Here is a 57,301-nt window from a genome sequence, read left to right as displayed (position 1 = left end):
GAAGCCGACGCCGGCCTCGTAGGGGTCGTGCTCGTAGGTCATGTCGGTGCCGAAGGAGCGGTAGCCCTTCTCCAGGCGGAGGCTGTTGAAGGCGCCGCGGCCGGCGATGACGCCGCCGAGGGGCCTCGCCGCCTGCCACAGGATGTCCCACAGCTTCAGGCCCTGGTCGGCGGTGGTGTACAGCTCCCAGCCGAGTTCGCCGACGTACGACAGCCGCATCGCGGTCACCGGGACGCTGCCGATGTGGGCGCGCTTGGCGCGGAAGTACTTCAGGCCGTCGCCCGAGAAGTCCTCGTCCGTCAGCGGCTGGAGGACCTTGCGGGCCAGCGGGCCCCACAGGCCGATGCAGCAGGTGCCGGGGGTGATGTCGCGGACCTGGACCGTGCCGTCGGTGGGGAGGCGGCGGGTGAACCAGTCGAGATCGAGGTTGCCGTTGGCGCCGACCTGGAAGAGGTCGTGGGCGAGGCGGGCGACGGTGATGTCGCTGCGGATGCCGCCGTCGTGGTCGAGGAGCAGGGTGTAGGTGACCGAGCCGACGGACTTGGCGACCTTGCTGGTGCACAGGTGCTCCAGGAGTTCGGCGGCGCCGGGCCCGCTCACCTCCAGACGCTTGAGGGCCGTCATGTCGTACATCGCGACGGTCTCGCGGGTGGCCTGTGCCTCGGCGCCGACGATGGGCGACCAGAACTGGGCGGCCCAGTCGTTCGGGGTGGGGATGTTGCGGCCCTCGGCCAGCTTCGCGTTGGCCTCGTACCACTGCGGGCGTTCCCAGCCGCTCGCCTCCAGGAAGAAGGCGCCGTGCTCCTGCTGACGGGCGTGGAAGGGGCTGGTGCGGATGGGGCGCGGGTCGCCGGACGGCTGGAGGGGGTGGAGGATGTCGTAGACCTCGATGAAGTTCTGGCAGTCGCGGGCCAGGACGTACTCCGGGGACAGCTGGTGCGGCTCGAAGCGGTTGACGTCGCACTCGTGCAGGTCGAAGGTCGAGCAGTGCCCGTCGACCAGCCATTCGGCCATGGCCCGGCCGACGCCCGCGGAGTGGGTGACCCAGACCGCCTCGGCGACCCAGAAGCCCTTGACGTGCCTCGACTCGCCGAGGAGCGGGTAGTTGTCGGTGGTGAAGGAGAACAGGCCGTTGATGCCCTCCTCGACCTTGGCCTCCTGCGTCGAAGGGAGGAGGGACTGGGTCTCGGCCCAGGCGGGCTCGAAGTCCTCCTCGGTGAACTTCAGGACGGACGGCATCTCGGCAGCCTCGTCGAAGGCGCGGATGTCGTCCGCGGAGATCGGCATGGGGCGGTGACCGTAGGACCCGATGCCGATGCCGTCGAAGCGGTCGCGGTAGTAGAGGTCGGCGTCCTGGTGGCGCAGGATCGGGCGGACCGCCTCCTCGGTCTGGCCGGCGAGGGCGGGTATCGGGCCGGTCCAGGCGAGCTGGTGGGCGAGCGGGGTCAGCGGGAGGTTCATGCCGGCCATGCGGGCGATCTTCGGGCCCCAGATGCCGGCGCAGCACACGACGATGTCGGCGGGGATCTCGCCCTGGTCGGTCAGGACGCCGGTCACCTCGCCGTCGGCTTCGAGGACGTCGAGGACTTCGTGCCGGGCCAGGAAGCGCACACCGCGCTCGGTGGCCCGGCGGATCTGCGCCTCGACGGCGAGGACCGCCTTGGCGAGGCCGTCGGTCGGGACGAGGAGGCCGCCGAGGACTTTGTCACGGTCGATAAGCGGGTGCTTCTCGACGCACTCGTCGGCGCTCAGGATCCGCGACTCGATGCCCCAGGCGGTGATCCAGCCGTGCCTGCGGTGCAGTTCCGCGAGGCGCTCCGGCGTGGTCGCCAGTTCGAGGCCGCCGACCTGGAGGAAGCAGGGCTTGCCGTCGACGTCGAGGGAACAGAACTTCTCGACGGTGTAGCGGGCCAGCTCTGTCATGGTTTTCGAGGAGTTCGTCTGGAAGACCAGGCCGGGGGCGTGCGAGGTCGAGCCTCCGGTGGCCGGGAGCGGCCCTTGGTCGACCACGGTCACCTCGGTCCAGCCCCGCGCCGAGATCTCGTCCGCGAGAGCCGCGCCGACGACTCCCGCTCCGATGATGACCACACGCGGTCCCACCATCGCCGCACCTCCGGTTGAGTTGCTTTCTGCGCAACGTGACTCAGGTTGCGCAACTCAATGTGCCTGCCGTGCAGGTGGGTGTCAAGAGGTCCGGTGACGTCGGAGAACGACCCGGAAAAAGTCGGAGAACGACCCGGAAAAACAGCAATGCCCGGTGGGCGGTGCGCGTCCGTACGCACCGCCCACCGGGCATCCGAGAAGGGCCTACTTGATCCAGGCGTCCACCTTGGCGCGGTTGGCCTCGACCCACTTCTTCGCCGCCGCCTCGGGGGTCATCTTGTCCACCGCGATGTACTTGGCCACGGTGTTCTGGTCGTCGTTGGTCCAGGTGAAGTTCTTCACCAGGTCATAGGCGGGGCTGCCCGACTTGGCGAACTTCGCACTGACGATCTTGTCCAGCTTGTACACGGGGTAGTCGCAGTTCACCTTCTCGGCGTCGGCGTCACAGCCCGTCTCGTACTCGGGCAGCTTGACCTTCTTCAGCGGCACCTCGGACAGGAACCACTGCGGCTCGTAGAAGTAGCCGATCACCCATTCCTTGTTTTTCTCCGCCTTGCGGAATGCCTGGATGAGGGCGGTCTCGCTGCCCGCGTACACGACCTTGAAGTCCAGCTTCAGGTTCTTCACCAGCGCCTCGTCGTTGGTGACGAACGACGGGTCGCCGTCGAGGAGTTGCCCCTTGCCGCCGGACTCCGACGTCTTGAACTCGGCCGCGTACTTGTCGAGGTTGTTCCAGTCGAGGATGTCCGGGTGCTCCTCGGCCAGCCACGGCGGCACGTACCAGCCGATGCGGCCTTCGTTGCCGGTCGCGCCGGCGTCGACGGCGGTCTTCTGGTCGTTGATGTACTTCTTCTTCAGGTCGTCGTGACCCCAGTTCTCGACGACGGCGTCGACCTCACCCGTCCCGAAGCCCTGCCAGGCGATCTCTTCCTTGAGGTCCTTCTTGGTGACCTTGCAGCCGAGGTCCTGCTCCGCGACGTTCGCGATGACGGCCGCGTTGGCCTCGTAGCCCACCCACGGATTGACCGCGAGGTTGAGCGTGCCGCACGCGCCGGAGCCGCCCGAGCCGCCGGCATCCGAGGAGTCACCGACCTTCGCACCACCGCAGGCGGTGAGGGTGAGGCCGAGGACCGCTATGCCGGCCGCGCCGACTCTCCACTGTCTTGCTTGCCTTGCCATGGCCAGTTGCTCCTTACGCGCTGGTACGCCGCGCCGCTGCCTGAGTGATCCGGTCGAACATGACTCCGAGAAGGACGATGGCGAGCCCTGCGGCGAGCCCCTTCCCGAACAACTGCCCCTGCGAGAACCCGGCCACGACGTCGTAGCCGAGGGCGCCTGCCCCCACCAGGCCGCCCACCACAACCATCGACAGCACGTAGATCAGGCCCTGGTTGGTCGCGAGAGTCAGGGCGCCACGTGCCATCGGCAGTTGGACCTTGGTGATGATCTGCCAGGTGTTGCACCCGGCGGAGGTGGCCGCCTCCACGGTCGTCGCGGGCACGTTCCGCACCCCGTCCGCGATGATCTTCATGGCGACGGGGGCCGCGTAGACGACAGCGGCGACGATCGCCGTGAAGCGGGTCGCGCCGAACAGCGCGAGGAACGGCACGAGATAGACGAACGGCGGCATGACCTGTGCCGCGTCCAGGGTGGGCCGGATCAGCCGGTCCACCAGCGCGCTGCGTCCCATCCAGACGCCGAAGAAGACGCCGAGCAGCATCACGAGCACCGTGGCGACGAGGGTGGACGCCAGCGTCGTCATGCCGTCCGACCACACGCCGGTGCCGACCAGCAGACCCACGCAGACAGCCGTGGTGATACCGGCGCGCCAGCCGCCGAGGACGACGGCGAGTGCGATCAGTGCCGCGCCGACGAGCCACCACGGGGAGTCCGTGAGCAGCGCCTGGAACGGGTTGAGGAGACTGTTGGTGAGGGCGTCCCGGAAGGCGTTGGTGACGCCCGAGAGGTTGTCCTGCACCCAGGTGGTCACGGTGTCCGCCGTGCTCCTGATCGCGCTGCCGGTGCTCCCCTCGCCGGGGAACTCCACCGCCCACAGATAGGTGTGGGACAGATAGGCCAGGACCGCCATGACCGCGGCACCTGCCGCCAGCAGCGGGCGTCGCCAGGTCAGGAAGCGGTTCTTCGAGCGGCGGGCGGCCTCCTCGCGTGCGCTCGCCGCGGTGGTGACCCGGTCCAGCACGATGGCCAGGACGACGATGGCCAGACCCGCGTTGAAAGCCGTGCCGACGTCGAGCGTCTGGAGTGCCTGGACGACGGTCTTGCCGAGGCCGGGCGCGTCGATCAGGGCGGCGATGGTCACCATGGCCAGGGCGGCCATGATGGTCTGGTTGACGCCCATCACCACGGTCCGCTTGGACATCGGCAGCAGGACCTTCAGCAGGGACTGCCGTCGGGTGGCACCCAGCGAGTCGGCTGCCTCCACCGTCGTCTCCGGTACGGAGCGGATGGCGTGCGCGGTGATGCGGATCGTCGGCGGCGCGGCGTAGATCAGCGTGGCGATCGTGGCGGAGGCCGGGCCGATCTGGAAGAACAGCGTCAGCGGGGCCAGGTAGACGAAGGTCGGCATGGTCTGCATGAGGTCCAGGAAAGGCGTCACGAACCGGTTGAACCGGTCGGACAGTCCCGCCCACACGCCCAGCGGGATCGCGATCACCAGCGCCACGAAGACGGCTGAGACGGTGAGCGCCAGGGTGTCCATGCTCTCCTGCCACAGGCCCTGAAGGCCCAGGAAGGTGAAGCCGGCCACCGCCAGCAGCGCGACCCGCCAGTTGCCCACGGCCCAGGAGACATAGCCGGCGATGCCGACGACGCCGAGCCAGCCGATCTGCGGGACGGGCCGGTCGGCGGACGGCTGGGAGATCAGCTCTTGGACGAAGGTCACCAGGGAGTCGATGACCAGGCGGATCTCGTTGAAGAAGTACAGGAACAGCGGGTTGGAGTTGCGGTTCGCGCCGATCGAGTCGTTGACGTCGTTGAACCAGCGGTGCAGGTCGGTCAGGTCGGCCGCGGCGAGGGCGAGTGTCTGCTTTCCGCGCAGGACGACGAACAGCACCAGCCAGACGATCAGGATGGCGCCGACCAGCATGGACCGGCTGACCTTGCGCACCCTCTTGGCGGGAGCGGGCGGCTCGACGGCCCCGGTCTTCTGCGGTTGCTCGGCCTTCTCCACGGCGACGGTCATCACGCGCCGCCCTCCTGCCCGGCGACCACCGCGAGGATCTCCTCGTCGCCGACGATGCCGAGCAGCTCGCCGTTCTCGACGACCTTGACCGGCTTGTCGGCCGCGAGCACCGCCCGGGTGGCCTCCTTCACCACGACGTCGGGGCCCAGCTCGGGGCCGTCCAGGGCGTCGCCGTGCTCCACCGGGCGCATGATCCAGCGCAGGGTGAGCACGTCACCGCGCGGCACGTCCTTGACGAATTCGCGGACGTAGTCCTCCGCCGGGGCGCCGACTAGCTCGTCGCCGGTGCCGCACTGGACCATCTTGCCGTCGCGCATGATCAGGATGCGGTCGCCCAGCTTGAGGGCCTCGGAGAGGTCGTGGGTGATGAACACCATCGTCTTGCCGACCTCGTGGTGCAGGCGGATGACCTCGTTCTGCATGTCACGACGGATCATCGGGTCGAGCGCGGAGAACGGCTCGTCGAAGAAGAGCACGTCCGGGTCGCCGGCCAGCGCCCGGGCGAGGCCCACACGCTGCTGCATGCCGCCGGACAGCTGGTCGGGGTAGGAGTTCTCGTAGCCCGCGAGGCCGACCAGCTCGACGACCTCCTGGGCCCGCTTGGTGCGTTCGGCCCTGCCCATGCCGCGGATCTCCAGACCGAACGCCACGTTGTCCACGACGCGGCGGTGGGGCAGCAGACCGAAGTGCTGGAAGACCATGGAGAACTTGCGGCGGCGCAGGTCGCGTAGGCGTTTGGCGTCGGCCTGGCGGATGTCCTCGCCCTCGAAGACGACCTCCCCGGCGGTGGGTTCGATCAGCCGGGTCAGACAGCGCACCAGCGTGGACTTGCCGGACCCGGACAGGCCCATGACGACGAACACCTCGCCGGGCGAGACGTCGAAGTGGACGTCGCGTACGGCGGCGGTGCATCCGGTGCGGTCCATGAGCTCGCGGCGGGTGAGGCCGCACAGCTCCTCGGAGTCCGGAACCCGGTCGGCCTTCGGCCCGAACACCTTCCACAGCCTGCGCACGGAGATGACCGGGGTGGAGCCCGAGTCCTGGGACGTGCCGCGCCGCTGCGGCACCTCGGTCTGTGCGGTCACGTTCGACCTTCTTTCGGCGTTCAGCCGCGGAACCAGTGCTGCGGCCGGGGTCGGATGTTCTGCCAGATGTGCTTGGGCTCCCGGTACTCGTTCAGGCCGGTCGGTCCCAGCTCCCGGCCCACGCCCGAATGCCCGAAGCCACCCCATTCCGCCTGCGGCACATAGGGGTGGTAGTCGTTGATCCACACCGTGCCGTGGCGCAGCCGCCGGGCGACCCGCTGGGCCCGGCCCGCGTCCTGCGTCCAGACGGCTCCGGCGAGCCCGTACTCGGTGTCGTTGGCGATGCGTACGGCATCGTCCTCGCCGGTGAAGCGCTCGATGGTCAGCACGGGTCCGAAGGACTCCTCGTGCACCACGCGCATGTCCTGCGTGCACTCGTCGAGCACGGTCGGCGGATAGTAGTGGCCGGCTGCCAGCGCGGGATCGTCCGGCCGTGCACCGCCGCAGCGCAGTACGGCGCCCTCGGCGATCCCCGCGGCCACGTACGCCTCGACCTTCGCCCGGTGCTGTGCGGAGATCAGCGCTCCCGTCTCGGCGTCGGCGTCGAAGGGGCCGCCGAGGCGGATCTGCCGGGCCCGGCGGACGATCTCGTCGACGAACCGGTCGTGCAGGGAGTCCTCGACGATCAGCCGGGCGCCGGCCGAGCAGACCTGCCCCGAATGCAGGAACACGGCAGTGAGAGCGAAGTCCACGGCCGTCTCGAAGTCGGTGTCGGCGAAGACGACATTGGGGTTCTTGCCGCCCAGCTCCAGTGCGACCTTCTTCACGGTCGCGGCGGCGGTGGCCATGATCCGCTTGCCGGTCTCCAGTCCCCCCGTGAAGGAGACCATGTCCACGGCGGGGTCCTCGGAGAGCGGTGCGCCCACCTTGGGTCCGGTGCCCAGGACGAGGTTGGCGACCCCGGCGGGGAGCCCGGCCTCCTCCAGTGCCTTCACCAGCAGGATCGAGCTGGAGGGCGTGAGCTCGCTGGGCTTGAGGACGATCGTGTTGCCGGCGAGCAGCGCCGGGGCGACCTTCCAGCTCGCCTGCAGCAGCGGGTAGTTCCAGGGAGTGATGAGGCCGCACACACCGACCGGCTCGTAGCCGACGCGGCTCACGGCGTCGTCGCGGCCGGTGTCGATCACGCGGCCGGCGTCGGTACCCGCGAGGCCCCCGTAGTGGCGGAAGCAGGAGACGACGTCGGCGATGTCGTACTCGCTCTCCACCAGCCGCTTGCCGGTGTCCAGGGACTCGGCGCGGGCGAACGCCTTGGCGTCGCGCTCGATGATGTCGGCGGTGCGCAGCAGCAGCGCGCCGCGCTCACGCTCGGGGGTGTTCGGCCAGTGCCCGGCGTCGAAGGCGCGGCGGGCCGCGGCGATCGCCGCCTCGCTGTCGGGGCGTGTCGCCTCCGATACCGTCGCCGCGAGCGTGCCGTCGGCGGGACAGCGGATGTCCCGGTGCCCACCGGCGACCGGATCCCGCCATTCGCCATCCACATACAGGTCTGCCACGCGCCGAGCCTTTCCATGGAAATTCGTTGCGCATCGTGCACCGTATTGCTTGTGGTGGAACACAGTGGCGAATGGACAGACCGACGTCAAGAGGTTGGCGGATGACGATTTCACCATGCGTCCCCTTACCCGCCCACCCTTGACCACAGGGGGCACCGAGCCGACCATGTTGCGTATCGCTCACCTTGTTGTGCAATACGCATCGACGGAGGCCGCATAAATGTCCCCTCGCCCGCAACCTGGCCGTGAGTACGTCCTCACCCTCTCCTGTCCTGACAGCGCGGGGCTGGTTCACGCCGTCAGCGGCTTCCTCGTCAGGAACTCAGGAAACATTCTGGAAAGCCAGCAGTTCGACGACCGACTTCAAGGCCGCTTCTTCATGCGGGTCCACTTCGACGTTTCCGATCCGAACGTCAAGACGGAAAGTCTGCGTTACCGGTTCGGTCCCGTGGCCCGGGCCTACGGCATCTCCTGGAGCCTGAACGAAGCGGCCACGCCGACCCGGACGCTGATCATGGTGTCGAAGTTCGGCCATTGCCTCAACGACCTGCTGTTCCGCCGGCGCACCGGCGCCCTCAACATCGAGATCCCGGGGATCGTCTCCAACCATCGCGACTTCGAGAAGCTCGCGCAGACGTACGGCGTTCCCTTCCACCACATTCCGGTGACCAAGGACACCAAGCCCGAAGCCGAGGCGCGGCTGATGGAGCTGGTGCGTGAGCTGGACGTCGACCTGGTGGTGCTGGCCCGCTACATGCAGGTTCTCTCCGACGACCTGTGCAAGGAGCTGGAGGGCCGCGCCATCAACATCCACCACTCCTTCCTCCCCAGCTTCAAGGGCGCACGCCCCTATGACCAGGCCCACCAACGCGGAGTCAAGCTGGTCGGCGCGACGGCGCACTATGTGACGTCGGACCTGGACGAGGGGCAGATCATCGAGCAGGACGTGGTCCGCGTGGACCACTCGCTCGACCCCGGCGACCTGGTCACGGTCGGGCGGGACGTCGAGGCACAGGTCCTCGCACACGCGGTGAAGTGGCACAGCGAGAGCCGCGTGATGGTGGACGGCAACCGCACGGTGGTCTTCCGCTGAGCCGCACGCCCAGGGGGCGGGACCGGGTCTCCGGTCCCGCCCTTGTCGTATACGACGCCGGGAGCACCGAACCAGGTCACAGGGGCTGCCGCAGAAAGGCGCTGAGCGCGGCCGTGAGCTCCGCGGGGGCGTCCTCCTGGACCAGGTGGCCCGCGCCGGCGATCGATTCGAACCGCGCGCCGGGGACGAGAGCGGCGAGCTCGCGCCCCTTCGCCACCGGGATCCAGGTGTCGTCCTCACCCCAGCAGACGAGCACGGGGATGCCGATCTCGCCGAACCGGCCCTGGATCTCGTCGGTGTAGCGCTGGTCGGCCTGGGCGATCTGCCGGTAGAAGGCAGCCTGGCCGGGGTCGTTCAGCCAGGGTTCGACGAGCCGGTCCAGGACCGACGGGTGCAGGCCGGGGCTGCTGGCGGAGGTGACGTACTCCCGCACCAGGGCCGCGTGCAGCGCGGGCGGCAACCGCTCGAACACGTCGGCGTGCTCGCGGACCAGCCGGAAGAACGGCGAGCCCCACGGCGCCAGCGCGACCGGGTCCACCAGGGCGAGGGCCCGGTAGCGGGCGCCGTGCAGCAGGTGTGCCCGCAGGGCGACGGCACCGCCGAAGTCGTGGGCGACGACGAGCGGTCGCTCCAGGTCCCAGTGGCCCAGGAGCTCGGTGAAGACGCGGCCCTGGGCGGCCAGGGACACCTCCTGTCCCGCGGCCTTCTCCGAGGTGCCGTAGCCGGGCATGTCCCAGACGAACACCTGATGGTCACGGGCGAGCGAGCGGGCCACGGCACGCCAGACGTACGACGAGAAGGGCGTGCCGTGCAGCAGGACGACCGGGGGCCGGCCGGGCTGCCCCAGCCACTCCCAGCGGACGTCACCCGAGGTGCTGGTGAAGGTTCGGGTCAGCTGCCATTCGGTGTCCGTTGTCATCTTTCTCCCGGTTCAGCCGCCCAACCGGTCCAGCAGCGCGCGGCGCCACCGCTCCGTCTCGGCGATCTGGTTGAACGTGAACAGGTGCAGGCCCGCCACCCCCGCCGAGGGTGAGGTGAGGGCCTCCTCCGTGCGGGTCAGCAGCCGTTCGGGCGCATACCCACCGGGAGTCGCGAAACGCATGAACCACGAAGCGTGCTTCGTCAGGAAGCGCGTCGACTCCCCCACCCCGATCTTCGTGGCCATCGCCAGCAGCTTCGCCCGCTGTACGGGCCCCGCGACGCCCACATGGACCGGCAGGGTGATGTCCCGGTGCCGTATACGAACGAGCCACTCCCCCAGCACCCGCGGGTCGAAGCACATGTTGCTCACGATGTATGTGGCGTGCTCGCGCTTGTCCCACATCGCCTGGATGGTGATGTCGTCGTGGATGAGCGGATGGCTCTCGGGGTAGCCGGTGACGCCGACCCGGGTGAAGGGTCTGCACAGCTCGCTCAGCCCGCGCAGCACCGGCAGGGCCCCGTCGTAGACCCCGGCCGGCGGGTCGGAGTCGCCGGCCGGGACGAAGACGTCGTCCACGCCCGCCTCACGGAGCCGGGCCGTGACCTCCTTCAGGTGCACGTCGTCCCGCAGCAGCCGCGCCGGCACGTGCGGGACGACCCGGTAGCCGTGTGCCGCGAGCCGACCGGTGAGGTCGAGGGTCGGCTCCAGCCCCTTGACCGGCGACGCCGTCACGGTCACGACGACATCGCGCGGGACATGGGCGAGGACCTTGTCCTCGGTCGCCTGCGCGGGCAGCACCTCGTAGCGGACGCTGTTCAGCAGCGCCCGGAGCCCTGTGGCACCCACCTCCTACTCCGCCAACTTCCGGCCGTCACGGTGGCGGTAGTACGCGGCCTTCGAGGGCGCCTGCGGTTCTTTGCCGAGAATCAGGTCGGCGGCCTTTTCGGCGATCATCATCACGGGAGCATAGATGTTGCCGTTGGTGACGTAGGGCATCACCGACGCGTCCACCACGCGCAGGCCCTCCACGCCGTACACCCGCATGCCGGCGGGGTCGACGACGGCCATCTCGTCGGTGCCCATCTTGCAGGTGCAGGACGGGTGCAGGGCTGTTTCGCCGTCCTTGGCCACCCACGCGAGGATCTCCTCGTCGGTCTCCACCGACGGTCCGGGTGAGACCTCGCCGTCGTTGTAGGGGGCGAGCGCGGGCTGGTTGAGGAGCTTTCGGGCCACCCGGATCGCCTCGACCCACTCACGGCGGTCCTGCTCGGTGGAGAGGTAGTTGAAGTGCAGGGCCGGGTGCTCGCGCGGGTCCCTGCTCGTGATCTTCACCGAACCGATGGCGTCGGAGTACATGGGCCCGACGTGCACCTGGTACCCGTGGCCGCCGGCCGGCACGGATCCGTCGTAACGGACCGCGATGGGCAGGAAGTGGAACATCAGGTTGGGGTAGTCCACATCGTCGTTGCTGCGGGCGAAGCCGCCCGCTTCGAAGTGGTTGGTCGCGGCCGGGCCCTTCCGGAACAGCCACTGCAGGCCGATGAAGGGGGCACGCCACTTCGCCAGATACGGCTGCATGGAGACGGGTTGCTTGCAGGCGTACTGGATGTACACCTCCAGGTGGTCCTGCATGTTCTCGCCGACGCCGGGGAGGTCGTGGACGACGTCGATGCCGAGCGCGCGCAGTTCCTCGGCGTTGCCGACACCCGAGAGCTGGAGCAGCTGGGGGGAGTTGATGGCGCCGCCGCACAGGATGACCTCCTTGGCGCGGACCTGCTGGAGTGCGCCCCGGCCGCGCTGGTACTCGACCCCTACGGCGCGCTTGCCCTCGAAGAGGACGCGGGTGACCAGGGAGCGGGTCCTGACGGTGAGGTTCGGCCGCTTCATCGCGGGCTTGAGATACGCCTTCGACGCCGAGAGTCGGCGCCCGCGATGGACATTCCGGTCAAACTTGGCGAAACCTTCCTGCCGGTAGCCGTTGACGTCGTCCGTGGGCGCGTAACCCGCTTCCCGCGTGGCCTTGAGGAAGGCGGCGAAGAGGGGGTTGGACGCCGGACCCCGTTCGAGGACGAGGGGGCCGTCGTGGCCGCGGAACTCGTCGTCCGGATCGGCCGCCAGACAGTTCTCCATGCGCCGGAAGTACGGCAGACAGTGCGCGTAGTCCCAGGTCTCCATGCCGGGATCGGCGGCCCAGCGCTCGTAGTCCATGGGGTTGCCGCGCTGGAAGATCATGCCGTTGATGCTGCTGGAGCCGCCCAGTACCTTGCCGCGCGCGTGGTAGACGCGCCGGCCGCCCATGTGGGGCTCGGGCTCGGACTCGTACTTCCAGTCGTAGAACCGGCTGCCGATGGGGTAGGTCAGCGCCGCGGGCATGTGAATGAAGACATCCCACGGATAGTCCGACCGGCCGGCCTCCAGGACGAGCACCCGGTTGGCCGGGTCGGCGGAGAGCCGGTTCGCCAGTGCACTGCCGGCTGAACCGCCACCGACGATCACGAAGTCGTATTGCACAGGAGCCATGGTGCCTCGTATCGCTCGCGCCGTAGGTATACGAGGCATGCTAGACCGGGGCGCGCTATACGCACCAGGTTGCGAACAGCGCAACTTCAGGATCTTGAGTCTCGACGGCATTACTTGCAGTGACGTTGTCTACTACGCGTATAGTTTCACTGTGAGCAACTACAGCCCTGACTCGGAAACGTCGAATTCACCTGCCGGCGGCGTGCAGTCGGTGGACCGGGCCATCAGTGTCCTGGAGATCCTCGCTCAGCGTGGTGAGGCGGGCGTGAGCGAGGTGGCAGGCGAGATCGAGGTACACAAGTCGACCGCCTTCCGGCTGCTCGGCGCGCTGGAGGCGCGCGGTCTGGTGGAGCAGGCCGGCGAGCGCGGCAAGTACCGGCTCGGCTTCGGCATCGTCCGCCTGGCGGGCGCCGTCACCCGCCGTATCGACATCACCCAGCAGGGCCGCCCGGTCTGCGAACGTCTCGCCGAGGAGCTCGGCGAGACCGTCAACATCGCCGTCATGCAAGAGCAGTACGCGATCAACCTGTATCAGGTGCGCGGTCCCGGAGCCATCACCGCGCACAACTGGGTCGGCCAGCTGACCCCCCTGCACGCCACGTCCAGCGGCAAGATCCTTCTGGCGTATCTGCCCAGCAAGGAGCGCGCCGCGCTGCTGTCCTCCGCCGGCATGAAGAAGGTCACCCCGCGCACCATCACCGCCAGGACGAAGCTCGAAAAGAACCTCGCCGAGGCGCGGGAGCGCGGCTACGCCTTCACCCTGGAGGAGTTGGAGGTCGGTCTGCACGCGATGGCCGCCCCGGTCCGCAACCGGGACGGCGACGCCATCGCGGCGCTGAGCGCCTCCGGGCCCGGCTACCGGCTCACCGAGGAGCGCCTGCACGAGCTCTCCCCGGTGCTGCTCAAGGGCGCCCAGGAGATCAGCCACCGGATGGGCTACCTGGGCTGAGTCACCCCCTGGGGGGAAGTGCCGAGGCGTTCGTTCACCCAGTCGTGGAACGCGCCGATGTGGTGCTCGCTGGGCACCAGCACGCCACCCTTGGCATACATCCGCGAACTCATTCCGGGCTGGGTGCGCTCGCAGGCGTCGAAGTCCTGCTGGTTGACCCGGTGGAAGAGTTCCACGGACCGGCTGACGTCCTTGCCGCTCTCGACGACGTGCGGGAGGTAGAGCCAGTCGCACTCGACGATCGTGCGGTCGGCGGCCACCGGGTACATCCTGTGGAAGATCACATGGTCGGGGACGAGGTTGATGAAGACCTGGGGCTTGACGGTGATCGCGTAGTAGCGGCGGTCCTGCTCGTCGGCGACCCCGGGTATGCGGTCCAGCCCCTCCGAGCCGTCGACGGTGAAGCCCTGGACCTCGTCACCGAACTCCGCGCCGTGGCCGACGTAGTACTGGGCGGCGTAGCCGTCCGCGAACTCCGGAAGCACCTCGGTGAGTTCGGGGTGGATCGTGGCGCAGTGGTAGCACTCCATGAAGTTCTCGATGATGAGCTTCCAGTTCGCCTTCACGTCGTAGACGATCCGCTTGCCGACGGAGAGGTCGTCGATGTCGTAGCGCTCGATCGACTCGACGTCGCCGAGGCGGGCGACGACCTCACCGATGACGTCCTCCTCGAAGGAGGGCGGGTTCTCCGCGAGACAGACCCACACATAGCCGAGCCACTCGCGCACGGCCACGCTCACCAGTCCGTACTCGGTACGGCCCACGTCGGGCATCTTGGTGAGGTTGGGCGCCGCGACGAGCTTGCCGTTGAGGTCGTACGTCCAGGCGTGGTAGGGGCACTGGAAGGCCCGCTTGACCTCGCCGGTCTCCTGGGTGCAGAGCTTGGCGCCGCGGTGCCGGCACACGTTGAAGTACGCACGGATGCCGTTGTCCCTGGCCCGGGCGACCAGGATGTTCTCGCGGCCCACGTCGACGGTGCGGAAGGCGCCGGGCTTGGCCAGCTCGGAGGCCCGCGCGACGCAGAACCACATGGTCTCGAAGATGTGCTCCTGCTCCCGGGCGAAGAACTCCGGGTCCGTGTAGGAGGAGCCGGGGAGAGTGGCGATCAGGCTGTCCGGCAGGCTGGTCGAGGTCACGGTGCACTCCTCGGGAGAACGTCGTGGAGGGGTCATTCACGCGCCGGGAAGTGCGACTCCGGACGGTGTTGTGTATAGAGCAACGCTGCGTGTTATATGCAACCGCAGCATGGGATGCGGCTGGGGCGGTGTCAAGACGCCGGCGGGGCCAAGATGCGGGCGGCGGTCAGGACGCGGGCGGCGTCAGGACGCGGGCGGCGTCAGGACGCGGGCGGCGTCAGGACGCGGGCGGCGTCAGGACGCGGGCGGCGTCAGGACGCGGTGGCGGTGAGTTGCTTGCGCCAGCGCGTGAACAGCCGTGGCTGGTTCAGCCCGAGTACGGCGACCGGGCTCCCGGCCCGTCGATAGACGGCCAGGACGTCGCGGTCGTCCGCGGTACCGGCCTCGACGGTGATGGTGTCCGCGCCGACCGCGTGGCCCGCGAACTGGATCTTCACGCCGTACTGGTCGGACCAGAAGTACGGCGGCCGGGGCACCCCCGGTTCCACCGCACCGCCCGCCAGCAGGGTGGCGACCGCGGCGTCGGGCCGTTCCCGCGCGCCGGTCCAGTGCTCGACGCGGCGATGGTGACCCGCGCGCGGGTCGTACCAGTTGGCGCAGTCGCCGACCGCGACCACGCCGGCCAGGCTGGTGCGGCCGTCGGCGCCGCACGTGACGCCGTCGTCGAGGGCGATGCCGGAGCCTTCCAGCCACTCGACGTTCGGTCGTGCGCCCACACCGACGACGACAAGGTCGGCGGGGATGCTGCGCCCGTCCTCCAGCAGAACGGCGTCGACGCGGGTCTCCCCGCTCAGCCCCTTGACGCCCACACCGCACTCCAGCCGTACGCCATGGTCGGTGTGGAGAGCGGAGACGATGGCCCCCATGGTCTCGCCGAGCGGTCCGGCGAGCGGTGTCGGGGCGGCCTCGACGACGGTCACGTCGAGGCCGAGCGCGTTCGTGGTGGAGGCGACCTCGGCTCCGATGAAGCCTCCGCCGATCACCACCAGCCGTCGTCCGCGGGACAGTTCGTCCCGCAGGGCGCGGGCGTCGTCCAGGGTGCGCAGGGTGTGCACTCCGGCCAGCCCCTCGGCGCCGGGCAGCCTACGTGCCGCGGCGCCCGTCGCGATGACAACGCCGTCGGCCTGCACCTCCCGTCCGTCGGCCAGCCGCAGGGTACGTGCCGCGTGGTCGAGTCCGGTGGCGCGGACGCCGAGCAGCCACTCCGCCCGCAGGTCCTCGCCGTCGGTCTCCAAGGCGAGTTCGGCCTCGCCGAGCGCGCCGGAGAGGAACTCCTTGGACAGCGGGGGCCTGTCGTACGGGCGGTGGAGTTCGTCTCCGATGACGACCAGCCGGCCGTCGTAGCCCTGCTTGCGCAGTGCGCGCGCCGCCGACAGGCCGGCCAGCGAGGCGCCGACCACGGCGACCGTCCTCACGCGGGACCCCCGGCGAGCCGGGCCGAGATGCAGGGCGGCAGGTTGGGCGCGTCGGTGGACAGCCGGACGTAGATCATGCCGTCCTCGACGAGGACCTCGTGCGTCCGGACCGGGAGCTTGGCCGGCGGGGCGTCGACCGCGCCGGTCCTCAGGTCGAACTTGGAGGCATGCAGCGCACATTCCACCTCGTAGCCCTCCAGCCAGCCGTCGGCGAGCGACGCGTCCTGGTGGGTGCAGGTGTCATCGATGGCAAAGAGTTCGCCGTCGTCGGTGTGGAACACCGAGACCGGCGGATCGATGTCGAGCCGGTGGGCCTCGCCCTGGGGGAGATCCTCAAGACGGCACGCGGGAATCATCATGACACCTCGGGTGCGTATAGCGAAACGGATTGCGGTAAGCGCAACATTAGTCTGAGGTCGCCCTGAACCCTTGTCAAGGCATTCAGAGGGCGCTCCGGGTCGTCGATTTCGTTGCGCCATGAAAAACTCAACTCACATAGAAGAACAACAGCCCGCCACATCGGCTCGCGGTGGCCGCGAGCCGAGGGCGGGCGCTGAGCAGGTCGCCGGAGGGCGTCAGAAGCCGCGGTCGATCCACTCCTGGAGGTGCGGGGCCTCGGCGGCGATGCTGGTCGTGTCCCCGTGTCCGGTGTGCACGACGGTGTCTGCGGGCAGCGTCAGCAGCCGGTCCCGGATCGACTCGACGATGGTCGGGAAGTGGCTGTACGACCGCCCTGTCGCCCCTGGCCCGCCGGCGAACAGCGTGTCACCGCTGAAGAGCGCGGTGAGGGCCGGGGCGTGCAAGCAGACCGCCCCGGGCGCGTGGCCCGGTGTGTGCACCACGGTCTGCTCGACGCCGGCCACCGCGATGCCTTGGCCGTCGGCCAGTTCGGCGTCCGGCGCCCGGTGGGGGTGGGTCTGCTTCCACAGCGGCAGGTCGTCCGGGTGGAGCAGGACCGGGGCGCCGGTGCGCGCGGCGAGTTCGGGCGCGGCGTCGATGTGGTCGTTGTGCGCGTGGGTGCACACGATCGCGATGAGGCGCCGGTCGCCGACGGCCTCGGCGACGGCGTCTGCGTCGTGCGCGGCGTCGATGACGATCGCCTCGCTGTCGTCGCCGACGATCCACACGTTGTTGTCGACGTCCCAGGTGCCGCCGTCCAGCGAGAAGGTCCCGGAGGTGACGAGGTGTTCGATGCGGACGGCCATCAGAGGACCACTACCGAGCGCAGCACGTCGCCGTGGCGCATCCGCTCGAAGGCCTTCTCGACCTCGTCCAGCGCGATCGTCTCCGTGACGAAGGCGTCCAGGTCGAGCCGGCCCTGGAGGTAGAGGTCGATCAGCATCGGGAAGTCGCGGGAGGGCAGGCAGTCGCCGTACCAGGAGGACTTCAGGGAGCCGCCGCGGCCGAAGACGTCCAGCAGCGGCAGTTCGAGCTTCATCTCGGGGGTGGGCACACCGACCAGGACGACGGTCCCGGCGAGGTCCCGGGCGTAGAACGCCTGCTTGTACGTCTCCGGGCGGCCGACCGCCTCGATGACGACGTCCGCGCCGTGGCCGCCGGTCAGCTCGCGGATCGCCTCGACCGCGTCGTTCTCCCTGGAGTTGACGGTGTGGGTCGCGCCCAGCTTCTCGGCGGTCTGCAGCTTGCGGTCGTCGATGTCGACCGCGATGACCTTCGCCGCACCCGCCAGGTTCGCCCCGGCGATCGCCGCGGCCCCGACACCGCCACAGCCGATGACGGCGACCGAGTCACCCCGGCCGACCTTGCCGGTGTTGATGGCCGCGCCGAGGCCCGCCATCACGCCGCACCCCAGCAGACCTGCGGTCGCCGCCGACGCGGCCGGGTCGACCTTGGTGCACTGCCCGGCGGCGACCAGCGTCTTCTCCGCGAAGGCGCCGATACCCAGCGCCGGCGACAATTCGGTGCCGTCGAGCAAGGTCATCTTCTGCTTGGCGTTGTGGGTGTCGAAGCAGTACCACGACTCCCCGCGCAGACAGGCACGGCACTGACCGCACACCGCACGCCAGTTGAGGATCACGAAGTCGCCCGGCGCGACGTCGGTGACCCTCTCCCCCACCGACTCCACGACACCCGCGGCCTCATGGCCCAGCAGGAAGGGGAAGTCGTCGTTGATGACACCCTCGCGATAGTGCAGATCGGTGTGGCAGACCCCGCAGGCCTCGATCTTCACCAGCGCCTCACCCGGACCCGGGTCAGGCACGATGATCGTTTCCAGGCTGACGGGGGCGCCCTTGCCCCGCGCGACGACGGCACGGACCTGGTGCGTCATGGCCACTCCTCGGCTGGTCGAGACTTGCATCAGATGTTGCTCATTACGGCACACATCTCACGTGTCGCAACACAGCATCGTTGAGTGCCGACCGGCGGTCAAGCAGCGCGACGAGGTTGCCTCGGCCGGGCTGGATCGCGGCCGGAGCAGCACGAACGCCGGTCACCACCAACCAGCCGCATCCGAGCAACTGATTCGAAATCCCCGCCAGGCCCGTACTGCCCGAGGAGGCGGCCACCACGATCCGCACGGCTCGCGCCAAAAGCTGGACACCCGACAAGGCCGGACGCCTCTTGATGTTCGACCAGTCCCAGGGCTTCGCGCCTGCTCGCTAACCGGCGCGGTCGCAGTGCCCGCCGAGTTCGACATCGGCGGGCACCGCGGCCTTGAGATCCACACCAACACAGTGAACTGCATCACACCTGACACGCTGGAATGCAACACACGCCGCTATCAGCGTCGCGAAACTTCTCGCGCTGTCGGCGTACACCCGCATGCGGCCCTGGCAAGATTCTCGTAGCTAGAGATCATCTCGGTGAGACCGTCAGCCGGGTCCGCGCAGCGGGCAGCCTGAGACTGTGCCCTACTGAACTGACACGTCCGTTACCGCAGTTGTCTGACGTACTGGTGCTCTCGGTCGACGTCTCCGATGCTGCCGTGACGGTCCGTGCCCGTATGAGATCCGGTCAACCGGCGCAATGTACGGGAGGTGGCCGGCTCAGCGCGTGGTGCCATAGCCGCTACGTGCGCCGCCTCGTCGACGTGGCTCTCGAAGGTCGCCCTTTGGGCATCGGCCTGTCCGTGCGCCGTCTGTACTGCGAGAACCCGGCCTGTCCGAAGGTGACCTTGGCCGAGCAAGTGGCTGGGCTGACCGTGCGCTATCAGCGGCGCACACCACTGTTGCGGCGACAGGTGGAAGACGTCGGCGTGGTGCTGGCCGGGCGAGGCGGCTCCGGGATGCCGCGGATCCTGAACGTCACGCTCTCGCGGTGCACCGTCCTGTCCCAGCTGATGCGGGTGCCGCTTCCGCCGCTGGTGACGCTCCGGGGGGCTGGGGGCGGACGACTTCGCCCTCTACGGAGACACCTCCGGCACCCTCCTGGTCGACGCCACCACCCGGCTCCCGCTCACACTCTGGGCAGGACGCGACGCGGAACAGCTCAGCCACTGGCTCCGGGGACGCCCGGGTGTCGAGGTCGCATGCCCCGACGGATCCCTCACCTACCAGCAGGGCATCACCGCCGGCGCCCCCGACGCTTTGCAGGTCAGTGACCGCTTCCACCTCTGGCAGGGCCTCACCCGCCGAGTCCAGGACATCGCCCCCGCCCACCACGGCTGCCTGCCCGCAGCACTTCCCCCAGTTCACCGAGACCGCTCCCGCACCGGTCGAGGACGCCGTTGAGAACACCGCGGCGGACACCCGCGCCGGGTGCCATGCCCCAAGGCTCTTCGACTCTGTGCACGCCCTGACCGGCGCCGACCAGAGCCACAGTTCCGTGGCGCGGGAGCTCGGCCTCAACCGCCGCACCGCCAGCAAGTACGCCCGGGCCCGCACCTGGCAGGGAGTGATGCGCCGCCCGCCCCGCATTCCCTCCAGCCTGGACCCCTACCTCGACTACCTGCAACAACGCTGGGACGACGGACAGCACAGCGCGAAGATCCTGCACGAAGAACTCCAGACCAAGGGCTACCTCGGCCACTACCAACGCGTGAAAATGGCCGTCGCACCCCTACGCTGCGGTCTGCCCCTGGACGAACCGCGCGAGCGACCGCCCTCACCGCGCGAGGCCGCCCGCTGGATCACTACCCGCCCGAGCCGCCGCTGCCGCATCTCCACGACCGCCTGCCCCGGCCCCTCCACCACTGCCCTGAACTCAGAACCGCCTACGACCTGGTCCGCCGGTTCGCCGCCATGCTCGGCAACCGCGACGCGGCACATCGACTGACTGTCACCGATCATCGGGCCCGCCGCAGTCAGGTCGATCGCAGCCGGTCCAACTCGCTGCCGATCGCTTCCCGCAGCACATGATGCCTCGGACCGAGCCTGAACTGCTCGTCACTCCACCGTTCACGCGGATAGAGCCACACAGGCTTGCCCACCACATCGGCTGGCTCCCACTCGAACCGGGGCCAGACATGCACATGCAAGAACGGGTCCGTGTTCCCCAGGATCTCCAGATTGACCCGGCGGAAAGCCGGGTCCAGCCGCCGACAGGCACGCTCGACGGCTTCACCGAGCTGATCCATGCCAGACAGGAAAGACAGCCGCTTCGCCCTCGGCAGGTCCGACAGCCGCTGCACACCCGGTTCGTCCACCAGTAGAAGCGAGTAGCCCGGCAGGAACTGAACATCCCCGATCACCGCGAACCCCGCCGTCAACCGTCGCAGCACGGTCGGGTTCTCGCCCCTCAGCGCAGCCCCGATCCGATCCATCCGCCAGTCACCAGTCATGGCCAAAACCTACATTCTGGTGATCAAGGACCGCTCTTCGATCCCCATCCTCCTCACACACTTCAAAGAGACCAAGCAAGTGGGGCGAGGAGCGGCCCCGGCCGCTTTCAAGGATCCCCATCAACACCGCGGATCCCGTCCACCTGATACGCCTGTTCGGACTGGGCACGACAACGGCGATGAAGTCGATGAGTGGCCAGCAGCAGTTCGGCAGTCACCTTGGCTGTCGGTGCCGAGCGATTGTTCATGACGCCGGATTCTGGCCGGCAATTCGTCGCGGACTCACCGCAAGTGATCAGCGTGTGCGTCGAGGGCATCGAGAATCTGCTGGAGTTCCTGGCGCCATCGGTCGGCGTCGGCGCTGTCCACCCACCCGGTAGTCAACTCGGATCCTTCCTGGAGGACACGGTGCAGTGCTTTGCGGGCCATTGCGCGTATCGATGCCGGTAGTTCAGGCAGTGGCTCTTCTGGCCCGTCTTCCGGATCCATCACGATCTGGCTGTTCGCGATCGTGCTCGCGACGAGCGCTGCAGCGGCGACTGCCTCGACACCGTCCCCGCTGTCCACCCGTGTGCCAGCGTTCGCAACTCGCTGGAATGCTTGCTCGAGCACGTTGATGACCTGCTGAGGAGCAAGACCTTCGAGTCCATCAACAAGGTCGGCGGCGAGGTCGCTGTCGAACGGGCCGGTTCCCCACGTTCCCATGCACTACTCCTGGTATCGCTGATCTCGGACGAACGCAGCATGTCATCAGCCACTGACATCGGTCATGGCGCGAGAGCCAGGACCCGGACATCGCAACCCGTGAATGAGACCAACGGGCTACGGATGCTGAACCCATCGCAGACACCCCCTCATCCGCCCCGAGGGCCAGCGGGTTCCCGCTGAGCCCCCTCCAGGAATCCGGGAACCCGACCACTTCGGTCGGCGTAGGGGTGGAGGCGGGCTCCTTCGGTGCCATCGGGGATCGTCGGGCCGGCCTGGACGGTCAGATATTCTCGCAGGTCGGCGCGGTGTCGTCCGACGACGCGTTCGACGGCCTCGGCGAGGTTGTGCAGCAGGTCCCAGGCATCGGCAACTTGCCTGGCCTGTGGTGAACCGGCCTGGGCGCCGTCACGGAAGGACCCGGCACGGTCCCGGCAGACACCCCTCACCTCCGGGGTGTCCGCGCAGCCAGACGGCGAACGTGGGCGCGGTCCGGTCCGCGAGGACGTCGACGGGGCGGCGGGTGTGCATGTCGACGAGGATCGGGGACAAACGTCTCACTGCCATGACACGCGCCTCGCCGCCACGCAGTTCGACCGTGGCCCCGGACGGCATCCAGGTCGACCGGGCCACTCAGCGGTACCCGCCCTGGTCGTAGCAGCCGGGTCGCCGTCCATGAAGCTCAGCACCACAGCCTGATCTGGTGTCCCGCCGGGATGGCCAGAACAGTGGTCTGGCAGTCACAGTCGTTTGAGGTCCTCCGTGGCGCGCTGCGCCTCCGTGACGAAGACCAACTTCGCACCGTTCAGATCATCCAACGGGACGTGGCGCTGCACGTTCTCCAGGAAGCTCCCCGCAGCGACAGCGACCTCCACCGGCCCCTCAATGACGACAGCTGCGTAGGCGCGCTGCAATAGCAGGCCCTCTTCGCCGCTACCCCTGCCGGTCCGCTCAGCCAGGATCCTGGCCTCTGCGGCGCCGAGGAACTCGGCATATGCTTGTCGCCGAAGAGCTATCGCGCGCTGGCTGTCCGCCCCGCGGAGCGTCATCCGGACCGACTCCAGCAGTGCTTCCGCTTGCTGTTCGCCCGCGTGGCGGGCTGCCTCGGCCTGTCGTATGCCTGCGCTCCGGGTATACCAGCCTGTAACGACGCTACCTGCGATCGCCGCACCTGCGGCAACCAGTGCAACAGCCCATTCAGCCATGCCGCTCTACCTTCCTTCTGGGATCGCCCCAGCCATTCGTAGGTTTGTGGCACCACCGGTCACCCTTGCGGCTTTCACATCAGCGTTGGGAAGCCATCTTTGCCGTCGGTACCGCACCCTGTCCGCTCGGGCCGCGCCACGCCTGCGTCTTGCATCGTCTTCATTCCGTGAGCAACGTGCCCGGTACGATCAGACCATGCTTCCGGAGGACGCCAATGAACCACCCGCGACCTGCGCGAACAACCCCTCGGAGCAGGAAAATTCGGATATAATTGACAATTGGGGCGACGGGCGACGGGCGACGGGCGACGGGCGACGGGCGACGGGCGACGGGCGACGGGCGACGGGCGACGGGTACTTTTGGCCGCACGGTCAACGGTGGCCCTCTACAGGCTGCTGGACGCGGCTACGGCGCTGTCGAATGACGAGCGCATCACACGGTTGTTCACGTTGGTCCCCGGCTCCGACTTCGGAGTTGACGTGTTCTCCGCGATCGAGAGCATCGGCGGCAGGACCGTACCCTGGGTTGAGGCATGCTCTGGCTCGTACGACCTGGTCCTCGCGGCCAGCCCGAAGGGTGACCTCCATCTGCTCCGTGGCAAGCACGTACTGCTGCCGCACGGCGCAGGCTACAACAAGTCTATCCCCGGGGAGGGTTCGGACTCGGCATCCGGACTTGACGCCGCCTTCCTGAACAGGGAAGCGGGTGGTGTCCCGATCGCACTGCATGCCGTCGCGCATCCCGACCAGGTGGCCCGGATCGCCGCAGCCGATCAGCGGGCCGCCGACCGTGCCGAGGTGATCGGCGACCCCACCCTGGAGCGTTTCCTCGCTTCCCGCCCGTTGCGCGACCAGTACCGGACCGCTCTGGACACAGGCCCGCGCACGCTTGTCGCACTGGCATCGACGTGGGGAGCGGAGTCCCTTCTGCGGCGGCACCCGGATCTGCCGGGCGAACTGGCCGCCCGGCTGCCCTACGACGAATATCAGTTGGCACTGATCGTGCACCCCAACGAGCAGAGCCTGCTCGGCGGCTACGAACTGACCCAGCGGCTGGCATCGGCTCTCGATGCAGGGATGGTCCTGGCAGGCACGCATGAGGAGTGGGCGTCCGTCCTAATCGCTGCCGATGCCCTGGTCACCGATCACGGATCAGCAGCCCTGTACTACTGCGCCACGGACGACCGCCCCGTGGTCAGCCTCTACGGAGACGGTGCCGAACTGATCCCTGGCAGTCCCATGCACTCGCTTCTGCACCACATACCCCGGCTGGCCTCCGCCGACGCGCTGAAGGAGGCACTTCGTGCCTACCGCCCCGGGAGCGGCCGGTGCGCCGTCCACCAGGCTTTCGCCCACCAGGGCAGGGCGCTCAGCCTGCTGCGGACCGCGCTCTACACCCTGCTCGACCTGACTCCTCCGGCCCACGGCAGCCCCCCGCGACCGTTGTCCATGCCCCGCCCTGCAGATCGTACCCCGACGGCGTTCGACGTGGACGCCGATGCCGTCGGGCATCACCTCCATGTCACTCGGCGCCCCGCGGGCATGGGCGTGCCCGGTCATCACCTGGCGGTGGAGCACGGCGTCGCGAGTGAGCGACTCGTCCGCTCGGCGGGGCTGCTGTACCGGCGTCCTGTGCCGGCATCGGACAGCTGGTCGGCTCTGGCCTGGACTGCGGACGATTGGGCCCGGCATGCGCTGTCCGCGTATCCAGGCTGCCGGTCGGCGGCGGCGATCCTGTCACCAGGTCTGCTCCTGTTTCGTACCCGCGGGCACGACCACCCCTACGCCGTCCAAGTCGAGCCGTGGCGCGAGGGCGGCCGTGTGGTACGCATGGATCCCGCGGCAGCCGCATCAGCCGTCCACGCCTGGTTCCTGGCCCGCACCCGAAGAGGTGCCTGCCCCGCCCGTTTGAAGTCTGTCATCGGCGACCGGACCTTCGGCGTCACGGTGCGCCCCGCCACCCACAGCGAAGCCATGGCGACCCTCTGAATCTCGCCCCGCCGCTGCCCGTTCGCTGCCGCGTCACCCGACCAGGCCGTTGCGGCGCCGGATCTCGTGAGCGGCCGTACGATGATCCACGGCCTCGCCGCTGCGCCCCTCGGCCTGGGCCAGTTCCGCCATCGCGTCAAGGACGCGGGCCTGGTCAGATCCTGACCTGCGACGACGGGCCGCTTCTAGCGACTGCTCATACAACTGGCGGCCCTCCACGGTGCGGCCGAGCCGACACAGCACACCGGCGAGAGCGAAGCCTGTACGCCGGGCCATCCTCTCCCGCTGCTGCGCCACGGCATCCTCGTGCGCCTCAGTCAGCAGTTCAAGGGCCGCCTCAAGCTCGCCGAGTCGTGCCCGGGCCTCACCCAGCCGGTAGGTCTGCAGCATGGCACCGTAAGGGTTGGGAATCGCCTGGTGCATCTCGAGTGAACGCGCGAACTGCGCCGCGGCCGTGGCCCATGCCCCTCGAGCGCCCTCGTACATGCCGCGGAACTCCGCCACGGACGCGGCAAGCTTCCTGTCCTGCGTGCCGTGCCCGAGCAGCCCGAGCGCGGCGGTAGCCGCGTCAAGTTCGCGTGCCGCCTCGTCGGTGAGGCCTGCCTCCCACAGATGGCGGGCGAGCTGGCATCGTGTACGAACCAGCCAGGCTGGCCGCGTTCCGTGCCGGACCGCGGAGGCAACAGCGAGCCTTAAGACGCCTACGACGTCCGACTGGTGGGGATGATCCAACGCGTACGTCCATACCGGCTCGGACAGCGCCACCACCGCGGGATCCATCCCGCGCTCATGTGCCAGACGCACGGAGGCGAACAGCACATGGCGTTCCTCGTACAGCCAGCTTGCCGCGCGGTCGGAGCGCGCGGCGCGGATCTCCGGCTCCAACGCTCCGGCGGGATCCTCCAAGGGCACATCCGGCGCACGTACGACGGCACCGAACTCATCAGCGACGATCAGCCGGCTACCGGCGGCGAACCGGTCCGCCCGCTGGAACTGCCTGACGAGCCAGCGCAGCAGCCTGTCGAGGCCGTCATCGGCCTCGTCTTCCTGAGCGTCCTTGCGTGACCGGCGCAGAGCGTGGGCGCGCAAAGGCCCGGGCAACCGTATCCGTCCGTCCCCCGCCCCCAGCAGCGCACTGAGATCAAGCAGTCCGGCCCGGTCCAGCTCTTCCAGTGCCTCCTCACACGCCTCCGGCCCATGCCCCAGCAGAGCGGTCGCCGATTCCGGTGTGAACGTCGCGCCGGGGTGGTACGGCAGCAGACGGTACAGCTGTGCCGCCGCACTGGGCAGACCGTTGTAGACGGTGTCCCAGAACCGCTCGACGCCAGCCACTCCTCTTTCCTCCCACTCGTCCCGCAGTTGGGGAATAAGGCGGGACAACGGACGAAGGCGGCGTGCGCGTACCCAGCCGCCAGCGACATGAAGAGCTGCGGGCATGCCTTCGCACAGACGCACCAGCGCCCGCACAGAATCCGGGTCGGCCGCGAGCCGGGGATCCCGGACGATCAGCTCCAGGAGCTCCGTTGCGGCCCACTCCTCCAGCGGAGGCAGCGCAAGCCCCAGGGCGGCCCCATCCTCCAGATCACGCAACGGGCTGTGGCTGGTGACGATCACGAGGCTCGCCCCCGACGCCGGCAGCAGCGGAACGATCTCCGAGGCGTAGTGCGCGTTGTCCACGATCAAGATGAGACGCGCGTCGGCGGTCCTGGTCCAGTACTGGGTGCAGCGCGTCCTGAACGATGCCGCGACGAATGACGGCTCCACACCGAGGGACTCAAGCAGCTGTGCGAGCACGTCGCCTGGGTCCATCCCGCCGCCCAGCCTGAAATCGTCGAGGTCCACGGACAAGACACCGTCTGTGAAACGGTCCCGCAGAACCCGGGCGAGCAGACGGGCCAGCTCTGTCTTCCCCATGCCCCGCGGTCCGCTCAAGGTCACCAGGAGCGGCCTGGAACGTCCCGTCCACTCGCTCACGGCCTGCAGAACTCGGTCCCGCTCCTCGTGACGGTCCACGAAATACGCCGGTTCCGCCGGAAGCTCCACCCTCATATACCCGACTCACCCTTCCCGTCTCGTCTCGTCTCCAGGGCACGGCCGGCAAAACCGGAAGGATCCCCGAGCCCGCTGACCTCACAGATCACACAACAGTGCACTATAGAGATGGAGTTGGACTCCATGGCCTGCCGCGGCATGTACGAAGACAGTGTGTCGCAGCCCTACATCGCCCAAACCCAACCCGTCAGACTGCCAGCTTCTACGGGTTCTCACCGTACGGGGTTGCCGGCGCAACGGCAGTCAGCGGGAACGGAGCCCGCCTCCGTCCAGAAGATCACTGATCAGGGTCCGGGCCATCCTTGATGAGCGGCGGTTCCTTGGCCGACCCGGCATCTGTTCTGGTCACGATTGGAACCCAGGACCGCACCAACCGGTCAGGTACGGCCACGCCTAGGATACGTCTGGTGCAACTGGACCTGAATAGTCTGACTCTGCTGGCATCTCTTCTGGAGGAAGACAGTGTCACCGGGACCGCGGATCGGATACACCGTCCGCACTCGCCATGAGCCGTAGCCTCGGACGGATCCGTAGGCTCACCGGCGACGAGCTCCTGGTGACGCACGGGCCGGACGATGACGCCGAACGTGCTGGCCATCCGTGACGATGCACCAACTGGTCGCGCAGGCCCCTGCGCCCCTCGAACCGGGACGCACGCTGGACCTCGGCACGATGCGCAGAACCTTCACTTCTGCGCAGCAACGAGGCCCTCACCGCGGTGATCTCACCTGCCTTGTCCGTGGCGGTGAGACTGGGCGGACCGGCACTGACTGTCCGACTACTCGCATACTCGCAGAGGCCAGTACCGACACAAGCAACCTGCGCCACGGCTGGGTCAGTCTGGACATCGGCTCCGCCGAGCCACAGGCTCCGGAGATCAGTCATGAGCAGATCGGCGAGGACCGGCTCGTCATCGTCTTCCAGCCCGGCCACCCTTGTGCCGACGGCCCGTTGTCCGGTTCGCCACCGCCCACCATGTCATCGGCCTTCACGGCGTCGAGCACTGTCTCGATTGCCCATTCCCATGCGAGGTTCATGGCTCTGTCCGGCTGCCCTTCGTCCGAAAGCGCTATGAGGAGAGACGCACAGGCCCTGTGCGGTCCGCTCACGGCTCCTCAGGTCCTGCAAAAGTAGGGCGGTCCATTCCAGGCCGCCTGAGGGAGGGTGATACCCGTGGACAAGGCGCCCATGCCAGCGGCAAGGCTAATGAGAATGTTGGCGGCGGCCTAACGAGCTCGTGCATGGTTGGCGGTGGCGCGTCGAGGGTCGCCGGAGGGCCGTTGTGTTCACATTCGCATACTGATCGCCGTTGTGGCGGCTTGCTGGTGGGAGAGCAGTCCGGCGACGGCCCGGACGATGCCGCTCATGTGCTCGCGGCGGCCGTGATGTCGCGCGAGGGATCTCCAGTTCTTCAACTGGCCGATCCCGTGTTCGACCCGGATACGCCGTGATGAGTACGCCTTGCGCTGACGCTCGTGCATCTCCTCATACCATTCGGGCGGGTTCTTCTTGAACTTCCGGTGAGGGGGTGTCACCACGCGGCCACCGGTCTCGGCACCCAGTCCTTGATAGCCAGCGTCGGCCAGGATCTCCACCGCGGGCCCGTCGGCCAGGCTCCTGACCAGGCCCAACTTCCGGGCGTGCGTAATGTCCGCGCAGCTGGCTGGCTCGGCTGGGCTGCAGAACAGCAACCTTCCGTCGGCGTCCGTGACGACCATGGACTTCACGGCGTTCTGCTTGCTCTTCCCGGAGATGAACCTGTCCCGGTCCTTGCGCCCGGCGGCCGGGGCGGCTCACCCGGACCTCGGTCCCGTCGATGATCCCGGTGCGTCCTTCGGCGCCGAGACAGCCGATGACGTCGGCGAGGGTACGCAGCCGCTGGCCGAGGGCGACGGTGCAGCCGCGCTCGGCCAGCAACGGGCGCACTTCACCGATCGCACGCGTCATGGTGGAGCGGTCGGCGCTGAACCAGCAGGCCAGCACGTCGTGAGTGGCACCGTGCCGCAGGTGCACCAACATGGCCAACAGCCGGCCCACGAAGACCAGCTCACGAGCTCGTCAGTGCTGGATTCCTCAAACGGTGGGTATAGGTCCTGGTGGCGGATCGGTGGCTGAGGAACGTGCAGATCGATCGCTACGTCCCGAAAAGGCCACCTGACAGTTGAAGCCCGCCGCAACGCAATCGCTTCGAACCAAGACATCGCCCTCTACCGCGAGGGCCGCGCCACGTCAATCCACACCATTCCGGACTAAGTGACATCCACTGTCAGGTGTGTCCACATCATCGGGGTCACCTCAAGGCTGCCCCGCCACGAAGGGTGGTTGCCCTATCTGGCGGCTCGGGTGAGGGGAGATAGCGGGCGGGGGAGACAGCGCCAGCGTAGCCCCGTTCGATGGAGAGTGTGCGGGCGGCCCGCAAGGTGGTCTCGGTGGCGCGGGCGCGGGCCAGTGGATCCCGCATTCGCTGGCCCGCCGCAGCGAGGGTGATGCTGGACGTGGTCTGTCCGGTGGAGCCGAATACGGGGGCGGACACGGCCCAGACGTTGTCGTCCAGTTCGTTCTCGCACACGTCGAAACCCTGCATCCGCACCTGGACGAGATGGGCGGTCACATGCTCCACCGTGTGCGGGGTGTCCGTGGTATAAGCCGTCAACTCCTGCGCACGTAGCACCATGGCGACGGACTCGGGTGTCTGGTACGCAAGGATGCTGCGTGCCGAGGCTGCCGCGTGCGGTGGCATGTCCTGGCCCACCCGAACGAACAGGCGGAGGGGGTGCACACCCTCGACCAAGGCCACGCAGAGCAGGCGTGTGCCGATCAGTTCGGTGAGGAACACGGTCTCGCCGCTTTCCCTGGCGGCCTCTTCCATGGCGCGCGGCGGGCTGACCGCGGTGCCCTGGGAGGCGATGGCCATCGTGGACAGCTCGGTGAAGGCCGGTCCGAGGAAGTAGCGGCGGTTGCTGGGTGAGCGGGTCACGTAGCGTTCCTCGACGAGCGCGGCCATTACCCGGTGCAGGCTGCCTATCGGGATGCCCAGCTCCTCGTGGAGCTGTTGCAGCGACATACCACGCAACTGGGCCGCGATGACGCGCAGGATGCGCAGCGTTCTGGTGTAACTGTCGGTACTCAGCGATCTGTCCGTTCGTTGAGGGCAAAGGACTACCGGGCGGGGGCAGAGGGCATCGTCCTGGTACCGGGGCACGCCCGCTCGTGCGTGGCCCCGGTACCGATGTGCGGTTGCCCGTGCGCTGTTCAGGTCGTGATCGCGGTGTCCGCCTGCGGATCGTCGTCGTCCGAGAGTAGCGCCGCAGCGCCCACTGCGACCCGCAGCATGGCAAGTTGGGCGAGACGGTAGTCCTCCAGCCAGCCGTCCGTGGCACGGTTGGCGTGCGCGACCAGAACGGCGCCTGCTCGCATGCCGAGCGCCCCGGCCACCGCCAGCACTGTCTCGGTCTCCATCTCCACTCCGTCCACGCCCAGTCCGCGCAGGACGTCCATCCTTGCGGCTGCGCGTGCCTCATGCCCGGGAAGCGGTCGCCCCTGCCCGAGGTAGTAGGAGTCGACCGTGGCGACGGAGATCTCGATGAGCGGTACGTCCAGGTCGCGTGCCGCACGCCGGAGAGTGGCGAGGACGGCCGGATGGGCCGCGGGCCCCTCCGGGTCGCCGGGATAGTGCGAGGCGGCGCCGCTGCCTGGCACCGCTCGGGTGGTCGCACACACAGTACCCGGCGGTATGCGGCTGGTCAGGGCGCCCATGCCACCGGTGCGCAGCACGGTCTTGACTCCGAGTCGGGCGAGTTCAACGACGGCGATCTCGGTGGAGGGGCCTCCGATGCCGGTCGAGCAGACCGCGATCCACCGGCCGCCGGGGGCCTGGCCGGTACCGATCCTAAACTCTCGGTTCTGGCCGAGGATGTGGAAGTCGTCGAGCATCTCGGCGGCTAGGTCGACTCGGGCGGGGTCTCCCGGGAGCAGACAGACCGGTGGGAGTGCTTCGGGGGCGGCGCCAACCGGGAGATGGGGCGGTGCCCCCCGGTGCCATGGATCCTGTGCGCTTCTTGCCATGGGCGAGGACCTCCGTATGAGTTCTTGATTTCCACAGGTGGAAGTGAATGCGCGAAGGGACTCAACCTTCCGGCAGGTGAGCTGGGTGCACAGGACCCTACGCCGGGAGATATCGAATCCGCATCACGGTATACAACGATTGCGGGTCAGATCTAGGCCTTGACTGTGGCCGAAAGAGAGCCCACCCTCTGAGCAACGCAGCGGAATCTCATTTTCCAAATACGGAATCTGCAATGCGGTGATGTGCCGGTGGCCCGGAACGATCCCGCTCTGCTCCGTACGGACACCGAGCCGCCGTGACTCTTGAGGAGACCTTCATGCCCCATCACCCCACCCATGCCGATGACGGGTGTCGCCGCAGCGCGGGCGTCTCGGGCCGCGCGACCTTGGGGGCGGAGTCCGCATGAAACCCGTTCTGTCAGTGCGAGGCGTCTACAAGACCTACACCGCCGCCAAGCGCTCGAAGGTGGTGGCTCTGGAGGACGTCGACCTGGACGTGGGTGAGGGCGAGATCGTCGCGCTCATCGGCCCCTCGGGATGCGGCAAGTCGACACTGCTGAGGATGATGGCGGGTCTGGACACGGACTTCGAAGGAGAGCTGAGCTGGAGCGTTGCTCCGCGCCCGGGCAAGGACATCGGCTTCGTCTTCCAGGAGCCGGCCCTGCTTCCTTGGCGCACTGTGCGGCGCAATGTCTCCCTGGGTCTGGAGGCCCAGCGCGACTCCTCGGAGCAGGGGCGCGAGCAGGTGGCAAAGTTGCTCGACCTGGTTGGTCTCACCGACTTCGCCGAGTCCTTCCCCAAGGAGCTGTCCGGCGGCATGCGCCAGCGCACCGCCATCGCCCGGGCATTGGCCTACAACCCCCGGATCCTGCTCATGGACGAGCCCTTCGGGGCGCTGGACGCGATCACCAGGGACCGGCTCCACGACGACCTGCTGCGCATCTGGGAATCGACCCACAAGACCATCGTCCTGGTCACCCACAGCGTCGAGGAGGCCACCTACCTCGCCGACCGCGTGGCCGTGATGTCGGCACGGCCGGGCCGTATCAAGGCCGTCCACACCGTCCCTCTGAACCGTGACCGCACCACCGGGACAAGGCAGTTGCCCGAATTCGCGAAGTTCGCCGGCATGCTCCGTCAGGAGCTGGTGTGAGCATGGAAACCCTCACCCGCCGCAGGGGTCCCGACCGGGACGTGAAGCGTCCCGCTGCGTCCGGCCCCGGCGACAGGGGCACCCTGCGCAGGGCCGGACGCATACTGACGCCGCTCGCCTACACTGCAGCCGTGCTGGCCGCCTGGAGCGCCTATGTCACGCTGGCCGACGTACCGTCCTATCTGCTGCCCGCCCCCGGCGACGTGTGGGACGCGGGGCTGAAGCTGATACGAGACGGCACACTGTGGCCCAACCTGACCTACACGTTGCGCAACATCGTGCTGGGTTTCGTCGGTGGGTCACTGATCGGTATCGCCCTGGGCTGGGTCCTGTGGGCCTCCCGCACTGTCCGAGAGATCCTCGCCCCCTACATGGTGCTGCTCCAGGCGGCTCCCAAGATCGCCGTCGCACCACTGCTGGTGCTGTGGTTCGGTCTCAGCCTGACCTCTCAGTTCGCGCTCATCCTGCTGCTGGTCTTCTTCCCCATGGCCATGGCCACGATGCTCGGGCTGAAGGATGTGAGCGCGGACATCAGCTCACTGGGCCGGCTGCTGCATCTGTCCCGATGGCAGTACCTGCAGATAATCCAGCTGCCCGCGGCCGTGCCCGCGCTGCTGGCCGGTGCCAAGATCGCCGTCATCGACGCCATGACCGGCGCGTTCCTCGCGGAGTACCTCGCCTCCGAACGTGGCCTGGGATACCTCATGGTGCTCGGCAACACATCCAGTGACACCCCCCTGCTGATAGCCGCAGTCCTCATCACGGTAGCGGTCGGGCTCCTCGGTTTCGGCCTCGTCTCCCTCGCCGAGCGCAGGCTCCTGCGCGGCAGGCGTTGAGTTTCACTCCCACTTTGTCCGAAGGAAAGATCATGAATAGAAGGCTCCTGAAGCTGGTCGGCGTCCCCGCCGTCGTGGCCAGCGCCGCTCTCCTGGCCGCCTGTAGCCCTGGCTCCTCCGACTCGGCGAAGACGTCGTCCGACGGCACCAAGAAGGTCACTATCCAGATCGACGGTGCCGCGGTGCCGTACTACGCCCCGCTGTACGCGGCCAAGGAGCAGGGTTACTTCGCCGACGCGGGCCTGGACGTCGAATTCACATACGCGCAAGGCTCCGACATCGTAAAGAACGTGGCGTCGGGCAACGTTGACTTCGGCTTCCCGAACGGCGACTCGGTCGTCACCGCGTACGGCAAGGGCATCAAGACCAAGGTCGTGCACACCACGTACCAGCAGGGCATCGGCTCGCTACTGTCCCAGTCCTCCTCGAAGATCAACTCCCCCGCCGATCTGAAGGGCAAGTCCGTCGCCGTCACTGACCTCGGCAGCCCGAACTACATCCAGCTCCAGGCAATGCTCCAGAGCGCCGGCCTGAAGCTCACCGATGTGAAGGTCCGCACCCTGGGCACCGGCGTCATCGTGGACGCGCTGAAGAACGGGCAGGTCGACGCGATCGTCTTCTCGCGCCTGCGCTACTACGCGCTGCAGTCAGCCGGGGTCAACGTGAACCAGATCCTGAGCGACAAGTACCTTCCCTCCTTCGGCAACGTGGTCATCGCCGGCGAGGCCCTCGTCAAGGACAACCCGGGCACGGTCAAGGCGTTCGACAAGGCGCTGAACCAGGGCATCGAGTACACCGTCAAGAACCCGCGCAACGCGGTCGACATGTCAGTGAAGAAGTACGCCGCCTCCTTCAAGGGCCAGGAGAAGGAGATCACCACGATCATCGAGGACCTCTTCACCAAGAGCCTGTGGCAGTCGGAGAACACACAGAAGAACGGCCTGGGCTCCCCGGACCTCGTGCGCTGGCAGCAGACCATCGACTCCCAGAAGCAATTCAAGCTCCTCGACAAGTCCTTCGATGCAAGTGATCTGGTGGTGGAGCCGAATGGCCTCGGCTGACACGGCCGCCAGCACCGGCCGGACGGCCGAGACCGTCCGGCCGGTGCTGATCGGCACGTTGTCCCTGCTGGCCGGTGTCGCGCTCTGGTGGTTGGTCACGGCGGCCTTCGATATACCGGCCTACAAGCTGCCCAGCCCGGCTGCGGTAGCAAGTCATGCCTGGCAGCTGGCCGAGGACGACGTGCTCACGGTGCACATCCAGCAGACGCTGGCCGAGGTGGTGCAAGGTGTGCTGATCGGCGCGGTGGCAGGAGTCGTCCTGGCGATCGTCTTCACCCGCGTGCCGCTTGTCGAACGCCTGCTGATGCCGCTCGTCATCGTGGCGCAGGTGACCCCGAAGATCTCGATCGCCCCGCTGATCGTACTCTGGCTGGGACTTGGTGTCGGCTCCAAGATCGCCCTCGTGGCCCTGGTGTCATTCTACCCCGTCATGATCAATATGGTGACGCGACTACGGTCCGTGCCCAAGGGTGTCGATGACCTTGCCCGCCTGCTGCGCATCGGACCGGTCGCCAGAGCCCTCAAGATCGACCTGCCGTACAGCCTGCCGGCCATCACGGTAGGTCTGCGCCTGGGTGTTCTCCAGGCGGTGACGGCAGCGGTCATCGGCGAGTTCATCGGAGCGCAGTCGGGGCTCGGCTACTTGGAAAAGCAGGCCCAGGACAACGACGACATCAAGCTGGTGATCATTTGCCTCGGGCTGCTCTGCGTCATGGCATGGGCCATGTACGCCCTCATCGGCTGGGCCGAGCGCAAACTCACCGAGCGATTCGGCGGCTGACACCCCGCGCCCCGCCGTCCCGCCCAGGTGCCGGCGGGCCCAGCGCACTTCCGCTCCTCAAATCCTCGATCCCCCTGACGCAGAAAGCAGACCCTCATGACGGAGGTCCAGGACCACAGTCCCGCAGTGCTGGATGACCGTGACCGGCATTTCGCGGACCATGTCGCATTCCGGACCGATCTCGCTGTCTCGATGGGCCCACTGCGTCTGACCAACCCCGTCATGCCTGCGTCGGGCTGCTTCGGTCCTGAGCTCGCCGCTCTGCTACCGGTGCACGAGCTGGGCGCCGTGGTCACCAAGACCCTCTTCTCGCAACGGCGTTCCGGTAATCCCTCGCACCGGCTCACCGAGAGCGAGCAGGGCATGCTGAACAGCGTGGGAATCCCCAGCCCGGGCTCGGCGGAGTTCATCCGTACGGTGCTGCCCCGCTACCGGTCGTTCGGGGTACCCGTCGTGGTGAGCGTCGGGGGGCTCACCATGCAGGAGTACCTGCGGATCACTGAGGATCTCACCGACGCCCCCTGCCAGGCACTGGAGGTGAACGTCTCCTGCCCGAACCTTGAGCACGGCGGGCTCGCCATCGGAACGGACGCATCGACCGTGGAGCGAGTCGTCTCCGGTGTCGTGGCACGCACTTCGCTGCCCGTCATCGTCAAACTGACTCCGAACGTGACATCGATCGGTGACATCGCGCGGGCCGCCGAGCAGGCAGGCGCGACCGCCGTGACCGTCGCCAACACCTTCCCTGGTATGGCCATCGACCTGAACGGGCGGAGCGCGGTACTGGGCAACGGGGTGGGCGGACTGTCCGGACCCGCGGTCCGACCCATGGTGCTGCGCCTGGTGTGGCAGGCCGCCGCAGCCGTCGGGATACCCGTCGTCGGATGCGGCGGCATCAGCACCGCGCGGGACGTCCTGGAGTTCGTCCTGGCCGGAGCCACGGCCGTGCAGATGGGCACCGCGACGTTCACCCGCCCGTACGCGATGACCCAGGCCCTACGGGACCTCGACGCCCTGTGCGGCGAACTCGGTATCGCCCGTCTCGCGGACGAACGCGGCACAGTGCGGATTTGACACTCAGCCGCGGCGGGACCGCGCCGCCCCGCGCCCGTCCCGACCTCGCGCGATCTCCACCAACCGTCCCGTCCACGGAGCCCACATGAACCTCGACCAGGTCCTGCACACAGCGGCCGACGCCCCCAGCGCCTTCCAGAGCGCCGAGCAACGAAGCGCGGAACTGCACGCCGACATACTCGCGGTGGCCCCCGTCGGCGACGGCCGGGTCGATATCGAAGCCGTCCAGAGCCGCCCGTCGATCCTGCGTCGCACCGCGGCGTTGTTGTCCGAAGCGCTCCCGCCCGGGACCGACCGGTTGGTGTGCACGACCCCCGACGGCATCGCCGCCACCACCGCCCTGGCCCTGCACACCGGGCTGCCGTTCGCGACGGTGACCGGTACCGGGGACGACGCCCGGCTGACCGGCGAAGCCCATCCGGGCGAATACACCGTCGTCGTCGTGCCGTTGATGGGCACGGCGCAGGACGCGGCCACACCGGTAGTCGCCGTCCTCAAAGCCGGGATGCGGGTCTCCTGCGTCCTCAGCGTGCTCGACAGCAGCGACAGCAGCGTGGCGGACACGCTCCTGGAACAGTACGGAGTACTGTTCCACGCGCTCTTCTCCGCCACCTCTTCGCGGGCCCCGCTCGGGTCCGCGACCGACCAGAAGGAGATGGATCCCCGATGACCGAAAGTACCTCCGCGATACTCTCCGGCATCCGTGAACTCGGCGCGGCCCCAGACACCTACGGAACCACCCTCAACACGCAGATCTCCCCGGCCGCGGCCGACCTCATCGGCAAGGCCGTCGCCGACGCCGTGCGTGATCTGAAGCCGGACCACATCGCGGTGTGGGAGAGCAGCGACGAAGCCGTGCTCGCCCACGTCGTGGCCCTGGCGACCGGCGCGACCGTCCTACGGGTCACCGACGAGTCCGGAATCATCTCCGTCTCCCCGTCGATCACCCCCGGCGACCGGGTCGTACCGCTGGCGACCGCCTGGGAGCCGCGCTGGCTCCAAGCCATGCTCAGCGTGCTGCGCGGCGCAGCCGCCCAAGTGACCGCAGTGGCCGCTGTCCTGCACACCCCTACGCTCAATGCCACAGGTCCCGTACCCGTGGTATCGCTGCTCTCCGAGGCGGAAGCCTCATCGGCCGGACTCCGATGACCGCACCGACCCTGGCTGCTCTCCCTCGCGCCGACACCGACCGGCTCCGGACGCACCTGGACACCTTCGCCGGAATGTCGGAACCCGGCCGGGGCCCCGGCGTCACCCGGCTCGCCTACACCCCGCTTGAGCGCCAGGCCCATGACGTATACACGGCGCACATGCGTGCGCTCGGCCTGGAAGTGCGCACGGACACGGCCGGCAACACGATCGCCGAACTGCCCGGCACGACCCCCGGACTACCGGGCCTGGGCACCGGCTCCCATCTCGACAGCGTGCCGAACGCCGGCGCGTACGACGGCGTAGCCGGTGTGGTCGCGGCGATGGAGGTGGCACGGCTGTTCGTGTCGGGCGGGATCCTCCTCACCCGGCCCGTCCGGTTCGTGGCCTTCGCCTCCGAGGAGGGAGCCCGCTTCGGACAGGCGTGTACCGGCAGCCGGATCGCCGCAGGACTGACCGGCCCTGCCGACTTGAAGACCAAGCAGGACGCCGAGTGCGTATCGCTGGCACAGGCCATGACCGCTGTGGGCCTCGACCCGAATGACACCGAGGCAGCACGCTGGCGCGGCGAGGACTGGGCTGCCTTCCTGGAACTGCACATCGAGCAGGGCTCCATGCTGGCGTCCGAGTCCGTTCCCATCGGACTCGTCGACCTGATCTCGGGCAGTACCCGGCTACGCCTCGATCTCACCGGACGGGCCACGCACACCGGGGGAACCCCGATGCGGATGAGGGCCGATGCGATGGCCGCGGCGGCGGAGATCATCCTGATGGTCGAGGCCCTTGCCAACGACAGCCGCCATCACGGCACCCGTGCGACCGTCGGACGCATGCGTGCCTCGCCCGGTTCCCTCACCACGATCGCCGGGAGCGCCGAGGTGTATGTCGACGTCCGAGACGTCGACAACGACCGACAGCGGCTGACCGCGGCGGAGATCGTCGGCGGTGCACAGAACATCTGCTCCCGGCGCGGGATCGGGTGCGAATCCCGGCTGCTGGCCGACGCCTCCCCCGTCATCCTCCCCCGATGGCTCCGGGACACCGTCGCCGCGGCAGCGACGGAAGCCGGATTTGCACACCGGGTCATGCCCAGCGGGGCCAGCCACGACGCGCAGATGATCAACCATGTAGTGCCCACTGGCATGATCTTCGTCCCCAGTCACAACGGCGGGGTCAGCCACAGTCCCGAGGAACTGACCCGTCCAGCCGAAATCGCCGTCGGCACTGACATCCTGGCAGCGGGTCTGCTGCGACTCGATGCCCGGCTGTCCGCACAGGAGGCCAAAGCAGCATGAACACCCTCGATGTGGAGGCCGGCATACCGGTCCGGGACAGCGTGACACCGCTGTCCGGGTCCGGGACAGATCTACCCGCCCCGACCTGGCATCGTGCCCGGGTCCTCGCCTCCACCCCACACGGCCAGGGATACCACTTCCTGCGCCTGGAAGCACCGAGTATCGCCCAGAGGTGCCAGGCAGGACAGTTCGTGATGCTGACCGCGGCTCGGGACGGGGACACGGGCCCCGTCCTGCCTCGCCCCATGGCCGTGTACGGCCGGAACCCACAGGCCGGCACCCTCGACATCCTCCTCGGAGTGGTCGGTGACGGCACCCGTCGGCTGGCCTCTTTCCGACCAGGCGAGCGGATGCTGGTCGTGGGACCGCTAGGCCGGGGATTCCGTATCGCCCGGCGAACGACGTGCGTGCTTCTGGTCGGACGAGGCATCGGCACCTGTTCGCTGACCACGGTCGCCCAGGAGTGCGCCGGGACTGAAGTCGAGATCGTCGCCGTGGCCAGCGGCAGAAGCCCGGACCGAGTAGTCGGCGCGGACGTCTACCGGGCGGCCGGTGTGACACGACTGCACGAGGTCACCGACGACACCGGCAGCAGTAGCGTGACCCAGCTCCGGGACATGCTGACGGCCAACCTCGATCAGGCCCCTCCACAGCAGGTCATGACGTGCGGTTCAGAGCGGCTGGCCCGGCTCTGCGAAGAGCTCGGCCGACGTTGGACAGCAGACGTCCAGGTATCGCTGGAAGCCCACATGGCCTGCGGCCTCGGGTACTGCCACGGCTGCGCCACCGGGACCAGAAGTGGTCCCGAGGAGTCCCCGCTGATCTGCACGGACGGACCGGTATTCCGCCTCACGCGTTCGGACACGAAACGGTGAACGGCTTCCGGGTCGACGGCTCCGTGGGGACCACGATCCTGCGGGGGTCCGGCCCCTCGGCGGCCCACCCCGGGACGTGATCGTACGAGGCGGCCGGGTCAGCGCCGTGACAGCCCCCGAGAAGGGCTCGACGGTCGCGGACGCGACGACAGCCGACTGCGACGGCCTGATCATGCTGCCGGCATGGGTCGACCTCCATACCCACCTGCGCGAACCCGGTGACACAGCCTCGGATCACCGCGTGCATCCGGGAATCGTCGAGAGGTCGGACGTCACGCCGTGCGGCCCGTGGTGGCATGACGTCATCACGTCGGCACGGCTCCTCCCACAAGCAATACCCAGGGCGGGTATCGTGCCTCCGTGTCCACTCCCGTGGCACCCAGGAAGCAAGAGGCCCGCTGATCCATGCCTACGATGACGCCGTGACACGCCACGGACAGCTCACGCGACCGCACTCGACCGTGCGGTCCCGCGGGCTGCTCGTGTGCGCCCTGCTGCTGGGTCTGCTCGGCATGCATGGCCTCGGGTCGGTGCCCGACACCGCCGCTGACACAACGGGGCACGATCGGGTCGCGGCGGCCACGCACGCGGACGTCATGGCGTCGATGCCGGGCGGATGCGATCACGGCGAAGGCGGCTGCACGGGCCACGTGGACCATGCGGATCCGACCTGTGCCTCCGCGTCGGTTGCCGGGACTCCGGCGGTGGTGCCGGTACTGGTGCCCGATGTGGTGACGTGTGCCGAGCCGAGCGGGACGCGCACCTCTCCTGCCGGCAGTGGTCCCGACGGCGGTCGCGCCCCCCCTCAGTCTCCGAACTCCAGCTCCTGCGGATCTAGAGCTGCCCGCACGCCGCCGCATGCCTGTGCGGATGAAGCGGCGTGCCTCGGCATGCCCTTCACGGATCCGAGCAGATCCGAACAGATCCGAATCCAGGAGCCTCAACCTTGACTGCACACCGCAACCTCATCCGTCGTACCGCGCTCGCCGTCACCGTCGGCACAGCCGCCCTCGTCCTGTCCGCCTGTGGCGCCGGACACGACATGTCCTCGATGGGGACCGAATCCAACTCCAGCCCCTCCGCGGCCGCCTCGGCCAAGGCCGGCGACCACAACGACCAGGACGTCTCCTTCGCCAAGGAGATGATCCAGCACCACCGTCAGGCCGTCGAAATGGCCGACCTGGCCACCGACCGGGCTTCCTCGCAGGAGGTCAAGGACCTCGCCACGAAGATCAAGGGGGCGCAGGACCCGGAGATCGAGACGATGTCCGGCTGGCTCACCTCGTGGGGCGAGAAGGTCCCCGCGGACATGTCCGGCATGAAGGGTCACGACATGTCGTCCGGCATGCCCGGCATGATGAGCAGCGAGGACATGGACAAGCTGGGGAATGCCTCCGGCGCCGAGTTCGACAAGATGTTCCTCGAGATGATGGTCAAACACCACGACGGTGCCCTCGCGATGGCCAAGGCGGAGAAGGCCGACGGCAAGTACGGTCCCGCCGTGAAGCTCGCGGACGACGTGATCACGGCCCAGACGGCCGAGATCGAGCAGATGGACAAGATGCTCGGCAAGAGCTGACGCCGCGACAGAGACGGTGTGGCCGGACGGTGCGCGGTGCCGTGCGGCTACACCGTCTCTGTTCCTGCGGCTGTCGCGCGGAGCGGGGCGGGACGTTTGCGAAGAGCGAAGTTCCCGGCCCCTCGGTGCGATTGATCCCACCGTGTGGCGTCGACGCCATCATGCGGCTTGTTCACGCGGTGTTCTCCTGAGCCGACATGCCCGAGTGCCGCGATTCGACTAAGATCACGACATAATCACGGTCTGATCTCCTTCTCGTGCGTCGAAGGAACCGCTCATCAGCGGCTCTGCGACGCGGGCAGGGGCCACGTCGGCACAGCTGGCCAACGGTCGGCCGGAGGGCCATCACGGCGGCCACGGACAGCAGCACGCTGTCGAGGACCGTGCGATGGGGCAGCCTCCGCAGGGACCCGGCGTGGCGGTGCCCTGCCTGTCTCCGCTGGATTCGGAGAACGTCAAATGAGGTGCCCCGCCCTGTGTCCGCTCGTCATGCCGCGGCATGGCGTCTGACCTCCTCTGCGCACGGCGTCCATAGCGTGGCGCGGGACGGTCGACGGCTCTTCCCTGCCCCCCACCATTTTCCCGCGGAGGGCCCCGACGGCGAGATTCTCGGCGCGTTCGAGTCTTCTGACCGCTGTCACGACCTCAACCCCGGGCAGGCCGTCCTCCCGCAGGCGCCCGCCCGGGCCCGCAGCTCGCTGTCACCGCGCTGTCACCGCGCTGTCGCTGACGGATGCCGAGGGAACTCCCTCGCACGATCGCTCTGGTGCTTTCCGAAGACTGCTTCCGAGCGGCGGCGGCCGGTCCGCTCTCACCGCCATCTGCCGGTGACGCACAGAGGATCCGCCCTGCGGGTCGGCCCTGGTCGCCCCGACGCGCGCCGCGCCTTGGCCGACGCGCGAGATGAACATCCACAGCGTCCGCACGCGTCAGACACTGAACGAGAGCGAAAGAAATGGCACTCCCTGAACACGAGTGACTCATCCCCGCCGACTCCACCCTCCAGGGACTCGTCGGCAACACTCCTGTCCTGCAGGGCTCCCAAGCCCTGCACCCCGCCCGGCTGCGGCTTCTGGGCCAAGCTGGAGGGCTTCAACCCGGCGGCATCAAGGACCGCCCCGCCCTGTACATGGTCGAACGGGTTCGGCTCGTGGCGACTTACAGGTGGGACATCCGATCATCGAGTTGACCATTGGCACTCTGGGCCTCGGCCTCGCCCTGGCCGACTGGTCCACGGACACACCGTCACGATGGTCACCGACCCGGCCTCGAACCGTCGATGAACCGGCTGCCTGCCGCCTACGGCGCCACCGTCGACATGGTGCCCGAGCCGCACTCTACCGGCGGCTGGCAGCAGGCCCGCCGCGACCGCGCCGCCGAACTCATGGCGGAGCACCCCGGAGCCTGGTGCCCCGACCAGTACAGCAACCCCGACTACGTCGCCGCCTACACCCCCCTCGCCCTCGAACTCGCCTCGCAGGTGGGGCACATCGACGTCCTCGTCAGCAGCGTCGGCACGGCCGGCCACGCCGCGGGCATCTCCCGCGTCCTGCGCCAGCTGTACCCCGCGATGCGTCCGGTGGGCGTGGACACCGTCGGCTCGGCCAGCTTCGGACAGCCTGCCCGGCCCCGCTTGATGGGCGACTCGGCTCCAGCATCTCCCCGCGCAACGTCGCCTACGAGAACTTCAGCGAGGGGCACTGGGTGGCTCCGGCCGAATCCATCGGGGTCTGGCGGCAGTCGGCCGCGTCGCACTACGCCACCGGCGGCTGGAGCGGGAGCTCGGCCGCGCTCGTGGCCGGCTGGGTCGCCCGTACAGCCCGCCCCAGCACGCGCGTCGTGGCGATCGCGGTCCGTCGGGACCGGGATCGTGGCCTTCATCCCGCGTCTGCGCAGGCAGGCGCGATTGCTGCGGGAGTCGTACGCCTTGTCGGCGCGGACCCGGTCCGGCCGATAGCGCGGCCTGCCGAGTCCGGGCCGGGGTACCTGGATCGCTTCGAGGACCGGCCGAACCGAGCCGAATCACCCCGCTGTCCGGCGGTGATCACCACCGATTCCGGCTTCTGCCCCTGCTCGACGGCGAAGTGGGTCCCGGTGGTCGGTCGTCCCGGGAGCGTCCGAGCCTGTGGCCAGCCGGCTCGACCGTGATCCCGCCGGGCGGTTCCTGCTGGTTGTCCCCCTTTTCGGCGCCCCCGCCGCGTGCCGGTGGGACCGGCAGGCCGTGGAGTCGACGTTCACGTCCCGGGTGATCAGGCCCCCGGCATCCGCCTCGGCCTGCAGCCGAGTGACGCTCCGTGCCCAGGTGGCGTCGCGCTGCCGGCGCCGGAACAGGTCGTAGACCGGTCCCATGGGCCGTAGCGTTCCGGCACGTCACGCCAGGGAGCACCGGTCCCCCGGGTCCGCCACCGAGTGCCGTCTGTCAGCTGCCGCCGAGGCGGGCGGCGGCGGCTGCCTGGTTCGCGCCGCACTCGGCCCTTGCCCCCGGATGGACGGCCAGGTCCGAACCGGGCACGGTCTCCCCCGCTGTGGGCCGCCGCTCGACGCTGATCACCAGATCGGCGTCGGCCGATCCCACGATCAGGAGGTCCTAGTCGTGCGTGCAGGGACTCCCCGAGACATTCCGCGGCATTTCAATGACGGATTGCGTTCGGCTGTTGCGCGATCGATGGGCAGATCGTGCCTGTGGGGCGTGATTCCTCGATGCCGTGGGATGAGGCGTTGGCTGCGGCAGAGCTGTGGCGTCAGGTGGTCGCGACTATGGCGGGCGGTCAGGCGTATGGCCGGGGGCGGCACATCGTTTGGTGCAGTCAACTGGTCTACGGGGAAGGCAGGACGAAGCCCGGCATGGGCGCGCATACCCCCGTGCAGCACCCGTCGACGCTGGTCGAGGAGGCGCGTGGGCCGAGCGATGGCCTGGGCGCGTTGAACCGTCAGTCGGTGTGGGCAGCGGAGCCGTCGGCGGGGAAATCGGCGGCCAGCGGGCATACCGCGGTCACAGCCCGCACCAGCTCGCGACGACGCGTTCGTAGATGGCCAGGGATTCCTCCAGCCGCCGGATGGAGCACCACTCGTCGGTGGCGTGGGCCTGGGACGGTTCGCCGGGGCCGCAGATGAGCGCAGGGGGTGCCCCGAGAGCGGGGGCCAGTACCGCCGCGTCCGTGAAGAAGGTGGCCGTCCGCGGCTCGTACGGGATGCCCGGGGCCACCGCCGTCACGATCTCCCCGAGGGCGCGGGCCCACTCGTCAGCCGGGTCGGTCCACACCGGAGGCAGGTCGACGAGAGGTTCCCAGTCGACCTCGGGGCCTGCCCGGTCGGCGAGCAGGGCCAGCACCTCGGTGTGGTCCTGCCCGGCCACTGTCCGCACGTCGACCGTGGCCGTGGCGAGGTCGGGCACGGAGTTGGGGTTGAGGCCCGCGCTCAGCGTCCCCACGTTGAGGGTGGGCCGGCCCATCACCGGGTGCGCGGTGTCGGGGAAGGCGAAGTCCGCCAGGCGGACCACCGCGTGGGCGAGCTTGTAGGCGGCGTTGTCGCCCAGGTGAGGCATCGAGCCGTGGGCGGTGATCCCGGTCGTCCGGGCCTGGAGCCACAGGGCGCCCTTGTGGCCGTGGACCACCTGGTTGGCGGTGGGCTCGGCGATGAGCAGCGGCCCGCTGCAGCCGCCGCGCAGCAGGGGCGCGACGTGGTGGGCGCCGAGCGCGCCGGTCTCCTCCGCGGCGGTCAGCACGAGCCGGAGGCCCGCCCGCCGGGGCCGGTGGGCCGTGGCCCGTACGGCGGCCAGCACCATGGCCGCGACCCCGCCCTTCATGTCGCTGGTACCCCGCCCGTGCAGCCGGTCGCCGTCCGGCTCGCCCGCGTACGGGTCGTGCTGCCAGGGCGCGGCGCCGAGTGGCACCGTGTCCAGATGGCCGGACAGACACAGCGGCGGGGCCTCCAGGTCGGTGCGCCATTCGGCGATCAGGGTGGCCCGACCGGGTGCGTGCTCGTGGCTGCGGACGGTGAATCCGGCCCGCTCCAGCAGTGGCGCCACGACTGCCTGGGCGGCCGACTCGTCCGCGTCGACGGTGGGGACCGCGACGAGTCGGCGGGTGAGTTCCGTGACCTCGGTGGTGTCCGTCATGCGGGTGCGATCCTCGGTGTCGAGCCTCTGAGCTGGAGGAGCGGGGCGACCGCGATCCGACGGGAGCCGCCCGTGAGGTCCTGTTTCAGCAGCCGGGCGCATTCGTCGGCCATGACGTCCCACTGCTGACGCATGGTGGTCAGCGGCGGGTCGGAGATCTCGGCGAAGGCGATGTCGTCGAAGCCGGTGACCGCGACCTCGTCCGGTACGGCGATGCCCGCGCGTGACATGCCTCGCAGGACGCCGAGCGCGATCAGGTCGTCGCCGCAGACGACGCCGTCGGGGCCGCCGTAAACGCCGTAACCGCCGTGACCGCCGCCGGTGGGGCCGTGTCCGGAGGTTCTGCTGTCGCCGAAGTCGTCGACGAGGCGCTGTGCGGCCTCAAGGCCCCAGGAGACGTCGAACCGGCCGAGCAGGGCGGGGGCGGCGGGCTCCAGGCCGTGCCGGGCGAGGGACTTCTCGAAGGTCTGGGCGCGGTCGCGTGCCGAGGAGTTGTCGAGCTGCGAGCTCACGAACACCAGGCGCCGTCGGCCTCGGGCGACCAGCAGGTCGACGAGCTGGGAGAAGCCCACGGCATCGTCGACGCCGACCCAGTGTCCCGCCAGGCCCTCGACCTGACGGTCGATCTGGATCACAGGGACGAGTTCGGCGGCCGTCCTGATCGCCGGGGCGCTGTCGGTGGCGTGCAACGGGCTGATGATGATGCCGTCCACGTGCCGGTCGGTGAGGGTGCGCAGCCGGCGGGCCTCGACGTCGAGGTCGTAGTGCGAGTCGCAGAGCAGCAGGTCGATGCCGTCCTGCTGGAGTCGGCGCTCCACCGCCTCGACGAGCAGAGGGAAGAACGGGTTGGAGATCTGCGGGACGACCATGCCGATGGTGCGGGAGCGCTGGGTGCGCAGGGCCTGGGCCAGGACGTTGTGCCGGTAGCCGAGCTGCTCGGCAGCCTCCTGCACGCGCCGCTTCACGCCGGCGCCCACGGGGCGTGATCCCGACAGGGCGCGGGAGACCGTCGCCGTGGAGACTCCGGCGAGTTTCGCGACGTCCTGGATCGTGGGCATGGACCTTCTCTCGGCGCTTGGCAATCGATTTCCCGGCGAGCGCTCTTCCTACCATGAGGAATCCCGTGGCATCAAACTCTTGACTGTCCGGATTTCCTCCTCCTACAGTCTCGACACCTCGGCAATCGATTACCCGATGGTGGCGATGACGCCTCCGGAGTGGCCGAGGACCTCTCCCCACAGCTCTGCCCCTTCCCGCTGCTCTCCCTCCAGGCCCCGCGGCCCGCCCGAGAGGAATCCCCATGCCCAGCACGGCTCTGCGCAGACTCTCCGTCGCCACCCTCGTCACCGCCCTCGCCGTCGGCGTCACCGCCGGTTGTTCCCGTGAGGGCGACTCCACCACCGCCAAGGCCAAGTCCACGGCCTCCGGCGGCAAGGTCCGCATCGGTCTGGTCCAGGTCAACCAGCAGGCGATCTTCTTCAACCAGATGAACGACGGCGCCAAGGCCGCCGCCAAGAAGACCGGCGCCGACCTGACCGTGTTCAACGCCAACGACGACGCCGTCCAGCAGAACCAGGCCGTCCAGGACTTCGTCCAGCAGGGCTACGACGCCGTCATCGTCGAGGCCATCGACGTCAACGGCATCAAGCCGGCCCTCAGGGCCGCGGCCAAGGCCGGCGTGAAGGTGATCGCCGTCGACGGCATCATCGACGACCCGTCCGTCGACGTGCAGGTCGGCGTCGACAACGCGGCGGCCGGCAAGCAGATCGGCGCGTTCGTCAACGAATACGACAGCACCAACAAGATCAGCGCGAACATCGGTGTCGTCGGCGCGCTCAACTCGTACATACAGAACCTGCGCAAGGACAACTTCGTCTCCACCGTGAAGGCGAAGGGCGCCACCGTCCTGCAGACCGTCGACGGCAAGAACACCCAGGAAGGCGCGGCCACCGCCGCCGAGAACCTGCTGACCGCCCAGAAGGGCATGAACACGGTGTACGCCACCGGCGAGCCCGCTCTCCTCGGCACCGTGGCCGCCGTCAAGAGCGCCGGTGCCCAGAACCGCGTCAAGGTCTTCGGCTGGGACCTCACCAAGCAGGCCATCGACGGCATCGACGCGGGCTTCGTCGCCGGCGTCGTCCAGCAGGACCCCAAGACCGAGGGCGGCAAGGCGGTCGAGGCCGCCGTGGCCCTGGTCAAGGGCGAGACCGTGGCCAAGGAGATCGACGTACCGGTGACCATCGTCACCAAGAAGAACGTCGACCCCTACCGGTCGATCTTCAAGTGACGGAGGGGCAGCCGACATGACGACCTCCACCGTGGCCGAAGCGCCACCCGAGTACCGCGCCGAGATGATCGACGTACGCAAGCGCTACGGCATGATCGACGCGCTGCGCGGCGTGACCATCCGCGTGCGCCCCGGCGAGGTCGTGGGCCTGGTCGGCGACAACGCGGCAGGCAAGTCGACCTCGATGAAGATCCTCTCCGGAGCCGTGATCCCGGACTCGGGCGAGATCCGCGTCAACGACCGCCCCACGGCCTTCAGCACGCCCAAGGAGGCCCGGGACGCTGGCATCGGCATGGTCTACCAGGACCTCGCCCTGTGCGACGACCTCGACGTCGCTGCCAACCTCTTCCTCGGCCGCGAACCGCGCACCGCGGGCGGCCTGTTCCTCGACAAGAAGCGGATGCACGCCGAGGCCCGCGAACACCTCGACGCACTGCGCATCCGCATCCCGCTCACCAACGTCGCCGTACGCAACCTCTCCGGCGGACAGCGGCAGGCCGTCGCCATCGCCCGCGCGGTCTCCTTCGACCCGCAGGTGCTCATCCTCGACGAGCCGACCGCCGCGCTCGCCGTCACCGAGGTCGAGACGGTCCTGGAACTCATCCGCACCGTCTCCGCCCGGGGCGTCAGCGTCATCCTCATCACCCACCGGCTCCAGGACCTCTTCCGGGTCTGCGACCGGCTGACCGTCATGTACGAGGGAACCGTGCGCCGCGATCTCGACGCCCGGACCACGACCCTGGAGGAACTCGTCGCCGAGATCGTCGGCGAGGGCCACGGAACGGAGGCGGCGTGAGCAGCCGGAGCGCGGTGCACAGCGAACGGGTCGTCACCACCCGCTCCGCCCGCACCCACGCGTTCCTCGGTACCCACGTCCAGACCGTCGCCATCGGCGGCATGCTGCTGGCGGTCCTGGTGGTCTTCTCGCTGACCGCGGACACCTTCCTCAGCACCGAGAACGTGCTGAGCGTGCTGCGCCAGAACGGCCCCGCACTGATCGTCGCCGTCGCGATGACCTTCGTGATCACCACGGCCGGCATCGACCTGTCGGTCGGTTCGGTGCTGGCGCTCAGCGGTTCCCTGCTCGCCATCCTCATCGAGCACGGGACGAGCCCCACCCTGGCCTTCCTCGCCGTTCTGGCACTCGGCGCCCTGGTCGGCGTACTCAACGGGTGGTTCTCCTGTTACCAGGGCATCCCCGCCTTCATCGTCACCCTCGCCACCCTCGGCGTCATCCGCGGCACCGCGCTGCGTTCCACCAACGGCTACTCCATCTCCATTCCGGAGAACAGCTGGGTCGGTTTCCTCGGCCAGGGCCTGATCGCCGGGATTCCCGTCGCGGCCGTCCTCGCGGTGGCCGCCGCGGTCCTGGGTTGGGTCGTCTACGCCAAAACGCCGTTCGGGCAGTACGTCGTCGGACTCGGCAGCAACCGCGAGTCGCTGCGCCGCGCCGGTGTCAACGTCCGGCTGGTCGGGCTGTGGGTCTACCTCATCTCCGGTGTGGCCGCCTCCCTGGCGGGCGTCCTGGTCGCGACCCGCCTGGGCAGCGGCTCCTCCAACCAGGGCGTCGGCTTCGAACTCACCGTCATCACCGCGGTGGTGCTCGGCGGCACCAGCCTCTTCGGTGGCCGCGGCAGCGTGCTCGGCACCGTGCTGGGCGTGCTCACCCTCGGCCTCATCGAGAACGGACTCGACCTCAGCCACGTCAACCCGTTCTACGTCCAGATCGTGCAGGGCGCCAGCCTGCTGGCGGCCGTCCTCGCCAACACCCGCCTGTTCAGCCGCTTCTCCACGGCGAAGTCATGACCGCGGTGCAGACCGTCCTCGGACCGGTGGACAGCACCGCGCTCGGGGTGACCCTGATGCACGAGCACCTGCTCAACGACTGCTCCTCCTGCTGGCACCCGCCCGCCCCAGGCGACACCGAGGGCCAGGAGATCGCCGAACGGCCGCTGCGCATGAGCTACTTGGGCCGCCTGCGCAACGACCCCTTCCTGTCCCGCGACAACATCCGCCTGGCCGACGTGGACCTGGCCGCCGAGGAGGCCGCCCGGTTCGCCGCCGCCGGCGGGCGCACGATCGTCGAGCAGACCTGCTCCGGGATCGGCCGCGACCCGGCCGGACTGGTCGCGATCGCACGCCGCACGGGTCTGAACGTCGTGATGGGCTGCGGCTTCTACCTGGAGCCCAGCCACCCGGCCGAGCTGCGCACCATGACGGCGGAGGACATCGCCGAGCACGTCGAGAGCGAGGTCCTGGAAGGGGCCGAAGGCGGCGTCCGCGCCGGCCTCATCGGCGAGATCGGCGTCTCCGCCGCCTTCACCCCCGCCGAGGAGAAGGTGCTGCGTGGCGGCGCCCGGGCCCAGCGCCGCACCGGCGTACCGCTGTCGGTGCATCTGCCCGGCTGGCAGCGCCTCGGCCACCGCGTCCTGGACGCGGTCGCCGAGGAGGGCGGCGACCTCGGCGCCACCGTCCTGTGCCACCTCAACCCCAGCCTCGGCGACATCGACTACCAGCACGCTCTCGCCGACCGGGGGGCCTGGCTGGAATACGACATGATCGGCCTGGAGTTCTACTTCGCCGACCAGGACGCCCAGTCCCCCGCCGACGAGGACAACGCCCGCGCCATCACCGCGCTGGTGGCCGCCGGCTACCGCGACCGTCTGCTGCTCTCCGGCGACGTCTTCATCAAGACCATGCTGACCCGCTACGGCGGCTACGGCTACGACCACCTGATCACCCGCTTCTCGCAACGCCTGCGCCGCCACGGTCTCACCGGGGCGGACATCCGGCAGCTGCTCGTGCACAACCCTGCGGCCGTCTTCGACGCCGCAGCGAAAGGAGCCCATCCATGAACCGCCCACTCCGCGTCCTTGTCGCAGGCGAGTCCTGGGTGAGCGAAGCGACCCACTACAAGGGTTTCGACGCCTTCACCTCGGTGACGTTTCACACCGGCATCGACCCGCTGCGCGACGCACTGACGGCGGCCGGCATCGAGGTGGCGTACCTGCCCGCCCACGAGGTCCCCGAGCGCTTCCCCCATTCGGTCGAGGAACTGTCGGCGTACGACGTGGTGATCCTCTCGGACATCGGCGCCAACAGCCTGCTGCTGCACCCCGACACCTGGCTGAGTGGCCGCTCCCGCCCCAACCGCCTCAAGATCCTGGCCGACTGGACCCGCGCGGGCGGCGGTCTGGCCATGGCCGGCGGATATCTGAGTTTCCAGGGCTTCGAGGCGAAGGCGTTCTTCCACCGCACTCCCGTCGACGACGTCCTGCCCAGCGTCATAGCCCTCCATGACGACCGGGTCGAGACACCCGAGGGAGCGGCGCCGGAACTTGTCGACAACACGCACGAGATCGTCGCGGGCGTACCCGTGGAGTGGCCCGGACTGCTCGGCTACAACCGCTTCGGCGTCAAACCCGACGCTCACGTGATCGCCCGTATCAATGGCGATCCCCTCCTGGCGGTACGGGAGGTGGGAGAGGGCCGTACCCTTGCCTGGGCCTCGGACATCGCACCCCACTGGTGCCCGCAGGACTTCCTGGACTGGAAGGGCTACCAGACCCTCTTCGCCAACGCCTGCCAGTGGCTGACGCGGAGGAGCTGACCGCGTTGGTCCAGCCGTCCTGGTGTGAGGGACCTCGGCGCGGACGCGGCTCCTGCTGATCGACCCGTTCACGCCATGTCGACAAGTACGATCTCTGCCGCTGGCGAGAGACCCAGCGCAGCCAGCCTGATCACGAGGATGCCGACTGGGGCCCAGAGATCAGCCCCGGCCCCCACGACGACGCAGCTGACGCAGCAGATGAGCGCGTGCGTGACACCGGCCCAGGCAGACCGAGATCGGCCCGCCTCCAGCGAGATACGTCAACTGCTCGATGCGGGGCACGATGAGATCCCGGAGCCACCCGGAACTCACCTCTGGTAACGATGCAGTCATTTGGGGTCATTCATTGCGATCTTAGAGGGGGTCAATTCCGATCTTCCCCGGTTCGCGATCGCTCGATCGTGGTACCGATTGCCGCGCAAGCCCGACGTTCGTCATGCGCATGCCGGGATGCAGGCATGACCGAAGACCGTATCCGAGCGATTCACCAGATGAGCATCGGGCATTGATCGAGCCGATGATCACGGCCTGGAAGCAGGACCGGGTGGCACGGTCGGCGACCGGTGATCCCGGGACCTGTGATCTGAGGGAGGCCGTGAACGCGATCTACTAGTAGAACGGGACGGGTTGTCAGTGGCGCTACCTGCCACACGACTTCCCTGCCTGGTGCGGCAGTCGTCAAGGGGCCGTTGTCCTGCGAACGGTGTACTGCGCGGTCCTACCGTCGGTCTTCGGTAAAGGTCGCGTCGAGGACCTGCAGCAGCGAGCGACGGGCGCCGTCGAGATGCGCGCGCATCAAGTCCGCCGCGGCGGCGGCGTCCCCGGACCGCAATGCCTCAAACACCTTGCCGTGCTCGGCGACAATGCGATCGCGGCCCAGGGTGTGTCGGGTCTGGACCATGCACAGGTGCACCTCACCCTGGATGCCGCGGTACAACCGGCTGAGGCGGGTACTGCCGACCGCGTCCACCAGCACCTGGTGGAATCGCAGGTCCGGCTCCACGAAGGCGCTGTGCGGGGCGTCGTTCTCCACTCGATCGAGATCCGCGATCGCCCGGTCCGCGGCCAGCGGTACGGCGCCGCGCTCCACCAGGACGCGTACGACCTCCGCCTCCAAGGGCGTTCGCAACAGGAACAGGTCCTCGACGTCGTCCCGGGTCAGGCGCGGCACGTAGGCGGGCTTGTTGGCCTCGCGGTGGAGCAGCCCCTCGTGCACCAGGGCGGTCACGGCCCCGCGAGCGGTGGGGCGGGAGACGCCGTACTCGGCCGCCATCTCGGTTTCGGTGAGGGTGGTGCCCGGGGTGAGCTGCCCGTCGAGCACCCGGTCGCGCACAGAGGTGGCAAGTGCCTCGATGACCGAGACGGTCGACAACCTGAACGTGGCGTCCTGAGCCATGAGCACCTCCGTAACGGAACGCCACTAATCATACACACTGTCAATCCCGATCTATTGACAGCCTTGAGCCATTGTCTAACAATCACTCCGGGTGACGGGGGTCACAAGGAACGCCTTCAATGGGGCAAGGAGTCTCGTCATGGCTGCCTATCAACAAATTTTCGATCCGGTCGGCGGGTCTCTCGCCTGGAGTGCGCTGTGCGCTGCGCTTCCCTTGGTCACGCTCTTCGTGCTGCTGGGCGGGTTGCGCTGGAAGGCGTGGAAGGCTTCGCTCATAGCCCTCGCGGCGGCCCTGGGCGTGGCGGTGTTCGCCTACTCCATGCCTGTGGGACAGGCAGCCCTGGCGGCAGGAGAGGGAGCTGCCTTCGGCCTGTTTCCGATCATCTGGATCGTGCTGAATGCGCTCTGGATCTACAAGCTGACGGAGATCACGGGATGGGATGCGGTGCTGAGGCGGGCCTTCGGGTCGCTCTCGGATGACCAGCGCATCCAGGCCGTGATCATCGCGTTCTGCTTCGGTGCGCTGCTGGAGGCACTGGCCGGCTTCGGCACACCGGTGGCGGTCTCCTCGGTCATGCTGATCGCGGTCGGGTTGAGGCCGATGAAGGCAGCTGCGGTCTCCCTGGTGGCCAACACGGCACCCGTGGCCTTCGGCGCGATCGCGGTCCCGGTCACCACCCTGGCGAAGATCACCGGGCTGGACGCGGCGGACCTCGGTGCCATGGTCGGCCGGCAGACACCGGTGCTGGCGCTGTTCGTACCGCTGCTGTTGATCTTCATGGTGGACGGCAGGCGCGGCGTCCGGCAGGTGTGGCCTCTCGCCTTGGTCGTCGGTTTCTCCTTCGCCGCCGCCACGTTCGTCAGTTCCAACTACCTCTCGTACGAGATCGCCGATATCGTCGCGGCCTTCGCGGGCGCCCTGGCCGTCGTGGCGATGCTGCGCGTCTGGCAGCCACGGGAGACCCTGGCGGCAAGCCCGGTGCCGGTCACAGTCGGCGGTGCGGCAGCCGGCGCGCAGTCCGACGCAGTGCAGCGGCGCAGGCAGACCGGTGAGGGCTCCGCACTTCTGGCCTTCACCCCCTACCTGATCGTGGTGGTCCTCTTCGCGGTGGCCACGCTGGGCCCCATGAAGACCTGGCTGGAGGAGCACTCGGGGTGGAAGTTCGCCTGGCCGGGCCTGGACGTGGTCAACGGCTCCGGCAAGCCGCTCGCCTCCGCGACGTTCAACTTCAACCTGTTCAACGCGGGCGGCACCATCCTGCTGATCGTCGGCGTGCTCACCGCCGCGGTCTACGGTATTCGCGCCGGGCATGCGGCACGGGCCTATGGCAACACCGTTCGGCAGTTCCGCTGGACCATTGTCACGGTCATGGCTGTCCTCGCTCTTGCCTATGTGATGAACATGTCGGGCCAGACGGTCACGCTGGGACTGTTCCTGGCTCAGGCCGGCACCGCGTTCGCCCTGCTCGCGCCGGTCGTCGGCTGGCTCGGGGTCGCTGTCACCGGTTCGGACACTTCGTCCAACTCCCTGTTCGGTCTCCTGCAGCTCACCGCAGCCCAAAAGACCGGCATGTCTCCCTACCTGCTCGCCGCCGCCAATACCACCGGCGGCGTAGTGGGCAAGATGATCTCCCTACAGAACCTGGCCATCGCCACCGCAGTCGTGGGGCTGGAGGGCCGCGAGGGCGAGTTGTTCCGGCGCGTCCTGGGATGGGGTCTCGGGCTGCTTGTCGCGATCTGCCTGCTGGTCTACCTGCAGTCGACCCCCGTACTGGACTGGATGGTGGTGCGCTGATGGCCGCGAAGACGGACCTTGCCCGGGACCTGGCCGGCATTGTCGGGCCCGGCCACGTGCGCATGGACGCCGGTGCTCTCGCCGCCTACGCGCGCGACGCCACGCCGCTCCACCACTCCCTGCCGCAGGCCGTGGTGCTTCCCGGCACCACCGAGGAGGTCGCAGCCGTCCTCCGGTACGCCACCACGCGCGGCATCCCGGTCGTACCGCGCGGTGCCGGCTCCAACCTGTGCGCCGGCACCGTGCCCCTGGCCGGAGGCATCGTTCTGGTCCTGACCCGTCTGAACCGCATCCTGGAGATCAGCCCCCAAGAACTCCTGGCGCGCGTCCAGACCGGAGTGACGACGGCGCAGCTCGCGGACGCGTCCGCCGAGGCCGGGCTGCTCTACGCCCCCGACCCCGGCAGCCGCACCGTCTCCACCGTCGGCGGCAACATCGCCACCTGCGCAGGCGGCCTGCGCGGCCTGAAGTATGGCGTCACCCGCAACTACGTGCTGGGCCTGGAGGCCGTCCTGGCCACCGGCGAAATCATCCGTACCGGAGGCCGGCTGTGGAAGGACGTGGCCGGCTACGACCTGACGCGGCTGCTCACCGGCTCCGAAGGCACCCTGGCGGTGATCACGGAGGCCACCGTGGCGCTTCTTCCGGCGCCCGAGGACACCGGCACCGGCGTCGCCTACTTCGCGTCCCTCGCCGACGCGTCGAGGGCGGTCGCAGCCGTCATCGCCTCCGGCATCGTCCCGGCCACGCTGGAGTTCCTCGACCGCAGGTGCATCGCCGCGGTCGAGGAGTTCGCCGGGCTCGGTCTGCGCCGGGACGCAGGGGCACTGCTGCTCTTCGGCGACGACGGACCGCCCGAAACCGTGGCAGCCGCACTCGCGCGCATTCAGGAGGTGTGCGCCGAAGCCGGCGCACTGGAAGTCAGCCTCGCAGCAGATCTCACCCACGCCGACGCCTTGCTGGCGGCCCGCCGCTGCTCGCTCCCGGCGCTCTCCCGCCTCGGCTCGCTGACCATCCTGGAAGACGTTACGGTGCCGCGTCACCGGCTCGCCGAGATGGTCGACCGCATCGACGAGATCGCCGCGCGCTATGACCTGCTGATTGCCACGTTCGGCCATGCCGGTGACGGCAACCTCCACCCCACTTGCGTCCTCGACCCGGACGACGGCGCGGCCATTGACCGCGCCCACAAGGCGTTCGCGGAAATCTTCGCCGCTGCCATCGAACGGGACGGGACCATCACGGGCGAACACGGCGTGGGCGCCGCGAAGCTGCCGTATCTGGCCGACAAGATCGGCGCGGACCAGGTTGCTCTGCTGCGCCGTATCAAGAACGCCTTCGACCCGGCAGGCATCCTCAACCCCCGAAAGCTCGGCTCATGACAGACAGCATGAACGCACACCACAGTGAACCCGTCGAGCCCGGTGACACCGTCGGCCGCACCAGCCTCGGCGGGCCCGGCACCGACACCCCCGGGCAGGAAACGGACCGCGGCATCTTCGACAAAGACCTGCTCGACCGGTGCATCTCCTGCGGGTTCTGCCTGCCCGCCTGCCCCACCTATGTCCGGACCGGTGAGGAGACCTCCTCTCCACGCGGCCGTATCACGCTGATGCGCGCGCTGGAGTCCGGTCGCCTCGACGAGGACGACCCGACACTCGCCGAGGAATCCTCGTTCTGCCTGGGCTGCCGTGCCTGCGAGAGCGTCTGCCCCGCCGGAGTGGAATACGGCTCGCTGCTGGAACAGTGGCGTGACCATCAATGGCAGGGCCGCAACCGGCCCTGGATCGCACGGATCCTGATGGCCCTCGTGTCCCGTCCCGCGTTGCTGCAGGCTCAGGCCCTGCTACGGCGCCACGCCCGCGTCGACCGCACCCGCGGCGAAGGAACCGATGGCGCAAGCGACCACAACCGACCAGGCGCAAAGAACGAGCCGATCTCGAACGCGCCGGAGCAGACCGCGTCGCTGATGCTCGGCTGCGTCGAACGCGGCCTGTACCCCAAGGTCTCTCGCGCCGTCCTGGAACTGCGACCGGAGATCACCGTCCCGCCCGGGCAGGGCTGCTGCGGCGCGTTGCACGCTCACAACGGCGACTCCGCCACCGGTGAGGCGATGGCCCACACGCTCGGTCAGCGGCTGCCAGGCACCGTTGTGACCACCGCCGGTGGATGCGCCGCCCACCTTGCCCACCACCTCGGCCCGGACCGGGTGCAGGAACTGAGCCAGTATCTCGACCGAGTCGGCCACCGGCCCGCGGGCCAGGTCACCGTCGACGGCCGGCCGGCCAGGGCCACCCTCCAGGACTCCTGCCACCTGCGCCACGGCCTGGGAGTCACCCGGCCACCCCGGGAGTTGATCGCCTCCGTCGCGGACTACATCGAACTTCCAGGCGCGGGTGAGTGCTGCGGCGCCGCCGGGACCTACGCGATGCTCCGGCCGACGGACAGCCGGGCCGTACTGGATCCCAAACTCGACGCCTTGGAGCGCGCGGAAGTCGACTACATCGTCGCGGTCAACCCGGGCTGCCTGCGCCAACTCCAGCAGGGGCTGCGCCGACGGCGTTCCCATGTCCGCGCGATCCATCTCGCCGAGTTCCTCGCCATCGCGGCGGCGTCCGCCCCCATAACCGAAGCAGACGACACCGACACCGACACCGCGGAAGAGTACTGACACGGCCGGTGCCCACCCACTGCGCCTGATAGGCACGAGCCGAACACGCCGCGTCCCCAGTGCCGCCTCCCGTGGCCGTCCATTCAATGGCCTGCCTCGGCGCGGCCCTCGGACTGCGGTGCACGGTACGGTCGCTGCGGCACCGGCCCCGCAGGGCCGGCTGGCTGGCGGTGGGCCCCGTAGCGATCGGCTGCGGCATCGGGACCCTGCACTTCATGGCCATGATCGGCTTCAACATCCAAGGCGCCCTGATCAGATAGGACCCGGCGAAACCCTCCTCAGCCTCGCCGTCGGCGTGTTCTCGTCGGCTATCGGGGCGGTACAGGGGCGAACCTGGCGGTGGCCGGCGCGGTCACCGGCATCGGCGTAGCGGCGATGCGCTACCTCGGCATGGCCGCCATCCGCAGCACCGTCGATCTCCGCTACGCCTTGGCGACCGTGGCGCTGTCCGTCGTGATCGCCGTCGCAGCCGCCACGTCCGCACTCTGGGCAGCCATCTCCATCCGCGTACGGTCGTCCAGCCTGGGGCGGGTCTGGTCATCGGGGGGGGGCCGTGACCGGCACGCAGGACGGCTGGGGACGCATCACCCGCGTCACCGTGAACCCCATCTGCTGGCCCGTCATCCCCGCAAGGTGCCTGCGGCCGATCACACTGTGCACGTCCGCTGGTTCACCAAACAGCACCCCGACAAGCCGACCCTGCTCCCCTACATGGTCGACCGCTGGGACCTGCTGATGATCCCGGAACGCCGCGAAGATACTCGGAGACTCGATTCTGCGTAACTCCCGTCGTAGGAGGTGGTCGAGGTCGTCGAGTCTGTTGTAAGCGCTGTTGGCCATCACTCTGCCTACGAGTGACTGTGAGGATTGCTGATGGCACCGCTCGGCGGTCTGACCCACCGAATGACTGACGCCTCGGCTGTCCATTTCTGGAATCGTCGGCCGGCTGG

The 57,301-nt window shown here is 68.6% G+C and carries 51 protein-coding genes and 4 pseudogenes (1 of these 55 cut by a window edge); 28 read left to right on the top strand and 27 right to left on the bottom strand.

The window, feature by feature from the left end:
* From ACIQNG_RS36910 to ACIQNG_RS36890, 5 genes are all read right to left on the bottom strand, one after another.
* Positions 1–2,103, bottom strand: partial view of an FAD-dependent oxidoreductase gene (locus ACIQNG_RS36910; RefSeq protein WP_401491349.1) — the 5' portion only. Its footprint begins 336 nt before the window's first position; only the first 2,103 of its 2,439 coding nucleotides appear in the window; the start codon lies at positions 2,101–2,103; its stop codon lies beyond the left edge, outside the window.
* 204 nt (positions 2,104–2,307) lie between these two features.
* On the bottom strand, positions 2,308–3,282 hold the full coding sequence (locus ACIQNG_RS36905; protein ID WP_401491347.1) for an ABC transporter substrate-binding protein: 975 nt from the start codon (positions 3,280–3,282) through the stop codon (positions 2,308–2,310).
* 13 nt (positions 3,283–3,295) lie between these two features.
* The gene (locus tag ACIQNG_RS36900) at positions 3,296–5,305 is read right to left on the bottom strand and encodes an ABC transporter permease (RefSeq protein ID WP_401491345.1); all 2,010 of its coding nucleotides are present in this window, start codon (positions 5,303–5,305) and stop codon (positions 3,296–3,298) included.
* Positions 5,305–6,390 carry a glycine betaine/L-proline ABC transporter ATP-binding protein gene (locus ACIQNG_RS36895; RefSeq protein ID WP_401491343.1) on the bottom strand — a complete coding sequence of 362 codons (1,086 nt, stop codon included), beginning with the start codon at positions 6,388–6,390 and terminating at the stop codon, positions 5,305–5,307. The genes ACIQNG_RS36900 and ACIQNG_RS36895 overlap by 1 nt, the downstream gene beginning before the upstream one ends.
* A 20-nt stretch (positions 6,391–6,410) precedes the next feature.
* On the bottom strand, positions 6,411–7,880 hold the full coding sequence (locus tag ACIQNG_RS36890; protein WP_401491341.1) for an aldehyde dehydrogenase family protein: 1,470 nt from the start codon (positions 7,878–7,880) through the stop codon (positions 6,411–6,413).
* A 220-nt stretch (positions 7,881–8,100) separates the two neighbouring features.
* On the opposite strand from ACIQNG_RS36890, the gene purU reads away from it, so the two are divergent.
* Positions 8,101–8,973, top strand: a complete 873-nt coding sequence (gene purU, locus ACIQNG_RS36885; RefSeq protein ID WP_401491339.1) for a formyltetrahydrofolate deformylase — start codon at positions 8,101–8,103, stop codon at positions 8,971–8,973.
* A gap of 76 nt (positions 8,974–9,049) precedes the next feature.
* On the opposite strand, the gene ACIQNG_RS36880 is transcribed toward purU, so the two are convergent.
* The 3 genes from ACIQNG_RS36880 to betA are packed head-to-tail and all read right to left on the bottom strand — an operon-like array spanning position 9,050 to position 12,415.
* Positions 9,050–9,892 (bottom strand): alpha/beta fold hydrolase, encoded by an 843-nt coding sequence (locus ACIQNG_RS36880; RefSeq protein WP_401491337.1) that lies wholly within the window; start codon positions 9,890–9,892, stop codon positions 9,050–9,052.
* A 12-nt stretch (positions 9,893–9,904) separates the two neighbouring features.
* Positions 9,905–10,741, bottom strand: coding sequence for a 5,10-methylenetetrahydrofolate reductase (locus ACIQNG_RS36875; protein WP_401491335.1), 837 nt, complete (start codon positions 10,739–10,741; stop codon positions 9,905–9,907).
* A gap of 3 nt (positions 10,742–10,744) precedes the next feature.
* On the bottom strand, positions 10,745–12,415 hold the full coding sequence (betA, locus tag ACIQNG_RS36870; protein WP_401491333.1) for a choline dehydrogenase: 1,671 nt from the start codon (positions 12,413–12,415) through the stop codon (positions 10,745–10,747).
* 202 nt (positions 12,416–12,617) lie between these two features.
* Between betA and ACIQNG_RS36865 the strand changes: the two genes are divergently transcribed.
* Positions 12,618–13,364: an IclR family transcriptional regulator gene (locus ACIQNG_RS36865; RefSeq protein WP_401491395.1), complete on the top strand. Its 747-nt coding sequence runs from the start codon at positions 12,618–12,620 to the stop codon at positions 13,362–13,364.
* On the opposite strand, the gene ACIQNG_RS36860 is transcribed toward ACIQNG_RS36865, so the two are convergent.
* The 5 genes from ACIQNG_RS36860 to ACIQNG_RS36840 all read right to left on the bottom strand — a co-directional run bounded on the left by ACIQNG_RS36860 (position 13,352) and on the right by ACIQNG_RS36840 (position 18,205).
* Positions 13,352–14,500: an aromatic ring-hydroxylating dioxygenase subunit alpha gene (locus ACIQNG_RS36860; RefSeq protein WP_401491331.1), complete on the bottom strand. Its 1,149-nt coding sequence runs from the start codon at positions 14,498–14,500 to the stop codon at positions 13,352–13,354. The genes ACIQNG_RS36865 and ACIQNG_RS36860 overlap by 13 nt on opposite strands.
* A gap of 251 nt (positions 14,501–14,751) precedes the next feature.
* Positions 14,752–15,915, bottom strand: coding sequence for an NAD(P)/FAD-dependent oxidoreductase (locus ACIQNG_RS36855; RefSeq protein WP_401491329.1), 1,164 nt, complete (start codon positions 15,913–15,915; stop codon positions 14,752–14,754).
* A complete protein-coding gene (locus tag ACIQNG_RS36850; RefSeq protein ID WP_401491327.1) occupies positions 15,912–16,274 on the bottom strand; it encodes a bifunctional 3-phenylpropionate/cinnamic acid dioxygenase ferredoxin subunit in 363 nt (120 codons plus the stop codon). Before ACIQNG_RS36850 ends, ACIQNG_RS36855 begins: the two co-directional genes overlap by 4 nt.
* Positions 16,275–16,490: 216 nt before the next feature.
* Complete coding sequence (locus ACIQNG_RS36845) at positions 16,491–17,120, bottom strand: MBL fold metallo-hydrolase (RefSeq protein WP_401491326.1); 630 nt, start codon at positions 17,118–17,120, stop codon at positions 16,491–16,493.
* Positions 17,120–18,205 (bottom strand): S-(hydroxymethyl)mycothiol dehydrogenase, encoded by a 1,086-nt coding sequence (locus ACIQNG_RS36840; RefSeq protein WP_401491324.1) that lies wholly within the window; start codon positions 18,203–18,205, stop codon positions 17,120–17,122. Before ACIQNG_RS36840 ends, ACIQNG_RS36845 begins: the two co-directional genes overlap by 1 nt.
* 1,051 nt (positions 18,206–19,256) lie before the next feature.
* Here ACIQNG_RS36840 and ACIQNG_RS36835 point away from each other — a divergent pair.
* Together ACIQNG_RS36835 and ACIQNG_RS36830 are read left to right on the top strand one after the other, a co-directional pair.
* Positions 19,257–19,607, top strand: coding sequence for a transposase (locus ACIQNG_RS36835; RefSeq protein ID WP_401491393.1), 351 nt, complete (start codon positions 19,257–19,259; stop codon positions 19,605–19,607).
* Between the two features lie 55 nt (positions 19,608–19,662).
* On the top strand, positions 19,663–20,151 hold the full coding sequence (locus ACIQNG_RS36830) for a hypothetical protein (protein ID WP_401491322.1): 489 nt from the start codon (positions 19,663–19,665) through the stop codon (positions 20,149–20,151).
* Positions 20,152–20,179: 28 nt separating this feature from the next.
* Here the strand turns inward: ACIQNG_RS36830 and ACIQNG_RS36825 are convergent, their stop codons facing one another.
* From ACIQNG_RS36825 to ACIQNG_RS36810, 4 genes are all read right to left on the bottom strand, one after another.
* Positions 20,180–20,656 (bottom strand): diadenosine tetraphosphate hydrolase, encoded by a 477-nt coding sequence (locus tag ACIQNG_RS36825; protein WP_401491320.1) that lies wholly within the window; start codon positions 20,654–20,656, stop codon positions 20,180–20,182.
* Positions 20,657–20,938: 282 nt separating this feature from the next.
* Positions 20,939–21,361, bottom strand: coding sequence for a DUF4259 domain-containing protein (locus ACIQNG_RS36820; protein WP_401491318.1), 423 nt, complete (start codon positions 21,359–21,361; stop codon positions 20,939–20,941).
* A 408-nt stretch (positions 21,362–21,769) separates the two neighbouring features.
* Entirely contained in the window at positions 21,770–21,928 is a 159-nt protein-coding gene (locus ACIQNG_RS36815; protein WP_401491316.1) for a hypothetical protein, read from the bottom strand.
* A gap of 173 nt (positions 21,929–22,101) precedes the next feature.
* Entirely contained in the window at positions 22,102–22,566 is a 465-nt protein-coding gene (locus tag ACIQNG_RS36810; protein ID WP_401491314.1) for a hypothetical protein, read from the bottom strand.
* 378 nt (positions 22,567–22,944) lie between these two features.
* On the opposite strand from ACIQNG_RS36810, the gene ACIQNG_RS36805 reads away from it, so the two are divergent.
* A complete protein-coding gene (locus tag ACIQNG_RS36805) occupies positions 22,945–24,555 on the top strand; it encodes a translation initiation factor 2 (RefSeq protein WP_401491312.1) in 1,611 nt (536 codons plus the stop codon).
* 33 nt (positions 24,556–24,588) lie between these two features.
* Here the strand turns inward: ACIQNG_RS36805 and ACIQNG_RS36800 are convergent, their stop codons facing one another.
* The 6 genes and pseudogenes from ACIQNG_RS36800 to ACIQNG_RS36775 all read right to left on the bottom strand — a co-directional run bounded on the left by ACIQNG_RS36800 (position 24,589) and on the right by ACIQNG_RS36775 (position 30,672).
* Entirely contained in the window at positions 24,589–26,604 is a 2,016-nt protein-coding gene (locus ACIQNG_RS36800) for a tetratricopeptide repeat protein (protein ID WP_401491310.1), read from the bottom strand.
* A gap of 884 nt (positions 26,605–27,488) precedes the next feature.
* Positions 27,489–27,644, bottom strand: coding sequence for a hypothetical protein (locus ACIQNG_RS36795; RefSeq protein WP_401491308.1), 156 nt, complete (start codon positions 27,642–27,644; stop codon positions 27,489–27,491).
* Between the two features lie 249 nt (positions 27,645–27,893).
* The gene (locus tag ACIQNG_RS36790) at positions 27,894–28,325 is read right to left on the bottom strand and encodes a transposase family protein (RefSeq protein ID WP_401491306.1); all 432 of its coding nucleotides are present in this window, start codon (positions 28,323–28,325) and stop codon (positions 27,894–27,896) included.
* 238 nt (positions 28,326–28,563) lie between these two features.
* Positions 28,564–28,626 (bottom strand): annotated as a pseudogene (locus tag ACIQNG_RS36785) (hypothetical protein); the annotation flags it as partial.
* Between the two features lie 271 nt (positions 28,627–28,897).
* A complete protein-coding gene (locus ACIQNG_RS36780; RefSeq protein WP_401491391.1) occupies positions 28,898–29,710 on the bottom strand; it encodes an IclR family transcriptional regulator in 813 nt (270 codons plus the stop codon).
* A gap of 149 nt (positions 29,711–29,859) precedes the next feature.
* Positions 29,860–30,672 carry a nucleoside phosphorylase gene (locus ACIQNG_RS36775; protein ID WP_401491304.1) on the bottom strand — a complete coding sequence of 271 codons (813 nt, stop codon included), beginning with the start codon at positions 30,670–30,672 and terminating at the stop codon, positions 29,860–29,862.
* 403 nt (positions 30,673–31,075) lie between these two features.
* Here ACIQNG_RS36775 and ACIQNG_RS36770 point away from each other — a divergent pair, with 403 nt between their 5' ends.
* The 12 genes and pseudogenes from ACIQNG_RS36770 to ACIQNG_RS36715 form a co-directional block, all read left to right on the top strand.
* Positions 31,076–31,825 (top strand): ABC transporter ATP-binding protein, encoded by a 750-nt coding sequence (locus ACIQNG_RS36770; RefSeq protein WP_401491302.1) that lies wholly within the window; start codon positions 31,076–31,078, stop codon positions 31,823–31,825.
* Positions 31,826–31,827: 2 nt separating this feature from the next.
* Complete coding sequence (locus ACIQNG_RS36765) at positions 31,828–32,661, top strand: ABC transporter permease (RefSeq protein ID WP_401491389.1); 834 nt, start codon at positions 31,828–31,830, stop codon at positions 32,659–32,661.
* A 32-nt stretch (positions 32,662–32,693) separates the two neighbouring features.
* Positions 32,694–33,722, top strand: coding sequence for an ABC transporter substrate-binding protein (locus tag ACIQNG_RS36760; RefSeq protein ID WP_401491300.1), 1,029 nt, complete (start codon positions 32,694–32,696; stop codon positions 33,720–33,722).
* Entirely contained in the window at positions 33,709–34,503 is a 795-nt protein-coding gene (locus ACIQNG_RS36755; RefSeq protein WP_401491298.1) for an ABC transporter permease, read from the top strand. Before ACIQNG_RS36760 ends, ACIQNG_RS36755 begins: the two co-directional genes overlap by 14 nt.
* A 126-nt stretch (positions 34,504–34,629) precedes the next feature.
* A complete protein-coding gene (locus ACIQNG_RS36750; RefSeq protein ID WP_401491296.1) occupies positions 34,630–35,577 on the top strand; it encodes a dihydroorotate dehydrogenase in 948 nt (315 codons plus the stop codon).
* Positions 35,578–35,662: 85 nt separating this feature from the next.
* Positions 35,663–36,247, top strand: a complete 585-nt coding sequence (locus ACIQNG_RS36745) for a hypothetical protein (RefSeq protein WP_401491294.1) — start codon at positions 35,663–35,665, stop codon at positions 36,245–36,247.
* Positions 36,244–36,726 (top strand): hypothetical protein, encoded by a 483-nt coding sequence (locus ACIQNG_RS36740; RefSeq protein ID WP_401491292.1) that lies wholly within the window; start codon positions 36,244–36,246, stop codon positions 36,724–36,726. Before ACIQNG_RS36745 ends, ACIQNG_RS36740 begins: the two co-directional genes overlap by 4 nt.
* Complete coding sequence (locus ACIQNG_RS36735; protein ID WP_401491290.1) at positions 36,723–38,021, top strand: Zn-dependent hydrolase; 1,299 nt, start codon at positions 36,723–36,725, stop codon at positions 38,019–38,021. The genes ACIQNG_RS36740 and ACIQNG_RS36735 overlap by 4 nt, the downstream gene beginning before the upstream one ends.
* A gap of 245 nt (positions 38,022–38,266) precedes the next feature.
* On the top strand, positions 38,267–38,896 hold the full coding sequence (locus ACIQNG_RS36730) for a dihydroorotate oxidase electron transfer subunit (protein WP_401491288.1): 630 nt from the start codon (positions 38,267–38,269) through the stop codon (positions 38,894–38,896).
* Positions 38,897–39,192: 296 nt separating this feature from the next.
* Positions 39,193–39,846: a DUF6153 family protein gene (locus tag ACIQNG_RS36725; RefSeq protein WP_401491286.1), complete on the top strand. Its 654-nt coding sequence runs from the start codon at positions 39,193–39,195 to the stop codon at positions 39,844–39,846.
* The gene (locus tag ACIQNG_RS36720; RefSeq protein WP_401491284.1) at positions 39,843–40,475 is read left to right on the top strand and encodes a DUF305 domain-containing protein; all 633 of its coding nucleotides are present in this window, start codon (positions 39,843–39,845) and stop codon (positions 40,473–40,475) included. The genes ACIQNG_RS36725 and ACIQNG_RS36720 overlap by 4 nt, the downstream gene beginning before the upstream one ends.
* Positions 40,476–41,457: 982 nt before the next feature.
* Positions 41,458–42,323, top strand: a pseudogene (locus ACIQNG_RS36715) (PLP-dependent cysteine synthase family protein); the annotation flags it as partial.
* Positions 42,324–42,903: 580 nt separating this feature from the next.
* Here ACIQNG_RS36715 and ACIQNG_RS36710 read toward each other — a convergent pair.
* The 3 genes and pseudogenes from ACIQNG_RS36710 to ACIQNG_RS36700 form a co-directional block, all read right to left on the bottom strand.
* A pseudogene (locus ACIQNG_RS36710) lies at positions 42,904–43,056 on the bottom strand (ribokinase); the annotation flags it as partial.
* Between the two features lie 411 nt (positions 43,057–43,467).
* Complete coding sequence (locus tag ACIQNG_RS36705) at positions 43,468–44,592, bottom strand: M20 family metallopeptidase (protein WP_401491282.1); 1,125 nt, start codon at positions 44,590–44,592, stop codon at positions 43,468–43,470.
* On the bottom strand, positions 44,589–45,650 hold the full coding sequence (locus ACIQNG_RS36700) for a LacI family DNA-binding transcriptional regulator (RefSeq protein WP_401491280.1): 1,062 nt from the start codon (positions 45,648–45,650) through the stop codon (positions 44,589–44,591). Before ACIQNG_RS36700 ends, ACIQNG_RS36705 begins: the two co-directional genes overlap by 4 nt.
* Before the next feature lie 242 nt (positions 45,651–45,892).
* Here ACIQNG_RS36700 and ACIQNG_RS36695 point away from each other — a divergent pair, with 242 nt between their 5' ends.
* The 6 genes and pseudogenes from ACIQNG_RS36695 to ACIQNG_RS36670 form a co-directional block, all read left to right on the top strand.
* On the top strand, positions 45,893–46,879 hold the full coding sequence (locus ACIQNG_RS36695) for a substrate-binding domain-containing protein (protein WP_401491278.1): 987 nt from the start codon (positions 45,893–45,895) through the stop codon (positions 46,877–46,879).
* A gap of 16 nt (positions 46,880–46,895) precedes the next feature.
* Positions 46,896–47,675, top strand: a complete 780-nt coding sequence (locus ACIQNG_RS36690) for an ATP-binding cassette domain-containing protein (RefSeq protein ID WP_401491276.1) — start codon at positions 46,896–46,898, stop codon at positions 47,673–47,675.
* A complete protein-coding gene (locus ACIQNG_RS36685) occupies positions 47,672–48,685 on the top strand; it encodes an ABC transporter permease (protein ID WP_401491274.1) in 1,014 nt (337 codons plus the stop codon). Before ACIQNG_RS36690 ends, ACIQNG_RS36685 begins: the two co-directional genes overlap by 4 nt.
* Positions 48,682–49,734: a phosphotriesterase gene (locus ACIQNG_RS36680; RefSeq protein ID WP_401491272.1), complete on the top strand. Its 1,053-nt coding sequence runs from the start codon at positions 48,682–48,684 to the stop codon at positions 49,732–49,734. The genes ACIQNG_RS36685 and ACIQNG_RS36680 overlap by 4 nt, the downstream gene beginning before the upstream one ends.
* A complete protein-coding gene (locus ACIQNG_RS36675; RefSeq protein WP_401491270.1) occupies positions 49,731–50,489 on the top strand; it encodes a glutamine amidotransferase in 759 nt (252 codons plus the stop codon). Before ACIQNG_RS36680 ends, ACIQNG_RS36675 begins: the two co-directional genes overlap by 4 nt.
* Before the next feature lie 442 nt (positions 50,490–50,931).
* A pseudogene (locus ACIQNG_RS36670) lies at positions 50,932–51,156 on the top strand (transposase); the annotation flags it as partial.
* A 51-nt stretch (positions 51,157–51,207) separates the two neighbouring features.
* On the opposite strand, the gene ACIQNG_RS36665 reads toward ACIQNG_RS36670, so the two are convergent.
* A complete protein-coding gene (locus ACIQNG_RS36665; protein ID WP_401491268.1) occupies positions 51,208–51,885 on the bottom strand; it encodes a GntR family transcriptional regulator in 678 nt (225 codons plus the stop codon).
* Positions 51,886–52,024: 139 nt separating this feature from the next.
* Between ACIQNG_RS36665 and ACIQNG_RS36660 the strand changes: the two genes are divergently transcribed.
* The 5 genes from ACIQNG_RS36660 (at position 52,025) to ACIQNG_RS36640 (ending at position 57,134) form a co-directional block, all read left to right on the top strand.
* Entirely contained in the window at positions 52,025–53,680 is a 1,656-nt protein-coding gene (locus ACIQNG_RS36660; RefSeq protein ID WP_401491267.1) for an L-lactate permease, read from the top strand.
* Positions 53,680–55,062 carry an FAD-binding oxidoreductase gene (locus ACIQNG_RS36655; RefSeq protein ID WP_401491265.1) on the top strand — a complete coding sequence of 461 codons (1,383 nt, stop codon included), beginning with the start codon at positions 53,680–53,682 and terminating at the stop codon, positions 55,060–55,062. Before ACIQNG_RS36660 ends, ACIQNG_RS36655 begins: the two co-directional genes overlap by 1 nt.
* Positions 55,059–56,351: a (Fe-S)-binding protein gene (locus tag ACIQNG_RS36650; protein ID WP_401491263.1), complete on the top strand. Its 1,293-nt coding sequence runs from the start codon at positions 55,059–55,061 to the stop codon at positions 56,349–56,351. Before ACIQNG_RS36655 ends, ACIQNG_RS36650 begins: the two co-directional genes overlap by 4 nt.
* A 71-nt stretch (positions 56,352–56,422) precedes the next feature.
* Entirely contained in the window at positions 56,423–56,611 is a 189-nt protein-coding gene (locus tag ACIQNG_RS36645; RefSeq protein WP_401491261.1) for a hypothetical protein, read from the top strand.
* Positions 56,612–56,690: 79 nt separating this feature from the next.
* Positions 56,691–57,134 carry an MHYT domain-containing protein gene (locus ACIQNG_RS36640; RefSeq protein ID WP_401491259.1) on the top strand — a complete coding sequence of 148 codons (444 nt, stop codon included), beginning with the start codon at positions 56,691–56,693 and terminating at the stop codon, positions 57,132–57,134.
* Positions 57,135–57,301 lie beyond the last annotated feature (167 nt).

Origin of the sequence: Streptomyces sp. NPDC091377, from assembly GCF_044757045.1 — a bacterium.
Classification (GTDB): Bacteria; Actinomycetota; Actinomycetes; order Streptomycetales; family Streptomycetaceae; genus Streptomyces.
This window is presented reverse-complemented; position numbering and strand designations above follow the sequence as displayed.

Coding starts and splice junctions, on each gene's coding strand:
- ACIQNG_RS36905 (WP_401491347.1), bottom strand. CDS start 3,282: ATGGCAAGGCAAGCAAGACAGTGGAGAGTCGGCGCGGCCGGCATAGCG.
- ACIQNG_RS36900 (WP_401491345.1), bottom strand. CDS start 5,305: ATGACCGTCGCCGTGGAGAAGGCCGAGCAACCGCAGAAGACCGGGGCC.
- purU (WP_401491339.1), top strand. CDS start 8,101: ATGTCCCCTCGCCCGCAACCTGGCCGTGAGTACGTCCTCACCCTCTCC.
- ACIQNG_RS36880 (WP_401491337.1), bottom strand. CDS start 9,892: ATGACAACGGACACCGAATGGCAGCTGACCCGAACCTTCACCAGCACC.
- betA (WP_401491333.1), bottom strand. CDS start 12,415: ATGGCTCCTGTGCAATACGACTTCGTGATCGTCGGTGGCGGTTCAGCC.
- ACIQNG_RS36850 (WP_401491327.1), bottom strand. CDS start 16,274: ATGATGATTCCCGCGTGCCGTCTTGAGGATCTCCCCCAGGGCGAGGCC.
- ACIQNG_RS36845 (WP_401491326.1), bottom strand. CDS start 17,120: ATGGCCGTCCGCATCGAACACCTCGTCACCTCCGGGACCTTCTCGCTG.
- ACIQNG_RS36840 (WP_401491324.1), bottom strand. CDS start 18,205: ATGACGCACCAGGTCCGTGCCGTCGTCGCGCGGGGCAAGGGCGCCCCC.
- ACIQNG_RS36825 (WP_401491320.1), bottom strand. CDS start 20,656: ATGACTGGTGACTGGCGGATGGATCGGATCGGGGCTGCGCTGAGGGGC.
- ACIQNG_RS36820 (WP_401491318.1), bottom strand. CDS start 21,361: ATGGGAACGTGGGGAACCGGCCCGTTCGACAGCGACCTCGCCGCCGAC.
- ACIQNG_RS36815 (WP_401491316.1), bottom strand. CDS start 21,928: ATGGCAGTGAGACGTTTGTCCCCGATCCTCGTCGACATGCACACCCGC.
- ACIQNG_RS36810 (WP_401491314.1), bottom strand. CDS start 22,566: ATGGCTGAATGGGCTGTTGCACTGGTTGCCGCAGGTGCGGCGATCGCA.
- ACIQNG_RS36800 (WP_401491310.1), bottom strand. CDS start 26,604: ATGAGGGTGGAGCTTCCGGCGGAACCGGCGTATTTCGTGGACCGTCAC.
- ACIQNG_RS36795 (WP_401491308.1), bottom strand. CDS start 27,644: ATGAACCTCGCATGGGAATGGGCAATCGAGACAGTGCTCGACGCCGTG.
- ACIQNG_RS36790 (WP_401491306.1), bottom strand. CDS start 28,325: ATGGTCGTCACGGACGCCGACGGAAGGTTGCTGTTCTGCAGCCCAGCC.
- ACIQNG_RS36775 (WP_401491304.1), bottom strand. CDS start 30,672: ATGGCAAGAAGCGCACAGGATCCATGGCACCGGGGGGCACCGCCCCAT.
- ACIQNG_RS36770 (WP_401491302.1), top strand. CDS start 31,076: ATGAAACCCGTTCTGTCAGTGCGAGGCGTCTACAAGACCTACACCGCC.
- ACIQNG_RS36765 (WP_401491389.1), top strand. CDS start 31,828: ATGGAAACCCTCACCCGCCGCAGGGGTCCCGACCGGGACGTGAAGCGT.
- ACIQNG_RS36760 (WP_401491300.1), top strand. CDS start 32,694: ATGAATAGAAGGCTCCTGAAGCTGGTCGGCGTCCCCGCCGTCGTGGCC.
- ACIQNG_RS36755 (WP_401491298.1), top strand. CDS start 33,709: ATGGCCTCGGCTGACACGGCCGCCAGCACCGGCCGGACGGCCGAGACC.
- ACIQNG_RS36745 (WP_401491294.1), top strand. CDS start 35,663: ATGAACCTCGACCAGGTCCTGCACACAGCGGCCGACGCCCCCAGCGCC.
- ACIQNG_RS36740 (WP_401491292.1), top strand. CDS start 36,244: ATGACCGAAAGTACCTCCGCGATACTCTCCGGCATCCGTGAACTCGGC.
- ACIQNG_RS36735 (WP_401491290.1), top strand. CDS start 36,723: ATGACCGCACCGACCCTGGCTGCTCTCCCTCGCGCCGACACCGACCGG.
- ACIQNG_RS36730 (WP_401491288.1), top strand. CDS start 38,267: ATGGCCGTGTACGGCCGGAACCCACAGGCCGGCACCCTCGACATCCTC.
- ACIQNG_RS36725 (WP_401491286.1), top strand. CDS start 39,193: ATGACGTCATCACGTCGGCACGGCTCCTCCCACAAGCAATACCCAGGG.
- ACIQNG_RS36705 (WP_401491282.1), bottom strand. CDS start 44,592: ATGACGGACACCACCGAGGTCACGGAACTCACCCGCCGACTCGTCGCG.
- ACIQNG_RS36700 (WP_401491280.1), bottom strand. CDS start 45,650: ATGCCCACGATCCAGGACGTCGCGAAACTCGCCGGAGTCTCCACGGCG.
- ACIQNG_RS36695 (WP_401491278.1), top strand. CDS start 45,893: ATGCCCAGCACGGCTCTGCGCAGACTCTCCGTCGCCACCCTCGTCACC.
- ACIQNG_RS36690 (WP_401491276.1), top strand. CDS start 46,896: ATGACGACCTCCACCGTGGCCGAAGCGCCACCCGAGTACCGCGCCGAG.
- ACIQNG_RS36680 (WP_401491272.1), top strand. CDS start 48,682: ATGACCGCGGTGCAGACCGTCCTCGGACCGGTGGACAGCACCGCGCTC.
- ACIQNG_RS36675 (WP_401491270.1), top strand. CDS start 49,731: ATGAACCGCCCACTCCGCGTCCTTGTCGCAGGCGAGTCCTGGGTGAGC.
- ACIQNG_RS36665 (WP_401491268.1), bottom strand. CDS start 51,885: ATGGCTCAGGACGCCACGTTCAGGTTGTCGACCGTCTCGGTCATCGAG.
- ACIQNG_RS36660 (WP_401491267.1), top strand. CDS start 52,025: ATGGCTGCCTATCAACAAATTTTCGATCCGGTCGGCGGGTCTCTCGCC.
- ACIQNG_RS36655 (WP_401491265.1), top strand. CDS start 53,680: ATGGCCGCGAAGACGGACCTTGCCCGGGACCTGGCCGGCATTGTCGGG.
- ACIQNG_RS36650 (WP_401491263.1), top strand. CDS start 55,059: ATGACAGACAGCATGAACGCACACCACAGTGAACCCGTCGAGCCCGGT.